The 57,671-nt window shown below is 71.1% G+C and carries 48 protein-coding genes (1 of these 48 cut by a window edge); 33 read left to right on the forward strand and 15 right to left on the reverse strand.

Features of this window, described 5'->3' with window-relative positions; all coding sequences use genetic code 11:
- Positions 1–1,136 carry the 3' portion of an acyl-CoA dehydrogenase family protein gene (locus ACZ4S3_RS21010; RefSeq protein WP_467936292.1) on the forward strand. It extends 133 nt beyond the left edge of the window, so the window shows 1,136 of its 1,269 coding nt (coding positions 134–1,269); its start codon lies off the left edge, out of view; the stop codon is at positions 1,134–1,136.
- A 17-nt stretch (positions 1,137–1,153) separates the two neighbouring features.
- Here the strand turns inward: ACZ4S3_RS21010 and ACZ4S3_RS21015 are convergent, their stop codons facing one another.
- The 3 genes from ACZ4S3_RS21015 to ACZ4S3_RS21025 form a co-directional block, all read right to left on the reverse strand.
- Positions 1,154–2,182: an ABC transporter substrate-binding protein gene (locus tag ACZ4S3_RS21015; protein WP_467936294.1), complete on the reverse strand. Its 1,029-nt coding sequence runs from the start codon at positions 2,180–2,182 to the stop codon at positions 1,154–1,156.
- A gap of 92 nt (positions 2,183–2,274) precedes the next feature.
- The gene (locus tag ACZ4S3_RS21020) at positions 2,275–3,147 is read right to left on the reverse strand and encodes an ABC transporter permease (RefSeq protein ID WP_467936296.1); all 873 of its coding nucleotides are present in this window, start codon (positions 3,145–3,147) and stop codon (positions 2,275–2,277) included.
- Positions 3,137–3,952, reverse strand: a complete 816-nt coding sequence (locus tag ACZ4S3_RS21025) for an ABC transporter ATP-binding protein (RefSeq protein WP_467936298.1) — start codon at positions 3,950–3,952, stop codon at positions 3,137–3,139. The genes ACZ4S3_RS21020 and ACZ4S3_RS21025 overlap by 11 nt, the downstream gene beginning before the upstream one ends.
- Before the next feature lie 412 nt (positions 3,953–4,364).
- Between ACZ4S3_RS21025 and ACZ4S3_RS21030 the strand changes: the two genes are divergently transcribed.
- Positions 4,365–6,059 carry a sensor histidine kinase gene (locus ACZ4S3_RS21030; protein WP_467936300.1) on the forward strand — a complete coding sequence of 565 codons (1,695 nt, stop codon included), beginning with the start codon at positions 4,365–4,367 and terminating at the stop codon, positions 6,057–6,059.
- Positions 6,060–6,075: 16 nt separating this feature from the next.
- Positions 6,076–6,768: a response regulator gene (locus tag ACZ4S3_RS21035; protein ID WP_467936302.1), complete on the forward strand. Its 693-nt coding sequence runs from the start codon at positions 6,076–6,078 to the stop codon at positions 6,766–6,768.
- A gap of 44 nt (positions 6,769–6,812) precedes the next feature.
- On the opposite strand, the gene ACZ4S3_RS21040 is transcribed toward ACZ4S3_RS21035, so the two are convergent.
- A complete protein-coding gene (locus ACZ4S3_RS21040; protein WP_467936304.1) occupies positions 6,813–8,168 on the reverse strand; it encodes an aminotransferase-like domain-containing protein in 1,356 nt (451 codons plus the stop codon).
- A gap of 121 nt (positions 8,169–8,289) precedes the next feature.
- On the opposite strand from ACZ4S3_RS21040, the gene ACZ4S3_RS21045 reads away from it, so the two are divergent.
- From ACZ4S3_RS21045 to grpE, 3 genes are all read left to right on the forward strand, one after another.
- On the forward strand, positions 8,290–9,672 hold the full coding sequence (locus ACZ4S3_RS21045) for a pyridoxal phosphate-dependent decarboxylase family protein (protein WP_467936306.1): 1,383 nt from the start codon (positions 8,290–8,292) through the stop codon (positions 9,670–9,672).
- Between the two features lie 264 nt (positions 9,673–9,936).
- The gene (gene dnaK / locus ACZ4S3_RS21050; protein WP_467936308.1) at positions 9,937–11,820 is read left to right on the forward strand and encodes a molecular chaperone DnaK; all 1,884 of its coding nucleotides are present in this window, start codon (positions 9,937–9,939) and stop codon (positions 11,818–11,820) included.
- Positions 11,817–12,455 (forward strand): nucleotide exchange factor GrpE, encoded by a 639-nt coding sequence (grpE, locus tag ACZ4S3_RS21055; RefSeq protein ID WP_467936310.1) that lies wholly within the window; start codon positions 11,817–11,819, stop codon positions 12,453–12,455. Before dnaK ends, grpE begins: the two co-directional genes overlap by 4 nt.
- Before the next feature lie 88 nt (positions 12,456–12,543).
- Here the strand turns inward: grpE and ACZ4S3_RS21060 are convergent, their stop codons facing one another.
- Entirely contained in the window at positions 12,544–12,972 is a 429-nt protein-coding gene (locus ACZ4S3_RS21060; protein WP_467936312.1) for an SRPBCC family protein, read from the reverse strand.
- A 102-nt stretch (positions 12,973–13,074) separates the two neighbouring features.
- Positions 13,075–14,130 (reverse strand): HEAT repeat domain-containing protein, encoded by a 1,056-nt coding sequence (locus ACZ4S3_RS21065; protein ID WP_467936314.1) that lies wholly within the window; start codon positions 14,128–14,130, stop codon positions 13,075–13,077.
- 112 nt (positions 14,131–14,242) lie between these two features.
- Here ACZ4S3_RS21065 and ACZ4S3_RS21070 point away from each other — a divergent pair, with 112 nt between their 5' ends.
- Positions 14,243–14,476: a hypothetical protein gene (locus tag ACZ4S3_RS21070; RefSeq protein ID WP_467936316.1), complete on the forward strand. Its 234-nt coding sequence runs from the start codon at positions 14,243–14,245 to the stop codon at positions 14,474–14,476.
- 5 nt (positions 14,477–14,481) lie between these two features.
- Here ACZ4S3_RS21070 and ACZ4S3_RS21075 read toward each other — a convergent pair whose 3' ends face one another.
- Positions 14,482–16,452, reverse strand: coding sequence for an APC family permease (locus tag ACZ4S3_RS21075; protein WP_467936318.1), 1,971 nt, complete (start codon positions 16,450–16,452; stop codon positions 14,482–14,484).
- 195 nt (positions 16,453–16,647) lie between these two features.
- On the opposite strand from ACZ4S3_RS21075, the gene ACZ4S3_RS21080 reads away from it, so the two are divergent.
- The 8 genes from ACZ4S3_RS21080 (at position 16,648) to ACZ4S3_RS21115 (ending at position 26,387) form a co-directional block, all read left to right on the forward strand.
- On the forward strand, positions 16,648–17,853 hold the full coding sequence (locus ACZ4S3_RS21080) for a 4-hydroxybenzoate 3-monooxygenase (protein WP_467936320.1): 1,206 nt from the start codon (positions 16,648–16,650) through the stop codon (positions 17,851–17,853).
- Between the two features lie 78 nt (positions 17,854–17,931).
- Positions 17,932–18,978 (forward strand): zinc-dependent alcohol dehydrogenase family protein, encoded by a 1,047-nt coding sequence (locus ACZ4S3_RS21085; RefSeq protein ID WP_467936322.1) that lies wholly within the window; start codon positions 17,932–17,934, stop codon positions 18,976–18,978.
- 337 nt (positions 18,979–19,315) lie between these two features.
- Complete coding sequence (locus tag ACZ4S3_RS21090) at positions 19,316–21,799, forward strand: SpoIIE family protein phosphatase (RefSeq protein WP_467936324.1); 2,484 nt, start codon at positions 19,316–19,318, stop codon at positions 21,797–21,799.
- Between the two features lies 1 nt (position 21,800).
- Positions 21,801–22,901 (forward strand): sugar ABC transporter substrate-binding protein, encoded by a 1,101-nt coding sequence (locus ACZ4S3_RS21095; RefSeq protein WP_467936326.1) that lies wholly within the window; start codon positions 21,801–21,803, stop codon positions 22,899–22,901.
- A 12-nt stretch (positions 22,902–22,913) separates the two neighbouring features.
- Complete coding sequence (locus ACZ4S3_RS21100) at positions 22,914–23,693, forward strand: ATP-binding cassette domain-containing protein (protein ID WP_467936328.1); 780 nt, start codon at positions 22,914–22,916, stop codon at positions 23,691–23,693.
- Positions 23,694–23,785: 92 nt separating this feature from the next.
- Positions 23,786–24,946: a sugar ABC transporter permease gene (locus ACZ4S3_RS21105; protein WP_467936481.1), complete on the forward strand. Its 1,161-nt coding sequence runs from the start codon at positions 23,786–23,788 to the stop codon at positions 24,944–24,946.
- Positions 24,947–25,219: 273 nt separating this feature from the next.
- A complete protein-coding gene (locus tag ACZ4S3_RS21110) occupies positions 25,220–25,921 on the forward strand; it encodes a hypothetical protein (RefSeq protein ID WP_467936330.1) in 702 nt (233 codons plus the stop codon).
- Between the two features lie 25 nt (positions 25,922–25,946).
- A complete protein-coding gene (locus ACZ4S3_RS21115) occupies positions 25,947–26,387 on the forward strand; it encodes an Asp23/Gls24 family envelope stress response protein (RefSeq protein ID WP_467936332.1) in 441 nt (146 codons plus the stop codon).
- 30 nt (positions 26,388–26,417) lie between these two features.
- Here the strand turns inward: ACZ4S3_RS21115 and ACZ4S3_RS21120 are convergent, their stop codons facing one another.
- Positions 26,418–28,448, reverse strand: coding sequence for a M3 family metallopeptidase (locus ACZ4S3_RS21120; protein WP_467936334.1), 2,031 nt, complete (start codon positions 28,446–28,448; stop codon positions 26,418–26,420).
- A 212-nt stretch (positions 28,449–28,660) separates the two neighbouring features.
- On the opposite strand from ACZ4S3_RS21120, the gene ACZ4S3_RS21125 reads away from it, so the two are divergent.
- The 12 genes from ACZ4S3_RS21125 (at position 28,661) to ACZ4S3_RS21180 (ending at position 40,747) form a co-directional block, all read left to right on the forward strand.
- Entirely contained in the window at positions 28,661–28,852 is a 192-nt protein-coding gene (locus ACZ4S3_RS21125) for a DUF6381 family protein (protein WP_467936336.1), read from the forward strand.
- Positions 28,853–29,536: 684 nt separating this feature from the next.
- Positions 29,537–30,571 carry a 2,5-dihydroxypyridine 5,6-dioxygenase NicX family protein gene (locus tag ACZ4S3_RS21130; RefSeq protein ID WP_467936338.1) on the forward strand — a complete coding sequence of 345 codons (1,035 nt, stop codon included), beginning with the start codon at positions 29,537–29,539 and terminating at the stop codon, positions 30,569–30,571.
- Positions 30,572–30,632: 61 nt separating this feature from the next.
- Positions 30,633–31,901 carry an FAD-dependent monooxygenase gene (locus ACZ4S3_RS21135; RefSeq protein WP_467936340.1) on the forward strand — a complete coding sequence of 423 codons (1,269 nt, stop codon included), beginning with the start codon at positions 30,633–30,635 and terminating at the stop codon, positions 31,899–31,901.
- Positions 31,902–31,931: 30 nt separating this feature from the next.
- Entirely contained in the window at positions 31,932–33,353 is a 1,422-nt protein-coding gene (locus ACZ4S3_RS21140; protein WP_467936342.1) for an MFS transporter, read from the forward strand.
- Positions 33,350–34,198, forward strand: coding sequence for an FAD binding domain-containing protein (locus ACZ4S3_RS21145; RefSeq protein WP_467936344.1), 849 nt, complete (start codon positions 33,350–33,352; stop codon positions 34,196–34,198). Before ACZ4S3_RS21140 ends, ACZ4S3_RS21145 begins: the two co-directional genes overlap by 4 nt.
- Complete coding sequence (locus ACZ4S3_RS21150; protein WP_467936346.1) at positions 34,195–36,576, forward strand: xanthine dehydrogenase family protein molybdopterin-binding subunit; 2,382 nt, start codon at positions 34,195–34,197, stop codon at positions 36,574–36,576. Before ACZ4S3_RS21145 ends, ACZ4S3_RS21150 begins: the two co-directional genes overlap by 4 nt.
- Positions 36,573–37,103 (forward strand): (2Fe-2S)-binding protein, encoded by a 531-nt coding sequence (locus ACZ4S3_RS21155; protein WP_467936348.1) that lies wholly within the window; start codon positions 36,573–36,575, stop codon positions 37,101–37,103. Before ACZ4S3_RS21150 ends, ACZ4S3_RS21155 begins: the two co-directional genes overlap by 4 nt.
- A 2-nt stretch (positions 37,104–37,105) precedes the next feature.
- A complete protein-coding gene (locus ACZ4S3_RS21160) occupies positions 37,106–37,771 on the forward strand; it encodes an SRPBCC family protein (protein WP_467936350.1) in 666 nt (221 codons plus the stop codon).
- Complete coding sequence (locus ACZ4S3_RS21165; RefSeq protein WP_467936352.1) at positions 37,768–38,433, forward strand: isochorismatase family protein; 666 nt, start codon at positions 37,768–37,770, stop codon at positions 38,431–38,433. The genes ACZ4S3_RS21160 and ACZ4S3_RS21165 overlap by 4 nt, the downstream gene beginning before the upstream one ends.
- A 31-nt stretch (positions 38,434–38,464) precedes the next feature.
- Positions 38,465–39,313: an alpha/beta fold hydrolase gene (locus ACZ4S3_RS21170; RefSeq protein ID WP_467936354.1), complete on the forward strand. Its 849-nt coding sequence runs from the start codon at positions 38,465–38,467 to the stop codon at positions 39,311–39,313.
- Positions 39,314–39,372: 59 nt separating this feature from the next.
- On the forward strand, positions 39,373–39,852 hold the full coding sequence (locus ACZ4S3_RS21175; protein WP_467936356.1) for a MarR family winged helix-turn-helix transcriptional regulator: 480 nt from the start codon (positions 39,373–39,375) through the stop codon (positions 39,850–39,852).
- 109 nt (positions 39,853–39,961) lie between these two features.
- Positions 39,962–40,747 (forward strand): maleate cis-trans isomerase family protein, encoded by a 786-nt coding sequence (locus ACZ4S3_RS21180; RefSeq protein ID WP_467936483.1) that lies wholly within the window; start codon positions 39,962–39,964, stop codon positions 40,745–40,747.
- Here the strand turns inward: ACZ4S3_RS21180 and ACZ4S3_RS21185 are convergent.
- Positions 40,741–41,688 carry an MBL fold metallo-hydrolase gene (locus ACZ4S3_RS21185; RefSeq protein ID WP_467936359.1) on the reverse strand — a complete coding sequence of 316 codons (948 nt, stop codon included), beginning with the start codon at positions 41,686–41,688 and terminating at the stop codon, positions 40,741–40,743. The genes ACZ4S3_RS21180 and ACZ4S3_RS21185 overlap by 7 nt on opposite strands.
- A gap of 363 nt (positions 41,689–42,051) precedes the next feature.
- On the opposite strand from ACZ4S3_RS21185, the gene ACZ4S3_RS21190 reads away from it, so the two are divergent.
- From ACZ4S3_RS21190 to ACZ4S3_RS21205, 4 genes are all read left to right on the forward strand, one after another.
- Positions 42,052–42,816: an HAD family hydrolase gene (locus ACZ4S3_RS21190; RefSeq protein ID WP_467936361.1), complete on the forward strand. Its 765-nt coding sequence runs from the start codon at positions 42,052–42,054 to the stop codon at positions 42,814–42,816.
- A complete protein-coding gene (locus ACZ4S3_RS21195) occupies positions 42,813–45,314 on the forward strand; it encodes a glycoside hydrolase family 65 protein (RefSeq protein WP_467936363.1) in 2,502 nt (833 codons plus the stop codon). Before ACZ4S3_RS21190 ends, ACZ4S3_RS21195 begins: the two co-directional genes overlap by 4 nt.
- Before the next feature lie 29 nt (positions 45,315–45,343).
- The gene (locus ACZ4S3_RS21200; protein WP_467936365.1) at positions 45,344–45,856 is read left to right on the forward strand and encodes a mycothiol transferase; all 513 of its coding nucleotides are present in this window, start codon (positions 45,344–45,346) and stop codon (positions 45,854–45,856) included.
- Between the two features lie 140 nt (positions 45,857–45,996).
- Positions 45,997–46,638, forward strand: a complete 642-nt coding sequence (locus tag ACZ4S3_RS21205) for a hypothetical protein (protein WP_467936367.1) — start codon at positions 45,997–45,999, stop codon at positions 46,636–46,638.
- On the opposite strand, the gene ACZ4S3_RS21210 is transcribed toward ACZ4S3_RS21205, so the two are convergent.
- The gene (locus ACZ4S3_RS21210) at positions 46,628–47,647 is read right to left on the reverse strand and encodes a LacI family DNA-binding transcriptional regulator (protein WP_467936369.1); all 1,020 of its coding nucleotides are present in this window, start codon (positions 47,645–47,647) and stop codon (positions 46,628–46,630) included. The genes ACZ4S3_RS21205 and ACZ4S3_RS21210 overlap by 11 nt on opposite strands.
- Positions 47,648–47,892: 245 nt before the next feature.
- Here ACZ4S3_RS21210 and uriH point away from each other — a divergent pair, with 245 nt between their 5' ends.
- Positions 47,893–48,840 (forward strand): uridine-preferring nucleoside hydrolase UriH, encoded by a 948-nt coding sequence (uriH, locus tag ACZ4S3_RS21215; RefSeq protein ID WP_467936371.1) that lies wholly within the window; start codon positions 47,893–47,895, stop codon positions 48,838–48,840.
- Entirely contained in the window at positions 48,837–50,300 is a 1,464-nt protein-coding gene (gene uriT, locus ACZ4S3_RS21220) for a uridine transporter UriT (RefSeq protein WP_467936373.1), read from the forward strand. Before uriH ends, uriT begins: the two co-directional genes overlap by 4 nt.
- A gap of 165 nt (positions 50,301–50,465) precedes the next feature.
- Here uriT and ACZ4S3_RS21225 read toward each other — a convergent pair whose 3' ends face one another.
- The 5 genes from ACZ4S3_RS21225 to ACZ4S3_RS21245 form a co-directional block, all read right to left on the reverse strand.
- Positions 50,466–51,617, reverse strand: coding sequence for an aromatic ring-hydroxylating oxygenase subunit alpha (locus ACZ4S3_RS21225; RefSeq protein WP_467936485.1), 1,152 nt, complete (start codon positions 51,615–51,617; stop codon positions 50,466–50,468).
- A gap of 41 nt (positions 51,618–51,658) precedes the next feature.
- Entirely contained in the window at positions 51,659–52,846 is a 1,188-nt protein-coding gene (gene solA / locus ACZ4S3_RS21230; protein ID WP_467936375.1) for an N-methyl-L-tryptophan oxidase, read from the reverse strand.
- Positions 52,847–52,896: 50 nt separating this feature from the next.
- On the reverse strand, positions 52,897–55,338 hold the full coding sequence (locus ACZ4S3_RS21235) for a GcvT family protein (RefSeq protein WP_467936377.1): 2,442 nt from the start codon (positions 55,336–55,338) through the stop codon (positions 52,897–52,899).
- Positions 55,339–55,439: 101 nt separating this feature from the next.
- Positions 55,440–56,525, reverse strand: a complete 1,086-nt coding sequence (locus ACZ4S3_RS21240; protein WP_467936379.1) for an S-(hydroxymethyl)mycothiol dehydrogenase — start codon at positions 56,523–56,525, stop codon at positions 55,440–55,442.
- Positions 56,526–56,727: 202 nt separating this feature from the next.
- On the reverse strand, positions 56,728–57,534 hold the full coding sequence (locus tag ACZ4S3_RS21245) for an IclR family transcriptional regulator (RefSeq protein ID WP_467936381.1): 807 nt from the start codon (positions 57,532–57,534) through the stop codon (positions 56,728–56,730).
- Positions 57,535–57,671 lie beyond the last annotated feature (137 nt).

The following is a 57,671-nucleotide window of genomic DNA, read 5'->3' on the forward strand; positions in this document are numbered from 1 at the left end:
GCAAGCCTCCCTTCGACGAACTCTCGCGGCTGCGCGAAGCCGGCCTGCCCGCCCTGCTGATGCCGCCCGGCCCGCTGCGCAGGGGAAGTGACTGGCGTACCGCTTGTACGGTCGTCCGGGAGATCGCGGCGGCCGACAGCTCCATCGGCGAGCTGCTCGCCCGGCACTACGTCCTGTCGTGGAGCGCACGATTTTTCGGCACCCCGGACAGGGCCGACGCGCTCGAACTCCAAGCGGCCGAGGAGCAGTGGCTCTGGGGCGGCAGCACCGACGTCCCGGGGACGGGGGCGGAGGAGTCCAGCGCCGAACTCACCCTCACCCCCACCCCAGGCGGCTACGCCCTCAACGGGCGCAAGGCCTTTGCCGCGGGGGTGGCCGTCGCCGACCGCCTGGTGCTCGGCGCGCTGTGCACCGAAACGGGCGAGCCGCGGATCGTGCTGGTGGACCCGGCCCACCCCGCCGTAGCGGCCGACCCGGCGCATGACCGCCTCGGGCAGCGCCTCACCGGAGCCGGCAGCATCGGATTCGACAGCGTCCCGGTGGACACCGGCCAGGTGCTCGGCGCCGTCCCACGCGACGAGCACGACCTCTCTCCCTTCGCCGCTCTCGCCCCGTTGGCGCTCCGGCTCGCCCTCGTCCACGTCGGCCTGGGAATCGCCGAAGGCGCGCTGGCCGAGGCGCGGGACTTCAGCCGCGCCACACCGCGCTCCTGGCCGGTGACGGTTCCGGACGACGGCGCGTACGCCGACCGCCCAGGCAGGGATCCCTACCTGCTCCTCGCCTACGGGGAATTGGTGGCCGCGGCCCACACCGCCGCATCGGTCGTCGAACCGGCGACGGAAGCCCTGGCGAAAGGCCTCGACAAGGGACAGGACCTGGACGTCGAGGAGCGCGCCGACATCGCCGTCCTGGTCGCCGCGGCCGAGGCCGTCACCAGTAAATCCGCCATGCAGATCACCACCCGCATCATGGAGCTCACGGACGCCGCCGACCTCCCCGCCGAGGGACCTGGCTTCGACAGGTTCTGGCGCAACGCGCGCGTCCTGACGGCGCAGACCTCCCCCACCCATAGCCTCCGCGACCTCGGCGACCACTATCTGAACGGGACACATCCGTCCTTGACGCTGCGCGCCTGACCGGCTTCCGCGCCCGGTCAGCCCGACTTCTTGACGAATTCCGTGGTGTAGGTCTTCTTCAGGTCCACCGTGGCGTTCTTCAGGTTGGGGTTGAAGGCCTTGAGGACGCGCTCGACGGTGGCGGGCCCGTCGGACGGCATCACGCCGTCCTTGGTGAACATCGGCAGGGTGTCCTTGATCGCCTGGGCGTACAGCTGCTTACCGCCCTGTGCGTAATCGGACGGCATCTTCGCGGCGATCTGCTCCGGGGTGTGGGTGGACATCCACTTGAGAGTCTTCACAAAGGCGTTGGCCAGCTTCTGCACCGTTTCCTTGTGGCTGTTCACCCAGTCGGCGTTCATGTAGAGGCTGGAGGAGGGGTACGGCCCGCCGAGTGCCTGCTTCGAACCTTCGGGGGTGCGCATGTCGACGAGGACCTTGCCGAGTTTCTTGTTCACGACCTGCGCGACCGTCGGGTCGGTCGTCATTCCGCCCTGGATCGAGCCCTGTTGGAGGGCCGAGAGGAAGGTCTGGCCGGCGCCGACCGCCACCGGCGTGAACTCATTCGTCTGTACGCCGTTCTTCACCGCGAGGTATTTGGTCAGGAAGTCGGTGGACGAGCCGAGGCCCGTGACGCCGAGCTTCTTGCCCTTGAAGTCCTTGGGTGAGGTCAGATCGCCCGCCGCCTTGTTCGAGACGACCTCGACCTCACCGGGGGCGTGGGCGAGCTGCACCACCGATTCCACCTGCTTGCCCTTGACCTGGAGATCGAGGGTGTGGTCGTAGAACCCGACGACGCCCTGCACATCGCCGGAGACGAGTGAGGTGGTGGCCTGTACGCCCGCCGGTTCGGTGAGCAACGTGACGTCGAGGCCTTCTGCCTTGAAGTAGCCGAGCTGCTGAGTGAGTCTCGCGGGGAGGTAGATGACCTTGTCGAGGCCGCCGACCATGATCTTGACGTTGCCGTCCTTGGCGTCGGAGCCGGCGGCCGGGGAGCCACCGCCGCCGCAGGCGGTGAGGGTGGCCAGAGCGAGGGCGGCGGCCGACAGCTTGAGTGGAGTGCGCATGATCACGTCCTTGGGAGAAGGTCCTGGGGAAGGGGACTGAGGGGGTTTGGGTGGCTCGAGGGGTTTGGGCTGCTTGAGGAGTTTTGGGTGGCTCAGCGGTCGGCGCCGGCGTCGGCCGGCTTCCAGCGGAAGAGCCGCTTTTCGAGGAAGGCCAGCAGCCCTTCGGCGAGCAGGGCGACGACGGCGAGGATCACCATGGCCGCGTAGACACCGGCCGCGTTGAAGGTGCCCTGCGAGGCGGCGACCAGCAGGCCGAGGCCCTTGGTCGCGCCGATGTACTCGCCGACGATCGCGCCGATCAGGGCGAAGCCGAAGCTGACATGCAGGCTGGTGAAGATCCAGGAGGTGGCGGAGGGGATCACGACCTGCAGGGTGACCTGGCGGGGACTGGCGCCGAGGATCCGGGAGTTGGCGACCAGGTTGCGGTCGACCTCCCGGGCGCCCTGGAAGGCGTTGAAGAAGACCGGGAAGAAGACGAGTACGACGGCGGAGGCGACCTTGGAGGCCGGGCCGAGGCCGAACCAGATGAGGAAGATCGGGGCGAGGACGATCCGCGGCAGCGCGTTGAGCACCTTGATGTACGGGCCGAGCACATCGGCCAGGAAGCGGACCCGGCCGAGCGCGATGCCCAGCACCACACCGCCGATCACACCGATGACCCAGCCGAGGAGCGCCTCGTAGAGCGTGTACCAGATCTGCTCCCACAGTGAGCCCTGCGGGGTGCCGTGCAGCGCCCACTGGCTCATCTGGTCCCAGATCTTCGAGGGCATCGAGAAGTTGAAGGGGTCGATGACGGCGGTCCTGGCCAGCCCTTCCCAGAGCCCGATCAGGCCGATGAGGAGCAGCACCCGGGTGCCGTGGACGAGCAGTTTGTGGTTGCGGGCGGCGCGGGCCCTGGCCTGTGCGCGGTCCGTACGGTCCACCCCCGCGCCGGACTTCGTCAGGGCAACGGTCTCAGGCGACATCTGCGGCGCCCCTCTCGCGGGTGATCCGTACCTCTTCGCCGAGCGAGGACCAGATCTCGCGGTAGATCTCGATGAACCGCGGCTCGAGCCGCACCGACTCGACCTTGCGGGGCCGTGGCAGGTCGATGGCGAACACCTCCTTGACGGTCGCGGGGCCCGCCGTCATCACCACCACCTTGTCGGCGAGGGCGATCGACTCCTCCAGGTCGTGCGTCACGAAGACGACGGAGGCGCCGGTTCCCGACCACAGCTCGAGGAGTTCGTCCGACATCAGGGCGCGGGTCTGTACATCGAGGGCGGAGAACGGCTCGTCCATGAGCAGCAGTTCGGGGTCGTTGACGAAGGTCGCGGCGAGGGCGACGCGTTTGCGCTGGCCACCGGAGAGCTGGTGCGGATAGCGGTCCTCGAAGGCGGCCAGTCCGACCCTGGCGAGCCACTCGCGCGCCCGCTCCTTCGCCTCGGGCTTCGGTACGCCACGGAAGCGGGGGCCGGCCATCACATTGGACAGGACGGTGCGCCAGGGGAAGACCGCGTCCTGCTGGAAGACGAACCCGATCTTGTCGCCGATGCCGCGGACCGGCTCACCGGCGACCAGCACCTCGCCGACCGTGGGCTCCTCCAGCCCGCTGATCAGCGTCAGCGTGGTGGATTTTCCGCACCCGGTGGGCCCGACCACGGCGACGAATTCACCTCGTTCGACGACCAGGTCCAGGTCCCGGACTGCGGTGTGCAGCGCTCCCGACGGGGTCCGGAATGCCTTGCTCGTTCCCCGCAGTTCGATCGCGGGGCTGGGGTGGCTGTTCATGGACCGGGAGGCTAGGAGCGATCCGGGCCGGCGCGGCAGCCTTGTGGGCGCAAGCCGCCTTTCTGCGCGCAATCCCTGTTGTGCTCGTTTTGCTCACGCTAAGGGCTGTCCCGTAATGCCTGGTGGATCAGCGCACGGCGTCAGATGCGGTGCATCGTAAGGCGGAGGGACGTCCGGATACTGGGCGTATCCGGACGTTCCGACAACGCGGCGAGGTGCCGTAGCTGTCGTCGTGCGCCCGCCAGGCATTACGGGACAGCCCTTAGAACGACGGAAGCCTTACCGAGGGGTGGGCATCCGGTCACGCACGGCTTACCGTGCGGGAATCGCCACGTCATACGGATGAGCCGGTTCCGCAAAAGGTGCGGAGGTCCGGGAGCTGCGGGAGCTACGGGAGACAGGGAGGGACCGTATGCGCATCCACTGGCCCGGACGGCCCCGCCAGTCCCGTCGGCCCCGTCGGCCCCGTCGGATCTTCGCGCAGGTTCTGACCGTGCAGGTGAGCATCACCACCGGGGTGATGGTGCTCGCCACCGGCCTGTTCCTCGCCCCGCTCGGCTCCGAGCTCGACGATCAGGCGATGCGGCGGGCACTGTCGATCGCCCAGACCGCCGCGGCCGATCCCGACCTCGCCCGGGAGCTGGTCACCACCGGGCCGGATCCGCGCGGGCCGGTACAGGCGGACGCGGAGCGGATCCGTACGGCGACGGGGGCGCTGTACATCGTGGTGATGGACATGCGCGGGGTGCGCTGGTCGCACACCAACACCGCCGAAATCGGGCGGCATGTCTCCACCGATCCGGCCCGGCCCCTCGCCGGGCAGGAGGTACGGGGGATCGACACGGGCACGCTGGGGCGTTCGGCCCGCGCCAAGGTGCCGCTGCGCGACGACCGCGGCCGGATCGTCGGCGCGGTGTCGGTCGGTATCGCCTACGACAGCGTCCGGGGGCGGCTGCTCGGCACCCTCCCCGGGGTGTTGCGGTACGCGGGCGCGGCACTGGCCGTCGGCGTGCTGGCCGCGGTCGTCGTCTCCCGCCGTCTGCGGCGCCGTACGCACGGTGTCGCCTTCGCCGATATCTCCGCGCTGCTCGATGAGCGGGAGGCGATGCTGCACGGCATCCGTGAGGGCGTGGTGGCCTGCGACCGGCACGGCCGGATCCGGCTGGTCAACGACGAGGCCGGGCGGCTGCTCGGCCTCGATACGGCGGCCGCCGGGCGGGCCCTGGAGGAGGTGCTGCCGCCAGGCCGGACGACGGATGTGCTGACCGGGCGGGTGGCCGGGGCGGACCTGCTGGCCGTCAGCGGTGGGCGGGTACTGGTCGCCAACCGGGTGCCGACGCGGGACGGCGGCGCGGTGGTGACCCTGCGCGACCGCACCGAACTGGAGCTGCTCGGCCGTGAACTGGACAGCACCCAGGGCCTGTTGGATGCCCTGCGCGCGCAGGACCACGAGCACGCCAACCAGCTGCACACGCTGCGCGGGCTGCTCGAACTCGGCCGGCACGAGAAGGCGGTGGAGTTCGTCGCCCAGGTGGCCGGCGCCCACCGGGCGTCCGCGGAGCAGATCGCCGAGCGGGTGCACGACCCGCTGCTCTCCGCGCTGCTCGTCGGCAAGGCGGCCATCGCGGCCGAACGCGGGGTGTCGCTACGGGTGTCGGCCGCGACGCTGCTGCCCGATGCGGTCGTCGACCCGCGCGACCTGGTGACCGTACTCGGCAATCTCCTCGACAACGCGCTGGACGCCATCGCCGAGCACCGCCGCGCCGACGCGTGCGCCGAGCCGTTCGTCGAGGTGGAGCTGCGGGCCGAAGGCGGCACGGCCGTGCTGCGGGTCTCGGACACCGGGCCCGGTGTGCCGCCCGCGATGCGCGACGCGATCTTCACCGAGGGCTGGTCCACCAAGCTCGCCCCTCCCGCGGCCGCCCACCGCGGCCGGGGCATCGGCCTCGCGCTGGTGCGCCGGCTGGCCGAACGGTACGGCGGAATGGCCCGGGTGACCGCTCGCGCGGGCGGCGGCGCGGTGTTCACCGTCGTACTGCCGGAGGCCCTCGCCCTGGAGGACGGCGCCCCCGGTACCCGGCTCACGGCCGCCGCGGAGCCACGATGACCGTTGGAGGGTCTCCATGATCGACGTCCTTGTGGTGGACGACGACTTCCATGTCGCCGAGATCAACGCCGCCTACGTGTCCCAGGTACCGGGCTTCCGCGTCACCGGCCGCGCCCACACCGCCGCACAGGCGCTGGCCACCCTGGAGCGCACGCACGTCGATCTGGTGCTGCTCGACCACTATCTGCCGGACGAGACGGGCCTGGCCCTGATGCGGCGGCTGCGCCAACTCGGCCACCACGCCGACGTGATCATGGTGACGGCGGCCCGCGATGTGGTCACCGTCCAGGACGCGATGCGCTGCGGCGCGCTGCAATACCTCGTCAAGCCGTTCGGCTTCTCCGGGTTGCGCGCCAAGCTCGAGGGCTATGCCGCGCTGCGCCGGACCGTCGCGGGTGTCGGCGGGCGCGGCGAGGCCGGCCAGGAACAGGTGGACCGGATCTTCGGGGCCTTCCGTACCGCCGACTCCCCGCACACGGAACTCCCCAAAGGCCATTCGGCGGCGACCGTCGACCTCATCCGCCATGTCCTCGGCGAGGCCGGCCACCCGCTCTCCGCCCACGAGGTGGCCGAACGCGCGGGCGTGAGCCGTTCCACCGCCCAGCGCTACCTCAAACACCTCGAACGCAGCGGCCACATCACCCTGACCCTCAAATACGGCGACACCGGGCGGCCGGAACACCGCTACCGCTGGGCGAGCGGGCGGTAACCGGCCATAGCGCGGGCCCGCGGCGGGGAACACCCGCGCCGCCCTCACCCCCGGCACACCCGGTCCAGCACCCCCGCGATGTCGTCGAGGACGTCGGGCGGCGGGGTGAACGGCACACGGAGGTGATGGGTGAGGGTGGCGTCCGCGGCGAAGCGGGGGCCGGCGGAGAGGTCGAGGCGATGGGCGCGGGCCCGCTCGATGACCGTGTCGGCGCGGATGTCCGTCAGCCGCAGCCATAGAGCGAGCCCGCCGGGCGGGAGGGTGAACCGCCAGCGGTCGTCACCGGCGAGCAGCTTGCTCAAGTGGTCGCGCTGGAGGCGTAGTTCGGCCCGGCGGCGAGTCAGTACGGGGTGGGGGTCGGTCAGCAGCTCCAAGGCGACCAGCTGCTGCATCGGTGCCGCGGACAGCGGTCCGCACAGCGCGTTGCCGCTCAGTTCGGCGATGAGGCGTGCGGGCCCGCGGATCCAGCCGACACGCAGCCCGCCCCATACCGACTTGGCGGCCGAGCCGATGAGCACGGCACGGCGGATCCGCGGCTGCGGGCGGGGCTCCTCGCGCAGGTCGAGGTCGCGCAGGGTCTCGTCCACGACGACGGTGACGTCGTGCCGGGCGGCCAGTTCGGCGACCGTACGGCGGGTGCGGGCGGACATCAGCGCGCCGGTCGGGTTCTGGAAGTCCGGTACGAGGTAGGCGAGTCCGCCGTGCGCGGCACGCAGCGCCGCCGCGACCTGGTCGAGGTCCCAGCCGTCGGTGGTGACCCGGAGGCCGGCCGTGCGCGCACCGGCGCCGCGCAGCACGTGGAGCGCGTCGAAGTACGTGGGGACCTCCACGGCCGCGACGCGCGGGCGCAGCTGGGCGCAGAGCAGGGCGAGCGCGGCCCGTGCCCCGGAGGTGATCAGGATCTGCTCGGGGCGGGTGGGCAGGCCCTCGTCGGTGTGCCGCTCGGCGATGAGCTGACGGAGGGCGGGCAGGCCGGGGCCCGGCTCGCCGTCCTGGGCCAGCAACGGGACCAGGCGTCCGGCGGCGCGCTGGGTCGCCGCCAGATAGGCCGTCCGCGGGGCGGCCGGTACGGCGCGGCGCAGATCGAGGGAGCTGGTCTCCCCGGTCGCGGAGACGGGGGCGATCCGTTCGGCCGCCTCGGGTGGGAGCCGGACCGTGCTGGCGCTGCCGTGCCGGGTGTGTACCCATCCGCCGTCGCGCAGCCGGTCCAGTGCGGCGGTGACCGTACCGCGACTGACCCCGAGGACGGCGGCCAGCCGGCGCTCGGCGGGCAGTGCGGCACCGGTCCGCAGCCGGCCGTCCAGGACCGCTTCCCGTACGGCACCGGCCAGCGCCCCGGCCAGCGGGACGCCGGGTCTGCGCCACTCCCCCAGGCCCCTGACCAGCTGCTCATCGCTCATCCGCACCGGTCCAGTTTCCCATGATTGGACCAGGAGGAAGGGGCGTCAGCGGACTAGCGTCATGGCGGACCAGCCTCGATGCACACCTGTGTGCCCTGCGCACCCTGTGAACGGAGCCCGTATGCACCCGCGACTCGCCGATGACCTCGCCGATCTGCCGGACCTCTTGGAGGCCACCCAGCGGCATGCCGCGGCCCTTCTCGACGGCCTCTCCAAGGCTCCGGTCGTACCGGATGTGCCGGCTCCGGACACCGTGCCGCTCCCTGGGGAGGCCATTGGACTGCCCGGTGCCCTGCGGGAGTTCGCCGCCCGCTGGCAACCGGGACTGTCGGCGAGCGCCGGGCCGCGCTACCTCGGATTCGTCACCGGTGGTGTGACGCCCGCCGCGCTGGCCGGCGACTGGCTGACCGCGACCGCGGACCAGAACTCGATGTCGTCGCTGGACGCCGCCGGCCAGCATCTCGAACGGGAGACGGTCGGCTGGCTGCGGGAGCTGTTCGGCCTGTCCGAGCACCACGAAGGGGCCATGGTCAGCGGTGCCACCATGTCCAACACGGTCGGTCTGGCGATCGCCCGTGAATGGCTCGGCGAGCGGCGAGGCGTCTCGCCCGCCGAGGCCGGGGTGGCCGCCCTGGGGACCGTGCGCGTCCTGTCGGGCAGCCCGCATTCCAGCGTGGCCAAGGGCCTGTCCCTGCTCGGCCTGGGCCGCGCGGCCCTGCGGACGGTGGCGACCCTCCCCGGACGGGAGGCGGTGGATCCGGCGGCGCTGGAAGCGGCGCTGCGGGAGGCGGACGGACCGTGCGTCGTCGTGGCCAACGCCGGTACGGTCAACACCGTCGACTTCGACGATCTGCGGGCCATCGCCGCGCTGCGCGACCGCTACGGCTTCTGGCTGCACGTCGATGCCGCCTTCGGCGCCTTCGCCGCGCTCTCCCCCGAGCACGCCCCTCTGGTCGCCGGCCTCGACCTGGCCGACTCGCTCTGCGTTGACCTGCACAAATGGCTGAATGTGCCGTATGACAGCGCGGTGCAGTTCACCCGCCGCCAGGATCTGCAGGCCCGGGTGTTCAAGAACGCGGCCGCCTATCTGGGCCCGCTGGGCGCGGATCCCGACCTCGTCCATCTCACCCCGGAGAACTCCCGGCGGCTGCGTGCGCTCGCGACCTGGTTCACGCTGCGCGCGTACGGACGCGACGGCCACCGCGAGATCGTCGAACGCTGCGTGGCCTGCGCCTGCACCCTCGGCGCCGCCGTCGAGAACATCGCGGGACTGCGCCTGCTGGCACCGGTCCGGCTGAACGTCGTCTGCTTCACCCTGGCCGATGACCCCACCTCCGAACGGCTCGCCGCCCTCGCCCACGAGCTGGCGCCCGAGGCCTTCCTGACCCCGACCGTGTACGCCGGACAGCCCGCCCTGCGGGCCGCGTTCAGCAACTGGCGCACCACGGACGAGGACGCCCGGCGGGTTGCCGGGGCGCTGGAGCGTGCCGTCGGGACACTCTGAATCGTCATCGCGCCGCGGCCGGCCACCCGGTATCCCTCCCTCCCGGGCGGCCGGCACGGGCCGACGTTAGCCATACGGCCTATTTGCCACGAATTCGGAGCATCTTGACAGGCGTGTTGGCACGAATTATGCAGATGGTGTAGGTGGCTTGCTCTCCGTACCAGCAGGCGAGAGGGCCTGTGTGGTGGACCGTACGGCGCAGCATCGCTGCCCCGAGTTGGCGACCGCTCCGGGAGCGGGTGGCCGCAAGGTGAGGAGAGGACCATGGCACGTGCAGTGGGTATCGACCTTGGTACGACGAACTCGGTGGTCAGCGTGATGGAGGGCGGTGAGCCCACCGTCATCACCAACGCCGAGGGGGCCCGGACGACGCCGTCGGTCGTCGGGTTCGCCAAGGGCGGCGATGTACTGGTCGGTGAGATCGCCAAGCGGCAGGCCGTGACCAACGTCGATCGCACCGCCCGGTCGGTCAAGCGGCACATGGGCGACGCGCAGTGGCGCTTCCCCGAGAGCGGTGACATCGACGGCAAGCGCTACACCGCGCAGGAGATCTCCGCACGGGTGCTGCAGAAGCTCAAGCGCGACGCCGAGCAGTACCTGGGCGAGGACGTGACGGATGCCGTCGTCACCGTCCCGGCCTACTTCAATGACTCACAGCGCACCGCGACCAAGGAGGCCGGGGAGATCGCGGGCCTGAAGGTGCTGCGGATCGTCAATGAGCCGACCGCCGCGGCGCTGGCCTACGGCCTGGACAAGGAGAACGACCAGACGATCTTGGTCTTCGACCTCGGTGGCGGCACCTTCGACGTCTCGCTGCTGGAGATCGGCGACGGCGTCGTCGAGGTGAAGGCGACCAACGGCGACACCCATCTCGGTGGCGACGACTGGGACCAGCGCGTCGTCGACTACTTGGCCAAGCAGTTCAAGAACGCCTACGGCATCGACCTCTCCCAGGACAAAATGGCCACCCAGCGGCTGCGCGAGGCCGCCGAGAAGGCGAAGATCGAGCTGTCGGCGGCGACCGAGACCACGATCAATCTGCCGTATCTGAGCGCGACGCCCGACGGGCCGCTGCACATGGACGAGAAGCTCACGCGCGCCCAGTTCGAGCAGCTGACCGCCGACCTTCTGGAGCGCTGCAAGGCCCCCTTCCACAACGCGGTCAAGGATGCGGGGATCAAGGTCTCCGACATCAACAACGTCATCCTGGTCGGCGGCTCGACCCGGATGCCGGCGGTAACGGAGCTGGTCAAGGAGCTGACCGGCAAGGATCCGCACAAGGGCGTCAACCCGGATGAGGTCGTCGCCCTCGGTGCCACGCTGCAGGCCGGCGTCCTCAAGGGCGAGGTCAAGGACGTCCTCCTGCTGGACGTCACCCCGCTGTCCCTCGGTATCGAGACCAAGGGCGGCATCATGACCAAGCTCATCGAGCGGAACACCACCATTCCCACGAAGCGGTCGGAGATCTTCACGACGGCCGACGACAACCAGCCCTCGGTGCAGATCCAGGTATTCCAGGGTGAGCGCGAGATCGCGGCGTACAACAAGAAGCTCGGGATGTTCGAGCTGACCGGTCTGCCGCCGGCCCCGCGGGGCCTGCCGCAGATCGAGGTCTCCTTCGACATCGACGCCAACGGCATCATGCACGTCACGGCCAAGGACCTCGGCACGGGCAAGGAGCAGAAGATGACCGTCACCGGCGGCTCCTCGCTGCCGAAGGACGACATCGACCGGATGGTCCGTGAGGCCGAACGGCACGCCGAGGAGGACCGCCGCAGGCGCGAGGCCGCCGAGACCCGCAACCAGGCCGAGCAGCTCGTCTACCAGACCGAGAAGTTCCTCAAGGACAACGAGGACAAGGTCCCCGCCGAGACGAAGACCGAGGTCGAGACCGCCGTCGGCGAGCTGAAGGAGAAGCTCAAGAGCGCGTCCGCCGAAGGCGACGACACCGCCGAGCTCCGCACCGCCACGGAGAAGCTCGCCACCGTCTCCCAGAAGCTGGGCCAGGCCATGTACGGCCAGGCGCAGGCGCAGGACGCGGCCACGGACGCCGGCCAGGGCGGTTCGGGCGCGGCCGGCGGTGACCGGGACGATGTCGTTGACGCGGAGATCGTCGACGACGACAAGCAGGAGGGAAGCTCCCGATGAACCGTCCGACCGACATCCGTGGCCTCCCCCATCCGCCGCTGGCGATCGTCAGGGACCGGCCGCACGACAGCCCCGCCGTGCTCCCGCCCCGCGCCTCTCCCCGCACGGACACCGCCGATACGGACAGCCGCACGGCATCCGGCCCCGGCCCCGGCCCCGCGGCCGCACGGCCGGTGTCCCTGGAGGACGGGCTGCGCGCCGAGCTGCGCGAGCGCACAGCCGATCTGCAGCGGCTGAAGGCGGAGTACGACAACTACCGCAAGCGGGTCCGCCGCGATCGCCTGGCGGTCGGCGAGATCGCCGTGGCGAACGTGCTGGGCCGGCTGCTGCCCGTACTCGATGCCCTCACCGAGGCCGCCGAGCAGGGCGAGTTGACCGGCGGCTTCCGGCACGTCGCCGAGGCGCTGGAAGCCGAACTGGCGGCGCTGGGCCTGGAATCCTTCGGTACGCCGGGGGCTCCCTTCGACCCGACCCGCCACGAGGCGGTCACCTACACACCAGCCGATATTCCCGGCGGCCAGGTCGAACGCGCCATGTGCACCGCCGTCCTGCGCCCTGGCTACCGGGTCGGCGGCCGGCTCCTACGGCCCGCCCAGGTGGCGGTCACGGGTGAGGCGCCCGTCGGTGAACGCTGACGCGGCGCGCACGTCATCCCCCCGTACGCAGCCCCTCGCCCCCTGACCCGCCGTCCGCCGCGGCCTCGCTTGCCGGCCCGCCGTCAGCTCACCGTTCGTGTTCCACCATCTCCTTGAACTGCTGGAGATCCGTCCGCAGTCCCCGCTCGATCGCGGCGGCCTGGGCAAACCCCTTCGGTCCGCCGAAGTCCTCCTTGACGGTGCCCGGGTCGTACTCGAACCGGGCCTGGAGGCGGGTGTGCTCCCGGTCGATCGGCAGCAGCGAGACGGTGCCTGCCAGATCAGGACCGCTCGTGCTCTGCCACGTCATCACCTTTTCCGTGCTGCGGTCGCTGATCTCGAGCTCGAGCTCCCGGGACCGGCCGCCCGCATCGAGTCCGAGATGCGTCCGCTTGCCCTCCAGATGGGCCTCGCGTACGCCGTCCACGAACTTCGGATAGCTCTCCACCTTGTGGAGACAGTCCCAGGCCTTGTCGAGGGGAGCGCCGATGTCGATGTGTTCTTCGAGAGTGCTCATGGGGCACCTCACAGCTTGGTTCACGGCCAACGGGTTACGTCTCCAGGGTGCTCCGGGCGGACAGCGGAGGCGACCCGAGCCGGGCGGTCCCGAGGTGATCGATCACCTGCCGGCCTGCCGGGACAGCTTCCAGGCCGCCATGGAGCTGACCGAGCGATCGGGGTCGGACAGCAGCGGGGCGAGATCCTCCTGCCGCAGCGCGCCGGAATCGTCGAGGACCTGGGCGGCACGCCGACGGACTTCCGGGTCGGCGTCGGACAGCAGGGCGCGGGCCCGGTCGTGCCAGGTGTCGCCCCGGCGGCTCACGGCAGCCAGCGCGGCGAGGCGAACGGCGGCGGAGGCGTCCGTCAGGGCGCGGAGGAGCGTGCTGTCGTCGGCGGGCACCGGGCGGCGGCCCAGCGCGATAACGGCTGCCCGGCGTACGTCGGCGGTGGCATCGCCGAGGGCGGCGGCCCCGAGCAGGGACCGGATGGCCGGGGCGAGCACCGGGCAGCGGCCCAGCGTCCAGGCGGCCGCCTGCCGTTGAAGGGGGTCCGGGGCCTCGCGGAGTACGGACACCAACGTGGGCTCGTCGTATGGCAGAGAGATGTTGAATCCGGACGTGGCCATGCCGTTGGCGCTCTCGTCCAGCCACCTCTCGTACCAGGCCAGGAAGTCGCGGTCCGGGCTGAAGTACGGCGGCTGCAGGTCGAGGTCGACGTTGACGATGCGTCCGCGGGCGGGGCCGGATACCACGAGGAGGGTGGCGAAGCTGCAGCCTTGGCTGGTGAGCGCGAGGGCGCCCGGGTAGGGCTCGGCGTCTTCGTCGCCCAGCGCGTCGTACCAGTCAGGGCCCGGTGCGGGGCCGGTGGGCGCGAGGGGGAAGGGTTCGCTCAGATGGCCGGGCCGGACGGCGTCGAGGACGGCGTGGCTCCAGTCCTCCAGGGGCAGGAGCCCGTAGTGCGGCCCGGCGCCCGCATGGCCGATCGCCGTGAGGAAACTCCGGTAGCACTGCGGTAGCAGGATGCCGTGCCGGGTCTCGAATTCCCTCACCCGGGCTTCCGTCAGCGGCCGGCCGAGCCGGAAGCGGTGCGCTTCTTCCCCGAAGGAGTGGGCTCGGCCCGGCAGCCCGCGCACGAGTGCCAGCTTGGCGGCGATCCTGCCCAGACGTTCATCCACGCCCGGTCAACTCCCCTCGGCCCGCTCGGAGTTCCCACGCCGGGTGCCGGATACTGGGTGGGGGTCGAGCAGGAGTGGTTTCCTCATATCAGGACGGGACAAGGACGGCGGTGTGCAGATGTTTTCCTCGCGCAGGGCATCGGGCCCGGGCCACGACCTCGGGTTCGCCATAGTGCGGCGCGGTTACGCCCGAGGCGAGGTCGACGACTACGTCGAGCGGCTGGCCGGGGCCGAGCCGCCGACGGATCCGCCGACGTTCGGGTTGGAGCGGCGTGGCTATGACCGTGGGCAGGTCGACGCGTACGTCAGGGAGCAACGGGCCCGCAGGGGCCTCGGGGGGCAGTGAGTCGCTCAGCCGACGTGGACGCGGGGCCGGCGGGCGCGGTCGGGTTCGGCTTCGCGGAGGACCTCTCGGGTGACCGGGGCGACCTCGCCCTGGCCGAAGAGGAAGAAGCGGAGGAACTGGGCGAAGGGGTTGCCTTCGGTCCATTCGAAGTAGATGTGCGGCCGCTGTCCGGTCATGTCCCTCACGTGGAGGAGGAAGGCGGCGAGGGCGTTGGAGATGGTGGAGCTCTCCAGGCAGAGCACGCGGTAGCGGCCGTGCAGGACCTCGCCGCGGACCCGCAGCTCGCTCTCGAATTCGGAGGGGTCGGCGACGGTGACCTCGACGTAGATGAGGTCGTCCTCGGCCGGGACGTCGTTGTCCGTATGGATCTGCAGGAGCTTGTCGCGGTATTCCGCGACATCGCGCTGGTCGGGCTCGTTCGCGATGAAGCGGAGTCCGCGGTGGGCCGCTTCGCGGATGAACTGTTCGGCGGTGTCGTCGAGGACCACGCTGGTCACCCGTAGTTCGAAGGCGCGGGCGACGCGGGAGAGGAAGGAGACCAGGATGATGCCGGCGATGAAGCAGGCGCCGATCTTCACGCCGTCGGGGCGCTCGATGACGTTCACGACGGTGGTGTAGAGGAAGACCAGGGAGATCACGGCGAAGCCGATGGTCCAGCCGCGCTGGCGGGCGCGGCGGGCGGCGATCGTCACGGCGATGGCGGCGGAGCTGATCAGGACCAGGACGCCGGTGGCGTAGGCGCCGCCCTGGGCATCCACGTCCGCGTTGAAGATCCAGGTCACCAGGAAGGCGACCAGGGTGAAGACCAGCACCATGGGGCGGACCGCCCGCGCCCAGTGGGGCGCCATGCCGTAGCGCGGCAGATAGCGGGGCATGAGGTTGAGGAGCCCGGCCATGGCGGAGGCGCCGGCGAACCAGAGGATGGCGATGGTGGAGACGTCGTAGACCGTGCCGAAGGCCGAGCCCAGGTACTCGTGAGCCAGATAGGCCAGGGCGCGCCCGTTGGCCGCCCCGCCGGACTTGAACGCGTCCTCCGGGATGAGCAGGGTCGTGATGAAGCTCGTGATGATCAGGAATGCACTCATGATCACGGCCGCGGTCGTCAGCAGCTTCTTCGTGCCGCGGATCCGTCCCGCCGGGCGCTCTTCGGTGTCGCCCGGGTCGCCCTCGACATGCGGCATCACCGCGACGCCGGTCTCGAAGCCGGACAGGCCCAGCGCGAGTTTGGGGAAGACGAGGAGGGCCACGCCGACCATCGCCAGGACGTTGCCGTGCTCGGTGGTCAGCGCGTGGGACCAGTCGGTGACGACGTGCGGCGCGCGGGCCACATGCCACAGTCCGACGACCACAACGACGACATTGAGCGTGAGGTAGAGGCCCACCAGGACGACGGCCACGCCGACGGCTTCGAGGAAGCCCTTGAGGAAGACCGCGCCGAGCAGGGCGACCAGGATCAGGGTGATGACCATCTGCTGGTTGTGCAGGGTGCTGGTCAGATGCGGGTTCTCCACCAGGTGGGTGGAGGCGTCAGCCGCCGACAGGGTGATGGTGATCAGGAAGTCGGTCGCGGCGAAGCCCAGCAGGGTCAGGACGAACAGCTTGCCCTTCCAGAAGGACAGCAGGCGCTCCAGCATCGCGATCGAGCCCTCACCGCGCGGACTCTCCTCCGCCACCCGCCGGTAGACCGGCAGCGCACCGGCGAGGGTGACGATGACGAGGACGATGGTGGCGATCGGCGACAGGAGCCCCGCGGCGAGGGCCGCGATGCCCGGCTGATATCCGAGGGTGGAGAAATAGTCCACACCGGTCAGGCACATCACCCGCCACCACCGCTGCCCCTTGTGGGCAGGCTCCGGCTCGGGCTGCGTCCCCTTCTGATGCTTGGCCATATCGGCCAGGCCTTCCAGCATCCACGCCCGGAGTCGATGGCGCGCTGAGGCCTTGGAATCGGCATCAGTGGGGGCGGGGGTGGCCATCGTGCGCTCCTGTCGTATGGCGGGTAGGCGAAACCTTTCGGCCATCGACGAGACGGCCAGGTCAGGGTACGCAACGGGTTCGCCGGGGTTCGCGTCGGCATACCGCCTTCGTGCCCCGGGGCGCCGAAGAGGCCGTATCCGCCAACCGCCATACTGCGTACGATCTTCGTCCCCGCCCCGAAGGGATCCCCTGAAGTGTCGTCCCCCTCCCCCGCCCTCACCCGCACATCCCTCGTCATCATCGGCGCCGGTCCCGCCGGGCTCACCGTGGCGAATGTGCTGCGCGGCGCCGGGGTCGACTGTGTCGTACTCGAGGCGGAGAGCCGGGAGTTCATCGAGCGGCGCCCGCGTGCCGGGTTCATGGAGGAGTGGGCGGTGCGTGCGCTGGCCCGGCACGGGCTCGCCGACCGGCTGCTCGAACGGGCCGAGACCCAGGCACAGTTCGAGTTCCGGTTCAGCGGCGAGCGGCACGTACTGCGGACCGCGGAGCTGTCGGGGAGCCGTCATTTCGTCTATCCGCAGCCGCTGCTGGTCACCGATCTCCTTGCGGCATACGCGGACACGTCGGGGGGCGATGTCCGTTTCGGTGTACGGGATGTCCGGCTGCACGACGTGACCGGCGACCGGCCTGCGGTGACCTATGCCGATCCGGTCACCGGTGCGCGGCACCTCATCGAGTGCGACTTCATCGCGGGCTGCGACGGCGCGCGCGGGGTGAGCCGGGCGGCGATACCCGACGGCCGGACGGTCATGACGCGGCACGACCACGGCGTCGCCTGGCTCGCGCTGCTCGCCGAGGCGCCGCCGTCCGCGGACGGGGTGGTCTTCGGCATCCACGAGAGCGGGCTCGGCGCCCATATGGCCCGTAGCCCCGAGGTCACCCGCTACTACCTCCAGGTCTCGCCCGGCGAACAGGCGGAAAACTGGTCGCACGCGCGCGTATGGGAGGCCCTGCACACCCGGCTCGCCGCCGCGGGTGCCCCGCCGCTGACCGAAGGGCCGCTGGCCGAGAAGGTCGTACTGGACATGCACAACTACGTTGTGGAGCCCATGACGTACGGCCGCCTCTTCCTGGCGGGTGACTCGGCGCACCTCGTCGCGCCGATCGCCGCGAAGGGTATGAATCTCGCGATCAACGACGCGCTGCTGCTCGCCGACGCGCTGATCGCGCATTACCAGGGTGACGACAGCGGCCTCGCCGGCTATTCGGAGGCCTGCCTGCGGCGTGTCTGGCAGTACCTGGAGTTCTCGCAGTGGCTGTCGGATGTCCTGCACGGCGCCTCGTCCGGCGACCGGTTCCGGGCGGGCACCGCCGCGGCCCGGCTGCGGCGGCTGCTGGGGTCGCCGTCCGCGGCGAAGGCGTTCGCCGGGCTGTACATCGGCGAGGAAGCGGACCTGTGATTCCGCCGCAGGACCGTCCCCTCCCGTGCCGTCGGGGCACCGTTTGCCCGCCGCACCGGTAGGCGACACGCTGGAGGCATGACGTCGCGCTCCGGTCCGGACGCGCTGTCCGGCTGGGCCGTCGAGCGGCCCGGCCCGATGGCGTCCGGGCCGTTGGCGGCGGTGCGGCGCCAGGTGCCCGAGCCGGGGCCCGGTGAGCTGTTGCTGAGGGTGGAGGCGTGCGGTGTGTGCCGTACGGATCTGCATCTGGCCGAAGGCGATCTGCCGCCGCACCGGCCCTCGACCGTACCGGGGCACGAGATCGTCGGGCGGGTGGTCGCCGCGGGTGCGGGGGTGACACGGTTCCGGGACGGGGACCGGGCCGGCGGGGCCTGGCTGCGGGGGACGTGCGGCGTCTGCGCTTACTGCCGGACGGGGCGGGAGAATCTCTGTCCGGCGTCGCGGTACACCGGCTGGGACGCCGACGGCGGGTTCGCCGAAGCGGCCCTCGTGCCCGCGGACTACGCCTACCCGCTCCCGGACGACCGGAGCGCCGCACGGCTGGCGCCGCTGCTGTGCGCCGGGATCATCGGCTACCGCGCGCTGCGCCGCAGTGCGCTGCCGCCCGGCGGCCGGCTCGGGATCTACGGTTTCGGCGCCTCGGCGCATCTGGCCGCGCAGGTCGCGCTGGCCGAGGGGGCCACCGTGCACGTACTGACGCGGTCCGCGCGGGCGCGCGAACTGGCCCTTGCCCTGGGCGCGTCCTCGGCGGGCGATGCCTACGACCGCCCGCCCGAACCGCTGGACTCGGCGATCCTCTTCGCGCCGGCCGGCGAGCTGGTGCCGGTGGCCCTGGAAGCGCTGGACCGGTCGGGCACCCTTGCCATTGCCGGTATCCACCTCAGCGACATCCCCGCGCTCCGGTACCGGAGCCATCTCTTCTACGAGCGGGACCTGCGCAGCGTCACCTCCAATACGCGGCAGGACGGGCGCGAGTTCCTGGAGACGGCGGCACGGATCGGTATCCGGGTCACGGTCAGTCCCTATCCGCTGAGCCGGGCTCCGGAGGCACTCGCGGACCTGGCGGCCGGGCGGGTCCGGGGGGCCGCCGTGCTGATCCCTGACGGCATGACGGACCGTCAATAGCTCGCTCACCGGCCACGGCCCCTCCGTTGCGCACCGGGACCGACCGTCCCGGTGGCCCGTCGGCCGGCAGCTCTGCCAAGGTGCGGCGCGATCGGACCGCCGCCCGCCGCGGCCCTCCCCGAGGGGCGGTCTTCCTCCCGTACGCCTGGCGCCTCGGCGGCCGGCGCGGTGGCGGCGCCCGGCCGGGCTCCCGTACGTATGAGGCGGTACCCGCGGATCCCGACTAGCTCCCCTCTCCCTGGATGCCGCACCATGGAGGAGAGGCGGTAAATCGCGAAATGTCCTATGAGCTGGGGCCGGGGTGGACGCCCCGGCCCCGAGGGCGGATACGGCGACCGTGGCGTACAACGACGGCTTCCCGCGTACGGAGGCGGTGCAAGCAGTGACCGCGCGGGCCCTTGGGTCATCCGGGGCTGAACTGACCGCCGTCTATGTGCCGGCCGAAGGCGACGGCGATCTTCAGCTGGCCGAGATGGTCGGAGACTCCGGCGTCCCCTACGGACTGCCGACGAGCTACGCGCTGTCCGGTGACTCCCCGGTCGCGACGGCCTTCCGTACGGGCCGTGCGCTGTGGCTGGGCCCGGGGGACGGCCCGGCCAATGGCTCGGTGGGTGTGCTGCCGCTGGGCGGCGAGGCCGAGAGGCTGGGGTGTCTGGTGGTCGTGGACAAGGGCGCGGACGCCTTCGATGCCGACCGGCGCGTCCTTCTGGAGCTGCACGCCGACCAGGTGGCGGCGGGTCTGGAGGCCGTCGCGGCCCGCTTCCTCGGGCATCCCGAACTGCCCGCGCCGCCGGTCCGGCGGCCGGAGCGGCGGGCGCCGCTGGGCCCCGGGCTGGAAACCCTCCGCGGCGGCGCGTTCACACTGGAGCTGAGCACCGGGCGGATCGACACGGACCGGCGGGTCCTGGAGCTGTTCGGCATCGCGTCGGAGGAATTCGACGGGCGGGTGGAGACGCTGCTGGCACGCACCGCCCCGGACGACGTTCCCGCGCTGATGGCGATCGTGGAGCCGGGCCGGCTGCCCTCCCCGGGCCAGCAGCTCTCGTTCCGCATCCGCCGGCCCAACGGCGAGCTGCGCTGGCTGAGCCTGCGCTGCCGGGTACGGGTGAGCGCCGACGGCGTGCCGGAGCACGTGCTCGGCGTGGTCGCCGATGCCACGAATCTGCGCCCCAGTGCCGACGAGGTCGCCATTGTGCAGCGGATGTCCACGGCGCTGGCCGGTGCGACGACCATCAAGGACGTCAGCCGGGTGGTGGTCGCGGCGCTGCGGGAGCCGCTGGCCGCGAGCCGGGTGGCGGTTGCCGAGCTGGAGGCCGACCGCTTCGTGGTCACCGTCCTCGATCCCCCGAAACCCGATGCCTGGCCCGCGGCATGGCGGTCCGAGTGGCGGTCCGAATGGCCCGAAGCCTCATGCCACCAGCTGCCCACGCTGGAGGGCGCGCTGCGCGGCGGCCAGGTCGCCCTGTGGCCCCCGGGTTCGGCCTTCGAGCCGGGCCTCGCGGGCGTCGGCCCCGGCGGTCTTGCCGTACTGCCGCTGCCCGCCGACGGCCGGATGGTCGGGGTGTGCCTGATCGGCTGGGACGAGGAGCACCGGTTCGGGCCGGAGGAGCGCTCTCTGCTGACCGCGACCGCCGGTCTGGCGGGCCAGGCCCTCGTTCGCGCCCATGCGCTGGACGCCGGGCACGAGCTGACCACGATGCTCCAGCGCAGCCTGCTGCCCCGCAAGCTGCCCAAGCTGCCCGGAGGGGTGGCCGCCGCCCGCTATCTGCCCGCCACCGTGGGGCTCGAGGTGGGCGGCGACTGGTACGACGTCATCCCACTCTCCGACGGCCATGTGGCCCTCGTCATCGGCGATGTGGAGGGGCACAGCGCCGCAGCCGCGACGATCATGGGCCAGATGCGTACGGCCATCAAGGCCTATGCGGTGGAGGGCCATCCCGCCGACGTGGTGGTCGCCCACACCAACCGCCTGCTCGTCGGCATGGAGACCGACCTGTTCGCCACCTGCTGCTATGTCGACCTGGACATGGAGGAGGGGATCGCCTGGTTCGTACGGGCCGGGCATCTGCCGCCGCTGCTGCGGCTCCCTGACGGCAGCACCGAGGAAATGATGATCGAGGGCGGGCCGCCGCTGGGCGTGACCGAGGACAGCGAGTTCCCGCTGACCGAGGTCGGCCTGTCCCCCGGCACCGTCCTGGCCCTGTTCACGGACGGCCTGGCCGAGTCGGCGAGCCTCCCCCTGGAGGACGGTCTGCGCCGGGTGCGCACGGTGCTCGGCGCGGCCGACCCGGCCGATGCCGGGCGGGTCGCCGAGGAGCTGATCGGCAGCGCGAAGCGGCGCGACGACGATGTGGCGGTGCTGGTCCTGCGCTACGACGGGATGCGCGTCCGCCCGACCCGGGCCCACTGGGCGGTGTGGCGGCTCCCGGACGCCGTGATGCACGCCCGCCGCTTCACCGCGCGCACGCTGCGCTCCTGGAGCGTGACGCAGGAGATGGACGTGGCCCTGCTGGTGGTGTCCGAGCTGGTCACCAACGCCATTGCGCATACGCAAGGGGAGGTGCGGCTGGATCTGACGCTGGCCGCGGACCGGTTGCGGATCGCCGTCAACGATGCGTCGCCGCGGACGCCCGTCAAGCCGGTGAGCGTGAACTGGGAGGCGACCGGCGGCCGCGGGCTGCTGCTCGTCGAGGCGATGTCGGCGTCCTGGGGCTCGGTGCCGCTCAGCGGCGGCAAGCAGGTGTGGAGCGAGATCGCGCTGTCCCCCCGCGAGCGGCTGCCCAGGCAGGACGCCCCGCCGGAAGGCAAGGAGGGCTGGTGACGTGACTGCCCGCCCGCGCCGCGCCGCCCTCGTCCTGGCATCCGTGTGCCTGGCCGTCGGCGCGGCCGCCTGCGGGACTGCCGGTGAGGTGCACGCGCCGGGCAAACCCGCCTCCGGCGGCGCCCCGCGGATCGGTGTGCTGCTCCCGGACGACAACTGGCGCTTCCACCACTACGACAAGCCGCTGATCGAGGCGAAGATCCATCGGCTGTGCCACGAGTGCAAGATGCAGACCGTCAGCGCGCAATATGACGTGGCCACGCAACAGGCGCAGATGGACGCGATGATCACCAAGCGGGTGGACGTCCTGATCCTTGACGCCGTCGACTCCAAATCGCTGCGCACCCCCGTCGAGAACGCGCGCCGCGCGGGTATCCCGATGGTGGCCTATGACCGCCTCGTGGAGGGGCCGATCTCGGCGTATGTCTCCTTCGACGGCGCGAAGGTCGGCCGGCTCCAGGGCGAGGCGCTGCTCAAGGCACTCGGCAGCAAGGCGCACGGCGGCCAGATCGTCATGATGAACGGCGCGGCGCCCGATCCCAACTCCGCCTGGTTCAAGCAGGGCGCACTTTCCGTCCTCCAGGGAAAGGTGAAGATCGGGAAGGCCTATGACACCGCCGGCTGGCGTCCGGAGGCCGCCAACGCCAATATGTCCGCCGCCATCGCGGCCCTCGGCGCCGAGCACATCGACGGCGTCTACTCCGCCAACGACGGCCTCGCCTCCGGCATCATCTCCGCCCTCAAAGCCGCCAAGATCGATCCGCTGCCCCCGATCACCGGCCAGGACGCCGAGCTTCCCGCCATTCAGCACATCGTCGCGGGCGAGCAGTACATGACCGTCCTCAAACCCTTCAAGCCCGAGGCCGACGCCGCCGCCACCATGGCCGTCGCACTGGCACGCGGCAAGAAGCTCGAGGGCATCACCACGCGCCGGGTCAGCAGTCCCACCACGCGGGGCATCCCGGCCGTGCTGCTCACCCCGGTCCCCGTAACGCTGCACACCATCAAGGACACCGTCGTCAAGAACGGGATGTACACGATCGATCAGATCTGCATCCCCAAGTACGCGTCCGCCTGCCGGAAGGCGGGACTCACCAGGTAAGGCAGGTACGCCATGTCAGCACCGCCCCTGCTGGCGCTGCGCGGGATCTTCAAGCGGTTCGGCGCCGTCCAGGCTCTCGCGGATGTCGAGCTGGAGATCCGTGGCGGTCAGGTCGTCGCGCTCGTGGGGGACAACGGTGCGGGCAAGTCCACGCTGGTCAAGGTGATTGCCGGGGTGGATCCCGCCGATGCGGGCGTCATCGAGTGGGAGGGCCGGCCCGTCCACATCGGACGGCCGCACGAGGCCCAGCACCTGGGGATCGCCACCGTCTACCAGGACCTTGCGCTGTGCGACAACCTCGATGTGGTCGGCAATCTCTTCCTCGGCCGCGAGATCCAGCGGGCCGGCCTCCTGGACGAGGTGGAGATGGAGCGCCACACCCTGCATCTGCTGGAGACGCTCGCCATCCGGATGCCCAGCGTGCGCCTGCCGGTTGCCTCGCTGTCCGGCGGCCAGCGGCAGACCGTCGCGATCTCCCGCTCCCTCCTCGGCGAACCCAAGCTCGTCCTGCTCGACGAGCCCACCGCGTCCCTGGGCATCGAGCAGACCGCCCAGGTCCTCGACCTCGTCGAGCAGCTGCGGGAACGCGGCCACGGCGTGCTCCTGATCAGCCACAACATGGGGGACGTCAAGGCCGTCGCGGACTGGATCGCCGTACTGCGGCTCGGCCGTAACAACGGGTTCTTCGATGTGATGACCACGTCCCACGAGCAGATCATCTCCTCCATCACCGGAGCCACCGACAACGCCGTGACGCGCCGCAAGACACCGGGGTGGGAGGTGGAGACGTGAGCAGGCCATGGACGCTGTCGCTGCGCAGGAACCGGCCGGCCGGCACGGATGGCCGGCCCCCGCCCGAGCACGGCGCGCAGAACCCTCTCCAGGTGCTCAAGCGCAGATTCCACAGCGGCGAGCTCGGCTCGGTCCCGGTCGTCCTGGGCCTGGTCGTGGTGTGGATCATTTTCGAGAGCCTCAACAAGAACTTTCTCTCGCCCCGCAATCTCTCCAGTCTGAGCGTGGACATCGTCGGTATCGGCCTGATCTCGACAGGTGTCGTCTTTGTGCTGCTGCTCGGCGAGATCGATCTGTCGGTCGGCTCGGTGAGCGGCCTGGCGGCGGCCGCGTTCGCGGTGCTGAACGTGAACCAGGGCGTGCCGGAAGGTCTCGCGCTGCTGCTCGCGGTGCTCGCCGGCACGCTGATCGGGGCCGTCCAGGGATTCTTCTTCGCCAAGGTCGGGGTGCCCGCGTTCGTGGTCACCCTGGCCGGGCTGCTGGGCTGGTACGGCCTGATGCTCTACATCCTGGGCACCAGCGGCACGATCAACCTCGATGACAAGGGCCTGGTCGCCATGCTGACCGGCTACTACTTCACCCATGTCGCCGCCGCGTACGGGCTGGCTGCGCTGGGCACCGCCGGGTATTTCCTCGCCTCCTACCAGGACGTACGGCGCCGTAGGGCCGCGGGCGTGCCGGCCAGGCCACTGAGCGAGATCACGCTGCGTACCGGCGTGCTGGCGGTGATCTCCCTGGCCTCGGCCTGGGTGCTCAACCAGTTCCAGGGCCTGCCGCTGGCCCTGTTGATCTTCCTCGTCATCCTCGTGGGCCTCGACCAGGTGCTGCGCCGTACCCGTTACGGACGGATGGTCTTCGCACTCGGCGGCAGCGTCGAGGCCGCCCGCCGTACCGGCCTCAATGTCGGCCTGGTGCGGATCTCGGTCTTCATGATCTCCGGAACGATGGCCGCGATCGGCGGCCTGTTCCTCGCCTCGCGGGTCACCTCGGCCACCCAGACCTCGGGCTCGGGAAACCTCCTGATGGACGCCATCGCGGCGGCGGTCATCGGCGGCACCAGCATGTTCGGCGGGCGCGGCCGGACCTGGTCCGCTCTGCTCGGGGTCCTGGTCATCCAGTCGATCGCCTCCGGGGTGGCCCTCATGGGCATTCAGAACGCCGTCCAGTACATGATCACGGGTGGTGTGCTGCTCGTCGCCGTGGTCATCGACTCGCTGTCGCGCCGCGCGCAGCGGGCCCACGGCCGGGTGTGAGGCGCGCGGGCTGCCTGACGGGCGAGGGTGCCCGTCGGCTCGGGCGCGGTCGGATTCGCGTTGCTGCGGTTGCGGATAACGCCCCGGGCGAGAAGCATGGACGAAGGAATGCGATGTCGGGCGGAGTCCGCGAAGTCTGCGGAATCTCGGTAAAAGCACCGTGCACCGTTCATCTCCTACCTGGCCACGCCAGTTCACTTCCCCCCTTTCCGAAACGCCGCCGAGCGAGCCATACGGCTTGAAATAGGGCAACTGCGAAGGGACGGCTACTTCATGGCCATGAAGTACGGACCTGAAAGCCAATCGCCCCGGCCGGGGCAGCCGCCCTTGTGGACTTTCGCCGAAGAATTCGGTGCACTCGGCACGGCAATTCTCGACGCTCTGCGTGCCATGGGCAGCACCGGCGAATACGGCGAGGAGGCTTATCAGCGGGCGCGCGACGCGCTCCGCGGATATCCCGCCGAGGACGTCACCGCATTGCTGCGACGCGGCTGGGAGACGCTTCCCGAGAGCGCCTATCCCGACCGCTGGGGCGTCGTCCAATTGCTCACCGATCTCCGTCTGCCGACCGCTGCGGACGTCTTCGGAACCATCTTGGCCACCCCGATTCCCCCGGAGCGCACTCCTGAGGACGAGCACCGGTATTCCACGGTCGGGGAAGAAATCATCATCAGAACCACCGCCGTCGAAGGGCTGGCACGGCTGGCCGCGCAGAACGATCCCGGAGCGGTCGACCTGCTCATACGGCAGGCGACGGATGCTCCCCGGAGCATTCAGGTGGCATCCGTGATGGCGCTGCGGGATCTCGGCCAGGGCGCCGGTGTCGATGTCTCCAGCCTGGTTCCGGAAAAGGACCAGGAGTTGCTCCGCATGCGCCGGTACGACGTCAGCGAGATTCCAGGAATCGGCGACGTCGATTACCTCCGCAACACGGAGGCCGGGGCGGCAAAAATGCCACCGCCGACGCCCCATTGACACTCTTTTTCCGAGGTGATGCGCCATGACCGAGACCACCGAGCGCCGTCCGCAGGCGACACAGCGGGCCGTTTCCCCCAAGAGCCGCGGGAAGACGACCATCGCGGACGGCGTGGTCGCCAAGATCGCTTACCTTGCCGCCGAGGACGTGCCGGGCGTTCATGCGCTGGGCAGCGGATTCGCCAGATCCGTCGGAGCCCTGCGCAAACGCGTCCCGGGAGGGCCGGCCACCACCATCCACGGCGTCAAGGTCGAGGTCGGCGAGAAGCAGGCGGCGGTCGACCTGGACATTATCGTCGAGTACGGCGAAATCATTCCCGAGGTGGCCGATTCCGTACGGGAAAGCGTGATTGCCGCCGTCGAGCGGATGACCGGTTTCGAGGTCGTGGAAGTAAATACCGCGGTGAGCGATGTGAAACTTCCCGATGAACCGGATGAGGAGGCTCCGCCGGAACGCGTGGTGTAGCACCGCGACGGCAGGGGCCCAGGGGCCGGATCAGTCGGCCGCCAGGCCGTGCCGGGCCAGCAGTGGCCCGATGTCCGGGTCGCGCCCGATCACGGCGCGGAACGCCGCCATGGGATCGACGCTGCCGCCCTTGCTGAGGAGCTCGCGGCGGAAGATCTCCCCGCTCTCGCGCACCGTCTTCCCGTTCTCGCGGAACCATCGCACGGTGTCGGCGTCCAGGACCTCGGCCCATCGGTAGCCGTAATAGCCGGCCGCGTACTCGCCCTCGAAGATGTGGGCGAAATAGCCGGTGCGGTAGCGCGGCGGGATCGCGGGCAGGTCGAGCCCGTAGCGCTCCAGCGCGGACACCTCGAACGCCTCGGCGCCGTCCGCGTCCGGCAGATCGCCGTCGGCGGCCAGGGTGTGCCAGGCCCAGTCCAGCAGCGCGGCTGCCAGGTGCTCCACCATCCGGAAGCCGACGCCGAAGTTCTCCGCCTCGCGCAGCCGGGCGGGCAGCTCGGGCGGCATCGGCTCGCCGGTGAGGTGGTGCCGGGCGTAGTGGGCCAGCACCTCGGGCCGGTCCGCCCACATCTCGTTGACCTGGGAGGGGAACTCGACGAAGTCGCGCGGCACGTGGGCGCCCGACAGCAGCGGGTAGCGCACGTCGGAGAACAGCCCGTGCAGTGCGTGGCCGAACTCGTGGAACAGAGTGGTGACCTCGCTCCAGGTCAGCAGTACCGGCTCGCCCTCCGGGGGCTTGGCGATGTTCAGGTGGTTGGTGACCACCGACTTCTGGCCGAGCAGGTGGGACTGCCCCACAAGCGCGTCCATCCAGGCGCCGCCGCGCTTGGACTCGCGGGCGTGGAAGTCACCGATGTACAGGCCGAGCGGGCCGCCGTCGGCATCGTGCACCTCGAAGACCCGGGCGTCCGGATGGTGCGCCACCAGGTCGGGCCGCTCGGTGAGGGTGATCCCGTAGACCAGCCCGGCGGCGTGGAAGACGCCGTCGCGCAGCACCGTCTCCAGCTCCAGATACGGGCGCAGCGCCGCGGCGTCGACGGCGAACCGCTCCTTGCGGATCCGCTCGGAGTAGTACTGCCAGTCGGCCGCGCGTATCTCCTCCATTCCGGCGGCCTCGGCCAGCGCCGCGCCCTCGCGTGCGGCGTTGGCGAGGGCGGGGGCGATCAGCCGGCCGAGCATGTCCTCGACGGCGCCGGTGGTGCCCGCGGTCCCGTCGGCGACCACCCAGGCAGCGTGGCTGGGGTGGCCCAGCAGCGCGGCACGCTCGGCGCGCAACGTCGCCAGGGTGACGGCGATCGGCCCGTTGCTCTCGATGCCGCGCCCGAGTGAGGCGGCGAGCAGCCGCTCGCGCAGCGCCGGGTCCGCGAGCGCGGCGAGTTCACTCTGGTGGGAGAAGTTCTTCAGGCTGAGCACGAACTTGCCGTCATGGCCACGGGCGTTGGCGTTCTCGGCGGCGGCCGCGATCTCGTCCGCGGGCAGCCCGGCCAGCTCCTCGGCACGCTCCAGTACCAGCGCGGCGTCGGCGGTGGCCGCGCGCAGGTTCTGCCGGAACTGGGTGCAGCGGGATGCGATCTCGCTGTTCAGCTCGCGCAGCCGCTGCTGCTCCTTCGGGGTGAGCCGCGCTCCCGCCCGTACGCGAAGGGTGTGATGGCGCTCCAGCAGCCGCAACTGGTCTTCGTCCAGGCCGAGTTGGCCGCGTCGCTCGAAGAGGTCGTCGAGGCGGGCGAACAGGTCGGCGTCCAGCAGCAGGGCGTCGTCGTGGGCCGCCAGCCGAGGTGCGATCTCGGCCTCGATCTCCTGGAGCGCGGCGTCGGTGTCCGAGGCCGCCTGGTTGCGGAAGACGCCACGGACCCGGCGCAGCACCGCGCCGCTGCGCTCCAGCGCCTCGACGGTGTTCTCGAAGGTCGCGGACTCGGCACCGGCCCCGATCGCGGCCACCTCGGCCAGCTGGTCGGACATACCGCGCTCGAAGGCCGGCCGGAAGTGCTCGTGCCGGATCCGGGCGAACGGCGGCAGCTCGTAGGGCAGTTCACTGGGCTGGAAGAACGGATTCGAGGTCACGGGAGCCGACCCTACGCCCGGGAGCGGCTTCCGGTCCGGCGGTTTGCCCACCGCAGCCGGAGCGGGACCGGCGGAATCCGCTCCGCCGGCCGGGGGTGGCCGGCCGACGGGTGACGGGGCAGACACCAAGGGTCACCCTTCGAAATGCCGGGACTCACGGACCCTGGTTGTCTGGGGTATGGCGACATTCCGCGACCGACCAAGGAGTGATCATGGGCGCTACGGATGAAGCAGGCAAGCGTCTCCAGCAGATGCGGGAGAAGGCCCAGCAGCTGACCGAGGCCGCCAAGCAGGCCACCGACCCCAAGGAGCGGGAGCGCCTGCAGGAGAAGGCACGCAAGCTGCAGAGCCAGACCGAGCAGGAAAGCGGCATGGGCGGCGGAGACATCTTCCCCTCCAAGTAACGAGTACGCGTAACGGATCCACGCGACCCGCCGCGCCGCACCGGCCGGTGCCCCCTGCCCCGGCGGACGTCCCCGCGGACGCCCGTACGGCCCCAGGAGGTCACCGGCCGCTCGCTGCCCCGGTCCGGTCCCGCACCCGACGGCCCCACCTGCGTGCCCTCACCCTTCACGAACAGCCCCGCCGGCCCCCCGCACCACCAGTTTCGGATCCGGTACCGCCTCTCGCGGCTCCGCGCCCGCCCCTCCAGCCGCTCGACGGGGAAGCCGGCCGGGCACTGCTGGGGATTCAGCCGCCGGTGGGTGATGGCCTGCTCATCCACCCGTAGATCAGCCTGGTCGGGACGGACCTCCTCGATCGCTGGAGGCGAGCGTGTGGGCGCACTCGCGCGCTCAGCCGGCCCCGGTTCCCGTAGCCGCCGCAGGGCGCACACGGGGAACGGGGCTCGTCGCTTTTCCGGCGCGCTCTCGGGGAGACGCCGCGCCAACTCGCCGCGCACCCCTTGCCAAGCCGAGATAGTACGTGTTCGGATTATCTCCGTCGGGTGCTCCACCAGCAGGGGCATCACCGCAGATCAGAGCATGTCCGTAGGCCCGTTCCGCGGCAAGTCCCCTCTCCCCCTCCCCCTCTCTCCTCCTCTCCCCCTCTCACTTCACTGAGCCGCCCCAACTCCTTGGAGGTCACCAGTGTTCGATCTCTCCGCCGTCGATCTGCTCGACGCGTTCACCCGTCAGCTCCGGCTGTGCAAGCTGCGCGAGGGTGAGCATGTCGTCGTGCTCGCCGAGCCGGACAGCCGCGGCGACTACGTGGCGGCCGCCTTCGGCGCCGCCAAGGCCTGCGGCGCACATGTCATCGCGGCCACGGTGCCCGGTGGAACCCCGGCGCCGATGCCCAGCACGCACACCGGCGCCGGCCCCGGCCTGACCTCCGTACTGAACGACACCACGGCCCAGGAGCTGCTCAAATCCGCCGATCTGGTGGTCGATCTGACCCGCGAGGGCTTCATCCACGCCCCGGTCCAGCAGGAGATCCTGCGAGCCGGCACCCGCATCATCTTCGTCTGCGACGCACCCGAGGTGCTGATCCGCAATCTCCCGAAGGAATCGGACAAGGAGGAGGTGCTGCGCGGCGTCGAGCTGCTCAAACGGTCGTCGGTGATGCGGGTCAGCTCCGCCGCCGGAACCGATCTGACAGTCCAACTCGCCGGGTCCAAGCCGGAGTTCCAGTGCGGCTTCGCCGACGACCCGGGCCGCTGGGATCACTGGCCGAGCACCATGGTGCTGTGCTGGCCGGAGGTCTCCGACGGGCAGATCGTGCTCGCGCCGGGTGACATCCTGCTGCCGTTCAAGGAGTACGTCCGCGAGCCGGTGACCCTCCAGATCGCGGGCGGGCACATCGAGAAGGTCAGTGGCGGCGCCGACGCCGATCTGCTCACCACCTTCTTCGAGGACGCACAGGACACCTGGGCGCGCAGCCTCTCCCACATGGGCTGGGGCCTGATGCGCAGCGCCGACTGGTTCGCCACCGCCCTGTACGGCAAGGACGAGCTGATGGGCATGGACGCCCGCGCCTTCGCGGGCAACTTCCTGTGGTCCACCGGACCGCACCCGGTGCTGGGCCGCGAGTCGTACGCACACCTCGACATCGCGATGCGCGGCTGTTCGGTGTCGGTCGACGGGACAGATGTCGTCACGGACGGCCGGCCGGCCGACGACCGGTGACCCGCGGCGGCCGGCCGACGGTCACCGAGCACCCCGCTTGTCACAACCTCCTGGAGGAAGAGTGGTGTCCAGCCAGTCGTACGAAGTCACCATCGCCGGCGGTGGCCTGGGCGGTCTGACCGCCGCACTGGCGCTGCGCCGGCGCGGTCTGCGGGTCACGGTGCTGGAGCAGGCGGACCGGCTGGGCGAGGTCGGGGCGGGGATCCAGACCGCGCCGAACGCCAGCCGGGTGCTGCTCGGGCTCGGGCTGCGGCGGCAGCTGGAGGCGATCCATACCGAGCCGCTCGACCAGGTCAGGCGGCGCTGGAAGGACGGCAGCGTCATCGGGCTCACCTCGCTCGGGCAGTTCTGCAAGGACCGGTTCAACGCCCCGTACTGGCACTACCACCGGGCCGATCTGCACCGCGTGATCATGGAGGCCTGTCTGGATCCGGCGGGTCCCGGCCCGGTGGTCGAGATACACACCGCGAGCCGGGTGGTCGCACTGGACCGCTCGCGCCCCGAGCGGCCGGAGGCCCTCACCGAAGACGGACGGCGGTTCGCCTGCGACGTGCTGATCGGGGCGGACGGCGTCCGCTCGCAGGTACGCGAGCTGATGGGCGCGCCCGACACCCTGCTGTTCTCCGGCGAGATGGCGTTCCGGGCGCTGATCCCCGGAGATCTGATCGCCGCCGATCCGGCGACGCGCTGGCTGGTCGACCGCTTCCAGAGCACCATTTGGTACGGGCCCCAGCGGCACCTGGTGCACTACATGATCCGCGGCGGCGAGTACCTGAACGTGGTGGCGTGTGTGCCGTGCACGGCCGAGGTCGCCGAGAAGTGGACCGTACCGGCGACCGCGCAGGACCTGGTGGAGGCGTTCCCCGGCTGGGACGACCGGGTGCCGGCGATGCTGTCGAAGGCCAAGGAGAACGTCAGCTGCTTCGCGCTCTACCACCGGCGGCGGGACCCGGTGTGGATGGACGGGCGGATCGCGCTGCTCGGCGACGCCTGCCACGCCATGCTCCCCTACCAGGCACAGGGCGCCTCACAGGCGATGGAGGACGCGGCGGTGCTGGCCGAGGAGCTGGGCGCGGTCACCGCCTCCGGGGTGGAGGGCGCGCTGCGCCGCTATGTCGACCGGCGCGCCCAGCACGCCGGGATGGTGCAGGACGCGTCCTTGCAGAACAAGGCCTTCTACCACTTCGCCGACGGCCCCGAGCAGCGGGCCCGGGACGAGAAGCTGCGGCGCTTCGACGGCGAGTCGGATCTGTCCTACGACTGGCTGTGGCGCGGCACGCCCCTCAACAACCCCGATCCGGTCGCGTTTTCCTACCAGTTCGCCCGCTGAAACGTTCGCCCGCTGAGCCCTGGAGTTCATGTGAAAACAGGCGATCAGATCGTTCAGGAACTCCCCTGGAAGTGGGGGGTGCAAGGCAAGATCTTCCTCATCGGTGGCCTCGGCTACCTCTTCGACGCATACGACATCGCCCTGAACGGCTTTCTGATGCCGCTCCTGGGCGAGCACTTCCGGCTTTCGCTCGCCGACCGGAGCCTGGTCGCCACCGCGAACCTGGTGGGGATGGCGGTCGGCGCGGTGGCCTGGGGCGCGATCGCGGACCGGATCGGCCGTAAGAAGGCCTTCAGCGTCACGCTGCTGATCTTCGCGCTGTTCTCGGTGCTGGGTGCCTGCGCCCCCACCTATCCAGTCTTCCTCGGGCTGCGGTTCCTGGCCGGGGTGGGGCTGGGCGGGTGTATCCCCGTCGACTACGCCCTGGTGGGCGAGTTCTCGCCGCGGAAGTACCGGGGGCGGGTGCTGACCGCGCTGGATGTGTGGTGGCCGGTCGGGGTGACGCTGTGCGGTCTGGTGTCGACGGCCATGGTGACGCTCGAGGGCGGCTGGCGGTGGATGCTCACGGTGATGAGCGTGCCGGCGCTGCTGTTGTTCTGGGTGCGCCGCGGTATTCCCGAGTCGCCGGTCTATCTCACGAAGCGAGGCCGGGAGGCGGAGGCGCGGGCCGTCATCGATGCTCTGGTGGCCCGTACGGGTGCGGTGCCGGAGCCGTATGTGATTCCGGCGCCGGTGGCCGCCGTGCGGTCCCGCGGCCCGCGCGCGGTCGCCGAACAGCTGGGCCGTATCTGGTCGTTCAGCCCCCGCGTCACCTCGGCCGCCTGGCTGCTGTTCGTCACCATCATGCTCGTCTACTACGCGGCGCTCAGCTGGATGCCGTCCCTCCTCAAGGAGCAGGGTCTGGCCGACACCGCGGCGTTCATGAGCACCACGGTGATGAGCGGCGTCGGCATCGTCGGGGTGCTGGTGTCCACGGCGCTGGTGGATCTGGTCGGGCGCAAATGGCTGATCGGTGTCACGGCGCCGCTCGCCTCCCTCGCGCTGGTGGTCTTCGCCCTGGTGATCAAGATGCCCACCGGGTCCGTCGTCGCCATCGGGGCCTTCGGCTTCCTGATGCAGCTGACCATCCCCGCGCTGTATGCGTACGTGGCCGAGCTGTACCCGACGCGGCTGCGGGCCAGTGGCTTCGGCTGGGCCTCGTCGGTCAGCCGGGCGCTCACCGGATTCGCGCCGCTGCTGTTCGGCACGGTGATGTGGCCAGTGCTCGGGCTGCCGCTCACCTTCGGGGTACTGGGCCTGGCGGTGCTGCTGGCCGTGGGCTGGATGGCGTATGCGGCGCCGGAGACGAAGGGGCGGGCCCTGGACGAGGAGGACGGCACCGCGGAGCCGCCGCCTGTGCCGCACCCCGCCCCGCCGGTACGTCCGACCGCCCGGACAACAGGAGCGCCATGAAACCCGCCGCCTTCCGCTACCACCGGGCCCGCGATGTCGACGGCGCCACCCGGCTGCTCGCCGAGCTCGGCGCCGATGCCAAGGTCATCGCCGGCGGCCAGAGCCTGGTCGCGATGATGAACTTCCGGCTGGCCCGGCCGAGCCATCTGGTCGACATCGGCGGGCTGCGCACACTCGACCACCTGGGCACCGACGCCGACGGCGCCTTGCATATCGGTGCGCTCACCACGCACCACACGGTGGAGACGGCGCCCGACGCGCGGCTGGGCGCGGGCTTCGCCGTCCTGCGTACGGCCATGAGCTGGATCGGGCATCTGCCGATCCGTACCCGGGGCACGGTCGGCGGCAGCATCGCCCATGCCGACGCCACCGCCGAATGGTGTCTGCTGGCGGTCGCGCTGGACGCCGAGTTCGTGGCCCAAGGGCCGCGCGGCGAGCGCCGCATCCGGGCCGCCGACTTCTTCCTGGGGTCGTACATCAGCGCCCTCGACCCGGACGAGATCCTCGTCGAGATCGTCTTCCCGCGGCCCGCGCCGTATGCCGCGCTCACCGAATTCGCCGAACGCCGCGGCGACTTCGCGATCGTGTCGGCCGCGGTCGATCTGGACGTCGAGGGGACGGCGGTGCGCGGCGGCCGGGTGGCGCTCGGCGGGGTGGCGCAGGTCCCGGTCCGCGTCCCCGAGGCGGCGGAGGTACTGGCCGGAGGCGGGTCGTTCGCCGACTGTGCCGAGGCGGCCGCCGCCGCGGCCGATCCGCCGGACGATGCCAACGGCTCCGCGTCGTATCGAAAACACCTGATCAGGACGTTGGTCCGGCGTGCCTGCGAGGAGGCGATGGCCCGATGAAGCCGCTGACGCAGGAGGACGGGCCGCTGATCGGCCGGTCCGTGGCGCGCCGCGAGGATCCCCGGCTGCTGAGCGGGCGCGGCCGGTTCGTCGACGACATCGCGCTGCCCGGCATGCTGCACGCCCAGTTCGTCCGCAGCACCGTCGCCAACGGCACGGTCACCGCCCTCGACCTCACGGCCGTACGGAGCGTGCCGGGCGTGATCGCCGCCTTCACCGCCGACGACCTCGGCCTGGGTGACATCACCGCCCAACTGGGGCGTCCACCGGAGGAGTTCGTGCCCACGGCGATGCCGGTGCTGGCCCGCGACCGGGTCCGCTACGTCGGTGAACCGCTCGCGATCGTCATCGCCCGCGACGCCTACGCCGCCGAGGACGGACTGGAGGCGGCCCGGGTCGGCTATGCCGTACGGGCGCCGGTGACCTGCGAGGAAGCGGCGCTGGCGGCCGACGCACCACTGGTCCACGAAGAAGCGCCGCGCAACACCCTCGTCGACGTCTCCCTGTTCGCCACAGAAGGCATCGACGAGATCTTCGCCGCCGCCGACCGCGTCGTCCAAGTCCGCAGCCGCACCGGCCGGCAGAACGCGCTGCCGCTGGAGACCCGGGGCGCGGTGGCCCACTGGGACGACCGCGAGGAGCAGCTGGTGCTGGAGACCTGCACCCAGGTCCCGCACCAGGTCAGGACGGTGGCGGCGCGCTGTCTGCGGCTGGACGAGCGCGCCGTGCGGGTCCGGGTCCCGGACATGGGCGGCGGTTTCGGCCTGAAGTGCGTGGTGGGCCGGGAGGAGATCGCCACCGCGGCCGCCGCGCTGCGCCTGCGCCGGCCGGTGAAGTGGATCGAGGACCGCAAGGACGCGCTCACCGCCTCCTTTCTGGCCCGGGAGCAGCGCTACGACGTACGTGCGGCGTTCTCCGCCGACGGCCGGATTCTGGGCCTCGATGCGGAGGTGGTGTGCGATATGGGCGCCTACTCCTGCTATCCCTTCACCGCCGGCATCGAGCCGCTGATGGCGTCCGCCGAGATGCCGGGCGTCTACCGGGTCCCCGCCTATCGGGTACGCGGCCGGGCGGTCACCACCAACAAGGCGCCCACCGCGCCGTACCGGGGCGTGAGCCGGCCGCAGTATGTGATGGTCGTGGAGCGGCTCTTCGAGCGCGCGGCCCGGGAGCTCGGCCTGGACCCGGTGGAGATCCGCCGCCGTAACCTGATCACCGAATTCCCGTACACCGGCGTCAACGCCATCACCTACGACCCGGGCTCCTATCTGGAGTCGCTGGACCTGTGCGAGCGCACCCTCCGCGACGAGGGCTGGTACGCACGCCAGGCCTCGGCCGCATCCGAGGGGCGCCATCTCGGCATCGGCTACGCCTGCTTCAGCGAACGCACCGGTTACGGCTCCGCGGCCTTCGCCCAGCGCAAAATGGAGGTGGTGCCCGGCTTCGACATCTCCGAGGTCCGGATGGACACCAGCGGCGCGGTGACCGTGACCACCGGCACGATGAGCCACGGCCAGAGTCACGAAACGACGATGGCGCAGATCGTTGCCGATGAACTCCTCCTGGATATCGGCAAAGTGAAGATCCATCAGGGCGATACGGACCGGATCACCTACGGCTGGGGCACCTTCGCCAGCCGGTCGATCACGGTGGGCGGCAGTGCGGTGCGGCTGGCCGCGGGCAAACTCGGCGACAAGCTGCGGCGCCTGGCCGCGGCCCGCTGGGACATCCCCTGGGAGGAGACCGAGCTCGGGCCGGGTGCGGTACGCCACCGCGACGACCCGGCGCGCACCCTCGGCTACGAAGAACTGGCCGACCTCGCCTACCTCAAGGCACACCTGTTGCCCAAGGACCTGGAACCGGGCCTGACGGCGACGGCCACCTTCGACGTCTTCAACGACGGAACGTTCTCCAACGCCACCCACGGCGTCGTCGTCGAACTCCACGAAGGCACCGGCCAGGTGGAGATTCTGCGCTATGTCTGCGTCGAGGACTGCGGCGTGGCCATCAACCCCCAGGTCGTGGAGGGCCAGTGCCGGGGCGGGATCGCCCAGGGCATCGCGGGCGCGCTCTTCGAGCAGGTGACGTACGACGCCCAGGGCGAGCCGTCGGCCACCAGCTTCATGGACTACAAGGTGCCCACCGCCCAGGAGATCCCGGACGTGGCCGTCCACCATCTCGAAACGCCCTGCGCGTTCACCGAGACCGGCGCGAAGGGCGCCGGCGAGGGCGGCACCATCGGCGCCCCCGCCGCCGTGCTCAACGCCGTCAACGACGCCCTGCGCCCCACCGGCGTCGAGCTCGACAACACCCCGATCACCCCGGAAGCGGTGCACACCGCACTGCTGCGGACCCGGCCCCTGGAGCACACCCCATGACCGACCTGGACACCCACTCCCCCGCGCAGCCGGAGCTGCAGCTGCTGACCCTCGAGGTGAACGGCGAGCAGCACGAGGTGATCACCGAACCGCGCCGCACGCTGGTCGACGTTCTCCGGCACGACCTCCGGCTGACCGGCACCCACGTCGGCTGCGAGCACGGCATCTGCGGCGCCTGCACGGTCCTCGTCGACGACCGGCCGGCACGGGCCTGCCTGATGTTCGCGGCGCAGGCGGAGGGCGCGCGGATCCGCACCGTCGAATCGCTCTCCGAAGGCGGCCCGGAGAGATCCGAACTGAGCGATCTGCAACGGGCGTTCAGCGAGCATCACGGTCTGCAGTGCGGCTTCTGTACGCCCGGTTTCCTGATGCTCGCCGAGGGGTTTCTCGCCGAGCGGCCGCAGGCGACCAAGGAGGAGATCCGTGAGGTGGTGGCGGCCAACCTGTGCCGCTGCACCGGCTACCAGTCCATCGTCGAGGCGATCGACGGCTGCGCCACCGCCCGGCGCGCCGCGAAGGAGCGATGAGCATGCAACTCACCCACAGCGTGCCGGTGACGGCCGCCCCCGACGAGGTGTTCGCCCTGATGAACGACGTACGGCGGGTGGCGTCCTGTATGCCGGGCGCGGCGCTGGAGGGCCAGGACGGCGACTCCTGGCGGGGCCGGGTGACGGTACGGGTCGGTCCGATCACCGCCGCCTATGCCGGCACCGTCCGCTTCCTGGAGGCCGACGCCGGACAACGGCGGCTACGGGTACAGGCCCGGGGCGCCGATACGCACGGCAGTGGCGACGCGGAGGCGGAGGTGACGCTGACCGTGGCCGAGGCGCCGGAGGGTGCGCGGCTGGAGCTGTCGACGGATCTGATCATCCGCGGCAAACTCGCGCAGTTCGGCAAGGGCGCGATCGGTACGGTGTCGCACCGGATTCTGGAGCAGTTCGCCGGGAATCTGGGCGGGCTGCTGGGTGCGGAGGAGCACGCGGGGGCTGCGGCCGGAGCGGCCGCGTCTGCGCCCGCCGGCGCGGCCGCCCCCTCCCCCGCTGCCGAACTCGACGGCCTGGCCCTCCTCACCGGGCCCAAGGTCGCCAAGTACGCCCCCCTCGCGGCCGCTTTCGCGTGCGGCGTGTTCGAGGGGTGGCTGCTGGGCCGGCTGCACTGCCTGAGCCGACAGGTCAAGGAGGCTCGGCGCGCATGAGCACCAGCCACTACGGACCGGACACCGACCGCACCTACGCACGCGCCGGATTCGGCGCCCCGGTACACCGCGGCCGGCGCCCCGCGCTCGTCGTCGTCGACCTCACCCGCGGCTTCACCGAGGCCCGTTTCCCCTCCGGCGCCGACCTGAGCGACGTCGTGGCCGCCACGGCCGAGTTGATCGACGCGGCCAGATCCACCGACGTCCCGGTCATCTTCACCGCCATCGCCTACACCGCCGCCGAGGGATCCGGTGACTCCCTCGCCTGGCTGCGCAAGGCACCGGGCCTGCGCGCCCTGGTCGAAGGCGGCGAAGAGGCCGCCCTGGACCCGCGGCTGCCGTACCGCCCTTCAGCCGACCTGCTGGTGATCAAAAAGGGCGCGTCGGCGTTCTTCGGCACCTCGCTCGCCGCCACCCTGACCGGCCTCGGCTGCGATACGGCGGTGATCTGCGGCGCCACCACCAGCGGCTGCGTACGGGCCACCGCGGTCGACGCCGTACAGTCCGGCTTCCCCGTCCTCGTCCCCCGCGCCGGCGTCGGCGACCGCGCGCAGGGCCCGCACGACGCGGCCCTCTTCGACATCCAGGCGAAGTACGGCGATGTCATCGAACAGACAGAGGCCGTCGACTATCTCGCCGGGCACCCGTCCCACCGCGCCTGAACAGCCCCCTCATATCCTCCAGGAGGTCTCCGTGCCGCACACCCCACGGGCCGTCTTGCAGTCCGCCCTCGCGGATCTCGCCGACATCCCGGCCACCAGCCGATGGGTCCGCTCCGGCGCCGCCCGGCTGCATGTCCTGGACTACGGCGGCACCGGCCCCGCCCTGGTGATCCTCCCGGGCATCACCAGCCCGGCCGTCACCATGGACTTCGTCGCCCGTGAACTCACCGGTCCGGTACGCCCGTTGGTGGTCGACATCCGCGGCCGCGGACTGTCGGACGGGGGCGGCAGCTACGGCCTGGAGGAGTACGCCGAGGACACCGAGGCCCTCGTGACGGGGCTCGGGCTGCACCGCCCGCTCCTCCTCGGGCATTCGATGGGCGCGCGGATCGCCGCCGTGGTCGCGGCGCGCGGCAAGGTGGCCACCGGCGGCAGCGTGCTGGCGGACCCGCCGATGAGCGGCCCCGGACGCGGGCCCTATCCGACCACCCTGGAAGCGTTCCTCGGCCAGCTGGCACAGGCCGAGCGCGGTACCGACGCCGATGAGGTGGCCGCGTCCTGGCCGCGGTGGCCGCGCCGGGAACAGGAGCTGCGGGCCCGCTGGCTGTCCAGCTGCGAGCGGCGGGCGGTCACCGCCACCCACCGCGGCTTCGAGACCGAGGACTTCTTCGACTGGTGGCCCTCGGTCGCCGGCCCCACGGCGCTGCTGTACGGCGCGGACAGCCCCGTGGTGACGGCGGCGGGCGTGGCGCAGGCACGCACGCTGCTGCCCTCGGCCTCCTTCACCGCGATCCCGGACGCCGGCCACATGATTTTCTGGGACAACCCGCCCGCCGCTCTGAGCGCTCTACAAGAAGCGCTGGGCCCGATGCTTGGGTGATCGTCCGACCGTTGCGAAGCCGTCGGCGCGGCGTCGGCGCACCGTGATTGAGTTGCCTCATGGCTGATGAGAGCGCTTCCTTTGACCTCGCGCCCGCGATTCCGCAGGCCCTGACCGCCGCGCCCGGCTACCAGGTGCGCCGTCTCCATCAGGCGTATCTCGCGATATGGGTACGCGCGGTGGACGCGACGCTCACCGGGCCGCAGTTCGCGGTGCTGACGGCCGTTGACGCGGCCCCGGGGCGCGACCAGCGGTCGATGGCTTCGGCGGTGGCCCTGGACACGTCCACGATGGCGGATGTGGCCCGGCGGCTGGAGAACCGCGGTCTGCTGGAACGCCGTACGGACACCGCCGACGGCCGCCGCAAGCTGCTCTATCTGACCGACGAGGGTGAACGGACCCTCCGCGACGCCCACGACCGTGCCCGCCGCCTCGACGAGCGGCTCCTGCAGCCGTACGACGACGCCCAGCGCGCCGACCTCATGCACCTGCTCACATCCCTGGCCGACCACTGGGAGGGCCTGGCCGGGGACTCCTGACCGCACCCGTCGTCCCGCACGGGTGCCGCCCCGCCCTTCCCGAGGAGCACCCGTGACAGACACCCGGCACCACACCCGCCACCGCGCCAACCACCGCCCCCACCAGCCCATCGACCATCACATCGGCCTGATAGTCCCCAGCTCCAACCTCACCATGGAGACCGAGCTGCCCCGGATGCTGCACGAGCGGGAACGCGAGCGCCCCGAGGACCGCTTCCTGTTCCACAGCAGCCGGATGCGGATGCGGCACGTCACGCCCGAGCAGCTGCGCGGCATGAACGCCCAGACCGAGCGGGCCGCGCGGGAACTGGCCGACGCCCGGCCCGATGTCGTCGCCTCCGCCTGCCTGGTGGCCATCATGGCGCAGGGCCCCGGCCATCACTGCACCGCCGAGGCCGAGATCACCGCCGCGCTCCGCGGCGAGGGCGCGCAGGCACCGGTGGTCTCCAGCGCGGGCGCGCTGCTGGACGGTGTCGCCGCGCTCGGCGCACGCCGCATCGCCGTCATCACGCCGTATCTGAAGGACCTCACCAGGCTAGTGGCCGACTACATCGAGGATGCGGGGGTGGAGGTGGTCGACGCGCTCAGCCTGGAGGTCCCGGACAACCTGGCGGTCGCGCGCCTGGATCCCGCCGCCCTCCGCGACCACTGGCAGAAGCTCGATCTGCGCCGGGCCGACGCCCTGGTCCTCTCGGCGTGCGTACAGATGCCCTCGCTCGCCTCGGTCCAGCCGGTCGAGGACGCGGCGGGGCTGCCGGTGCTGTCGGCGGCGACGGCCACGACGTACCGCATCCTGCAGGAACTCGGCCTGGAGCCCCGGGTACCGGGAGCGGGCCATCTGCTGAGCGGCTCGGTCCCGGGGCCGGACGCCGGGCGCTCGGCGCCCCGTCACTGAAGGAATGCCGAAGCGGCATTCCGGTCATGCGTCGGAATCACGGTCACGGTGTCCGGCAGCGCGTGCAGACGGTGGAGGGTGGCGAAGGCGGCATCGCGGTCGGCGTCGACGAGTTGGCCGGGGAGGGGGGCCTTTTCCCGTAGGTGGGTGATCTGCGCGGAGTGCCAGGCGGCATCGCCGGCGAGCAGCACCGAGCGGCCGTCGTCGAGGGCCAGGAGTACGCCGACACTGCCCGGCGTGTGACCGGGGAGTCCCACGAGGAGGACCGATCCGTCACCGAAGAGGTCATGGCTCCGAGGGAATGTCAGGACCGGGCGGTCCTCCAGTTCCACGAAGGCGCATTGCCGGCCGCCGAGGGGTTTCGCGACGATGCCCAGCGGTGTCACGTCGGCGAAGGCGAAATCGTGCTCCGCCCGGTTGGTGGTGACGGGGAGGGAGGGCGGAAGTTCGAGCAGACCCGAGACGTGGTCCCAGTGGAGGTGGGTGGGGAGGGCCAGGTCGATATCGGCCGGTGTCAGGCCGACGGATTCCAGCATGGCGGCCATACCGGAGATCGGGCGGTCGGGGCTGACCAGCAGCCGCAGCGCGGTGGGCATATCGCGCAGGACGCGCTCGTGGACGTTCGCGCACATCGCCGGGTCGATCAGGATTCTGGCCTGGGGGTGCTCGACGAGGAAGCTGGTCATGCCGAGATCGACCGTGAGCGGCCGCCATACCCCTTCGGCCACCACGGCACGCGGGGCCCGCTGGGTGCCGTGGATCAAGGGCTTGAACTTGACGGTCCGGCTCGCCTTGGGCACGCCCGCGTCGGACAGCCGCGACAGCAGCCGGCGGTCGGGCTGCCGGGGCCGCAGCAGACGCGCCGGCATGGCGGCCAAGGCCCGGCAGCACGCCCCGACCGCGGCCAGCTCTCCGACCTGCCTGACACCCACCTGGTTCATTCCGTCGCCTTCCTGACCTGACGCCCCGCCAACTGCCCATCGCTGACCTGAACTTGCATTCTAGTTCGCCGCGATCAGGCGAGAGCCCCCGGCCCGGTACTCGCCGCCTGCGTAGCGGCACCGGTTCTCTTCCCCGTTCCCCCGCTCACCCCGTTCACCCACTCACCCCGTTCGCCCCGTCGGCCGCCGTCGGGGCGAACGGCCGTCGTGGGCAGACAGGCAACGCCGTCTGCCGCCGGGATGACGGCCCGGATGCGGGGCGCGGGCGCGCCACCGGCCGGAAGTCGTGGTGCCATGGAGGGAAGGCCCGGACCGGCGACCCGGCGACCCGGCGAGGAGGCCCTGACGAAGGGATGCGGCATCATGAGCGGCGCGCCGTCCCTGGCCGCGTGCCTGCGCTCGCTGCGGGCCGTGGTCTTCGATACCGACGGGGTGATCACCGACTCCGCCCGGCTGCACGCCGCGGCCTGGAAGGGCGCGTTCGACGCCGCTCTGGCGGCCGCCGCCGGACAGCGCCCGTTCGATGCGGTGGACGAATACCTGCGGTATGTCGACGGGCGTTCCCGGCAGGACGGGGCGGCCACGTTCCTCGCCTCCCGGGGGATACGGCTACCGCGCGGGGAGCCGGACGACGCGCCCGGCACGGACACCGTGGGGGCGGTCGCGGCCCGTAAGGACGAGCTGTTCACGGCCGCTCTGCGGACGGCCGGCGCCGCCCCCTGGCCGGGTACGGTGCGCCTGCTGGAGGTGCTGCGGCGCGAGCGGGTGCCGTGCGCCGCCGTCTCCGCCTCCCGGCATGCGGCGGAGCTGCTGTCGGCGGCGGGCGTGTGCCCGCTCCTGGAGACCGTGGTGGACGGCAACGAGGCGCAGCGGCTGGGGCTGCCGGGCAAGCCGGATCCGGCGCTCTTCGTGGAGGCGGCCCGGCGGTTGGGGATGCCCGTCCAGGACACCGCCGTGGTGGAGGACGCGCCGGCCGGTGTGGAGGCCGGCCGCCGCGGCGGCTTCGGCCTGGTGGTGGGCGTGGACCGTACGGCGGGCCCGACCAGCGCGGCCGACCTGCGCCGCAGCGGCGCGGATCTGGTCGTGGCCGACCCGGGCGAGCTGCTCACCGCCGGGGAGGGCCGATGACCTCGGCCTGGACCTGGTCGTACCACGGCTACGACCCGCAATCGGAGCGGCTGCGCGAAACGCTGTGCGCGCTCGGCAACGGCTACTTCGTCACGCGGGGCGCGGCGTCGGAGACGCTGCCCGGCCCCGCGCACTACCCGGGCACCTATGCGGCGGGCTGCTACAACCGGCTGACCTCCACGGTGGCGGGCCGGCAGGTCGAGAACGAGGACATGGTGAACCTCCCGAACTGGCTGCCGCTGCGCTACCGCATCCGCCCCTCGGACGCGCCCCCGGGCCCCTGGCTCTCCCCGGATCATCCGCAGCTGGCGGAGTACCGCCAGACGCTGGATCTGCGGCACGGCACGCTGACGCGCTGGTCGACGTACGAGGACGAGGACGGCCGGCGGCTACGGGTGAAGCAGACCCGCCTCGTCCACATGGAAGACCCTCATCTGGCCGCGCAGCGCACCCTGTTCACCGCCGGCGGCTGGGCGGGCGAGGTCGAGGTGGAGACGGGGATCGACGGCGATGTGCGCAACGAAGGGGTGGCGCGCTACCGGGACCTGGCCAGCCGGCACCTCGACGGATGGGACAGCGGAACCGAGCACGACAGCGGAGCCGAGCACCACGGCGGAACCGAGCACCACGGCGGAGCCGAGCACCACGGCGGAGCCGACCAGGGCGACACCGTGTGGCTGACGTGCCGCACCCTCGACTCCGACGTTCGGATCGCGCTGGCCGCCCGGATCCAGGTGGGTTCGGGGCAGGCCGTGCCCCCGCGGACGACCGAGCGCACACCGCAGCGGGTCTTCCAGCGGCTGCGCCTCCCCGTCCTCGGGACCGGGTCGACCGGCGTCGTCGACAAGACGGTGGCGCTGCACACCTCGCGCGACCCGGCGATCGGCAGCCCGCTGCACGCGGCCGTCGACGGTGCGCTCGGAGCGCCGGATTTCCCCCGGCTGCTGGCCTCGCACCGCGCCGCCTGGGAGCACCTGTGGCAGCGGGCGGAGCTGGACGTGCCCGGCGAGTCGGGCGCCATCCTGCGGCTGCATCTCTTCCATCTGCTGCAGACGCTCTCGCCGCACACCGCCGAGCTGGACGTCGGGGTACCGGCACGTGGGCTGCACGGTGAGGCCTACCGAGGGCACGTCTTCTGGGACGAGCTGTTTGTGCTGCCGTTCTTGAATCTGCACTTCCCGGAGGTCTCCCGGGCGCTGCTCGACTACCGCCACCGGCGGCTGCCCGCGGCCTGCCGGGCGGCACACGAGGCGGGCCGGGCGGGGGCGATGTACCCGTGGCAGAGCGGCAGCGACGGCCGCGAGGAGACCCAGCAGCTGCACCTCAACCCGCAGTCGGGGCGCTGGCTGCCCGATCACTCACGGCTCCAGCACCATGTCGGCTCGGCGGTCGCGTACAACGTCTGGCAGTACTGCCAGGCCAGCGGCGACACGGAATTCCTGTACGGCCATGGCGCGGAGATGCTGCTGGGGATCGCCCGGTTCTGGGCGGACTGTGCGTACTGGGACCCGGGCATCGGCCGGTATCGCATCCGTGGGGTCGTCGGGCCGGACGAGTATCACGACGCCTATCCGGGAGCGGCGGAACCGGGGCTGGACGACAACGCGTACACCAATGTCACCGCCGCATGGGTGCTGATGCGGGCGCTCGAGCTCGGTCGCGCGCTCCCCGAGGCGTGCCGCCGGGAGTTGTGCGAGGACCATCACCTGGACGAGGAGGAAATGGCGCGCTGGGACGACATCGCGCACCGGCTGTATGTGCCCTACCACCGGGGCGTCATCAGCCAGTTCGCGGGCTATCAGGACCTGGCGGAACTCGACTGGGCGGAGTACCGCAGGCGGTACGGCGACATCCGGCGGCTGGACCGGATCCTGGAGGCCGAGGGCGACACCGTCAACCGCTATCAGGCCTCCAAGCAGGCCGATGTCCTGATGCTCGGGTACCTCTTCTCGCCGGACGAACTCGCCGAGGTCTTCGGGCAGCTCGGCTACCTCCTCGACGACGACATCTGGCGCAACACCGTCGAGTACTACCTGTCCCGTACGAGCCACGGCTCGACGCTGAGCGCCCTGGTCCACGCCTGGGTGCTGGCGCGGGTACGGCATGACGACGCCTGGGCGTACTGCGAGGAGGCGCTGATCGGCGATGTCGCCGATCTCCAGGGCGGCACCACCACGGAGGGCATTCACCTGGGCGCGATGGCGGGCACCCTGGATCTCGTCCAGCGCGGGATGACCGGCCTGGAGACCCGCGACGGTGCGCTTTGGCTGGCGCCGGCGCCGCTGCCCCAGCTCTCGAAGTTCGCGGTACGGATCCGCTATCGGCGGAACTGGGACATCGGCCTGCACCTGCGTGCGGAGCGCATACGGGTCGCCGTGCCGGACGGCGGCAACGGGCCGGTGCACGTGCGGCTCGGCGGACGGATGTTCACGGTCGCGCCCGGGACGACCCGATGGCTCGACCTCCCGACGACCGCCTCCGGTTACCCGGCCCAATGACCCGACCCCATGAGAAAGGGAACCTTGCCATGACCGCGAGCACGGACCTCCTCATCGATGCTTTCGGGCGCATCCAGGAGACGGTCGACGACGTCCTCTCCGGACTCGGCACCGACGAACTCAGCGCCCGCATCGACGACGACGCCAATTCGATCGGCTGGCTCGTGTGGCACCTCACCCGCATCCAGGACGATCACCTCGCCGACGCGGCCGGCACCGAGCAGATCTGGACCGCACAGGGCTGGTACGAACGGTTCGCCCTGCCGTTCGCGGACGCCGACACCGGATTCGGCCACTCCCCCGAGGACGTGGCGGCGGTACGGGATGTGAGCCGGCAACTGCTGAACGGCTATCACGAGGCGGTGCACGACAACACGGTCCGGTACGTCAAGGGGCTCCACGTCAAGGACCTCGAGCGCATCGTCGACGCGGGCTGGGCGCCACCGGTCACGCTGGGGGTCCGGCTCATCAGTGTGATCGCCGATGATCTGCAGCATGCCGGGCAGGCCGCGTTCATCCGTGGCGTGCTGCGGCGCGGGTAGTGCGCCACAGCGGCCTGCCGCTCTCCCCCGCCAATCGGGCGAGACGCCGATAGGCCCGCCGAAAACGCGGAACACCTGGCTTGGTGTGACGTTCCGCCGCGCGCACCGCCAGGCGCCGGCCCGACCAGAGAGGAAGCGCGGTGCACGCTGCCGACCAGGCGTTGCTGCGCCTCGCCGACCCGGTCGCCCGGGTGGCACTGCTCGACGACACGGTGCTCAGCGGCATCGCCGCACTCTGCTACGACCTCGACCCCCTGTCCTTCGCCGCCCCGAGCACCGCCGTCTTCGACCGCGTCGACCTCGTGCCGTCGCTCGCCCGCCGGGCGACGGTCCGCGGGCGGTGGAGCCGTACGGGCGAGCCGATGCCGGTCGACGGCGAGTGGGCACTGGACGGAATCGGTGACCCCGCGCCGTTCGCGGACGGCGTCTGGTCGGGCAGCATCGTGGTCCGCGCATCCCGCACGGACACGCTGCCGGTCCTGGTCGCCTTCCACACCGCCAACGCCGACGCCTTCTCCCTCCGCGCCATGCTCCAGGCCACCGCACGCGGCCGGCGGGCCCTGGAATCCGACGGCTGGTACCCGGTCGCCACGGCGGCCGACAGCGTCCCCCGCCGCATCCGGCGCAGCTGCTCCTGCTGGCTGCTGCCGGGCGAGGTGTTCGACGACCCGGCCTGGCCGGGCGCGGACGACGGCACGTCCGAGGAGCGGCGGACGGCACGGCTGGCCACGGCGCGGAGATGGCTGGGCGCCGAGGGGGTGGCCGTGGTGGTTACGGCCTGAGGCCGGCCGGTCTCCCCGCCGGCGTGCTGGACGCGCGGATCACCAGCTCGGGGGCGAGCCGTACCGTCCGGCGGGATCCGGAGCCGCCGCTGCGGTGGGTGAGCAACCGGGTGGCCTCGGCGGCCAGTTCGCCGACGGGCTGGCGGACGGTGGTCAGGGCCGGGTCGGCCAGGCCCGCCAGGGGAATGTCGTCGAAGCCGGTGACGCCGACCTCCCCGGGGACGTCGGCGCCCAGCTGGCGCAGCCGCTGCAGCGCGCCGACGGCGATCAGGTCGTTGGCGCAGACGAGGGCGTCCGGCCGCGCGGGCCAGATGCGGTCCACGGCGGCGCGGCCCCACTCCACCGAGAAGTCACCGAGCTCGACGCGTCCGGGTGCCTGCGGGTCCAGCGCCCCGGCGCCCGCCTCGTACGCCACCCGCCGCTCGACGGCCGCCGACGCGGTACCGGCCGCGCCCACGAAGCAGGGCCGGCGGCGGCCCGTGGCGGCCAGATGCTCCAGTACGAGGGCCATGCCGGCGGCGTTGTCGACGGCGACCGAGTCGGCGACGCCGGGACCGCAGCCGCGGTCCAGCAGCACCAGCGGCACCCGGCCGGCGGCGTCCGTGACCGCGTCCCGGCTGCGGCGTTCATCGACCGGTATGAGCAGCAGGGCATCGACCTGCCGGTCCAGGAAGGCGCCGATCCGGGCCGCCTCGGTCAGCGGGTCGTCGTCGCAGTCGGCGAGCAGCACGGCCCGGCCCTCGGCGTGCAGGGCGTGCTCCAACTCCCTTACGAGGGAAGGGAAGAAGGGGTTGGTGATCTGCGGCAGGACGAGGCCGACGGTGCCGGTGGAGCGGCTGCGCAGGGCGCGGGCGACCTGGTTGGGGCGGTAGCCGAGGCGCTCGGCGGCCTCTCGTACGGTGCGGGCGGTCTCGGCGCCGACCGGGCGGGTGCCGGCCAGAACCCGGGAGACGGTGGCGATGGAGCAGCCGGACGCGCGTGCGACGTCCTTCAGGGTCACTTCGGCCACGCTGGTGCGCCCCTTTGCGCTCGGGCGCCGGTGCGCTCGGTCACGATGGCGGCAAACGTTATCACCGCCTACTCGCCGTGTCCGTACCGGCTGGTATCCGGTCGTATGGCTCACATTTCGTTGACATCCGGCGGAACGATGAGCGACATTCCCGGAGAACGTTTTCCCGAGGTAGCAGCCTCCTGCGGCGCTCCGAAGAGACTTCACCCCGCACCACCCTTCCGCAGAGCAAAGGGGCTCGTCCGTTGGCCAGAAAGATCATTCTCGACTGCGACCCGGGGCACGACGACGCGGTCGCCATGCTCCTGGCCCATGGCAATCCCGATGTCGAGCTGGTCGCGGTGACGACCGTGGTCGGGAACGCGACGGTCGAAAAGGTGACCCGCAACGCCCTGTCCGTGGCGCGCATCGCCGGGATCACCGGCGTCCCGTTCGCGGCCGGCTGCCCGCGTCCCCTCGTGAGGGACATCGAGACGGCGCCGGAGGTCCACGGCGATTCCGGCCTGGACGGTCCCGAGCTGCCCGAGCCCACCCTCGAGCTGGACCGCCGGCACGCCGTCGACCTGATCATCGACACGGTCATGGCCCATGAGCCGGGCGAGATCACCATCGTCCCGACCGCCGGTCTGACCAACATCGCGATGGCCGTGCGCAAGGAGCCGCGGATCGCGGAGCGGGTGCGTGAGGTCGTCCTGATGGGCGGCGGCTACCACGAGGGCAACTGGAGCGCGGTCGCCGAGTTCAACATCAAGATCGACCCCGAGGCCGCGCACATCGTCTTCAACGAGAAGTGGCCGGTCACCATGGTCGGCCTGGACCTCACCCACCAGGCGCTCGCCACCCCCGAGGTCGAGGCGAAGATCGCCGCCGTCGGCACCAAGCCCGCCACGTTCGTCCTCGAGCTGCTGGACTTCTTCCGGGAGGCCTACCGGGAGAACCAGGGCTTCGAGCACCCGCCGGTGCACGACCCCTGCGCCGTCGCGTACGTCATCGACCCGGACGTGATGACCGTCCGCAAGGCCCCGGTGAACATCGAGCTGCGCGGTGAGCTGACTCTCGGTATGACCGTGACGGACTTCCGTGCGCCCGCCCCGGCCGACTGCACCACGCAGGTGGCGGTCAAGCTCGACCACGAACGGTTCTGGAACCTCGTGGTGGACGCGCTCGAGCGGATCGGCGACGTAGCGGCATGAGCACTTCCACTTCTCCCTCCGTTGCCACCTCCGCGACGGAGACACGCTCCTCCGGGGCGCCGCAAGGATCCGGTGTTCGGATAGGTGTGCTGGTCGCCGCGCTGCTGGTGGCCTGCTTCGCCTTCCAGCTCAATGCGAGCATGCTCAGCCCCGCGCTGAAGAGCATCCAGGACACCCTCGGCGCCAGCTCCGCGGAGATCGGCCTCACCCAGACCGCGTTCTTCACCTCGGCAGCGCTGTTCTCGCTGTTCCTGCCGCGGCTGGGCGATGTCATCGGCCGCCGCAAGGTACTCGCCGGAATGCTCGGCCTGATGGTCGTCGGCTGTGTGGTCGCCGCGCTGGCGACCAGCGTCCCGATGCTCTTCGTCGGCCGCATCATCCAGGGTGCGTCCGGTCCGGTCGTCCCGCTGTGTCTGATCATGCTGCGGGTCGAGGTACAGGAGCCGAAGCGCTACGGCACGCTGCTGGGCGTGATCACCGCCGTCAACGGCGGCATCGCCGGCGTCGACTCCCTCGCGGGCGGCTACCTCGCCGACCACCACGGCTTCCAGTCGGTCTTCTGGGCGATGGCGGTGGTCGCGGCCGTGGCCACGGTCCTCATCGCCACCCTCACGCCCGAGTCGAAGGCGTCCGCCGCCTCCCGTATGGACTGGCCCGGAGTCGCTTTTCTCGTCGTCTCCATCGGCGCACTGCTGACCGCGCTGAACGAGGCCGGCAAGCTCGCCGCGGCCGACTGGAGTCTGATCGCCGTCCTCGTGGCCGTGGCCGTGGCCGCGTTCGCCGCCTTCTGGCGCACCGAGAACGCCAGCAGCCACCCGCTGGTCGCCACCCGGCACCTCAAGCAGCGCGCCACCTGGGCGACGCTGCTGACCACCGTGCTCACCATGACCGGCGTGTTCGCCGTCATGAACGGCCTGATTCCGGCGTTCGCCCAGGATGCCCAGGCCGGACTCGGTATGAGCGCCGAACAGTCCGCCTGGTGGACCCTGACCCCGTACGCCCTCGCCGGACTGGCCATGGGACCGGTCGCCGGCCGCCTCGCCGCCACCTTCGGCTACGGCCGCATCCTGCGCCTGGGGCTCATCGGCGCGGTGGTGACCGTCGTCCTGATGCTCCTCACCCTCGGCAGCCACTCGCACCTCCTGCTGCTGGCGGCTTCCCTTCTGGTGGGCATCACCTACGCGGGCGTCGCCAACATCGTCCTCAACGGGCTCGGCATCGTCCTCTCGCCCAGCGAGAACCCGGGCTTCCTGCCCGGCCTGAACGCCGGCGCCTTCAACCTCGGCGCGGGCCTGAGCTTCGCCCTCCTGTACGCCGTCACGACCGCCTGCGCACCCGCGGACCCCACGTCGCCCGCCGGGTACACGGCCGGCATGATCGCGGGCGTCGTCATCATGGCCCTCGCCATCGCGACGTCGTTCCTGATCCCGAAGCCGGTCGCGGCGGAGGCACAGGGCTGAGCGAACGCGAAGGCGCTGGGCTGAGCGAACAGCACCACGCATCCGGGCGAACCGCCCGCCGACGGATTCACACCCCGTCGGCGGGCGGTTCGCCCGTTTTCATGCCCGGCACTCCTTTTCACTCCCGGCATCCCACTGTCACTTTTCACTCCCGGCATCCCGCTGTCACTCCAGGCACTCCACGACCCACCGGTGGAAGGCCCCGATGTGATGCTCGCTGGGGACGAGCACCCCGCCGTCCCGGTAGGCGCGGGAGTCCATGGCCGGCTGGGTGCGCTCGCAGGCGTCGAAGTCCTGGGCGTTGACCCGGTGGAAGAGTTCGACGGAGCGGGAGACATCGGCGCCGGAGTCAACGATCTCGGGCAGATACAGCCAGTCGCACTCGACGACGGTGCGGTCGGCGGCCATCGGGAACATCCGGTGGACGATGACATGGTCGGGGACGAGGTTGACGAACACCTGCGGCCTGATCGTCATCGCGTAATAGCGGCGGTCCTGGGTGTCCTCGATGCCGGGAAGCCGGCCGAAGCCCGCGCCCCCGTCGACCGTGAAGCCCTGCGCCTGTGCCGCGAACTCCGCACCGTGGCCCACGTAGTACTGCGCCGCGAAACCATCGGCGAACTCCGGTAGGACATCGGTCAGTTCGGGGTGGATGGTCGCGCAGTGATAGCACTCCATGAAGTTCTCGATGATGAGCTTCCAGTTGGCCCGGACGTCGTAGGTGAGGCGTTTGCCCAGCGCCAGGCCCTCGGTGCGGTAGCGGTCTATGGCGGCCGCATCGCCCAGCCGCTCGACCGCCGCGCCGATCACCGACTCCTCGAACGACGGCGGCTCGTCGGCCAGGCACACCCATGCATAGCCGAGCCATTCGCGGAGCGGGACGGTAACCAGACCGCGCTCGGTGCGGTCGATGTCCGGCATCTTCTGGAGATTGGGTGCGGCGATCAGCCGGCCGTCCAGGTCGTAGGTCCAGGCGTGATACGGGCACTGCAGGTTGCGGCGCACCTCACCGGACTCCTCGGTGCACAGCTGTGCCCCACGGTGCCGGCAGACGTTGAGAAAGCCCCGCAGCTCCCCGGCCCGGTTGCGGGTGATCAGCACGCTCTCCCGGCCGACCCGGACCGTACGGAAGGCGCCCGGCTTCGCCAGATCGGCGCCGCGCACCGCGCAGAACCACAGCCGCTCGAAGATCTTCTCCTGTTCCTGCCGGAAGATCTCGGGGTCGGTGTAGTAGCGGCCGGCGAGGGTGGCGATCAGGCTCGGTGCGGCAGGGGGCGCGGGCTCGGCGGGGGCGGCGGTCTCGGGTGTGGTCGTCATGGGTGCGGTCGTCAGGGGTGTGGTTGTCATGGGGGCTCTCCTCAAGCGGACACGGCGGCGGGCCGGCCAGGGGTCTCCCCGGCGAAGCGAGGAGAAGGGTCGAACAGCTCGATGGGGTGCGCGGTGGCGCCGGTCAGCGCCAGATCGGCGACGATCTCGCCGACCACCGGGACGAACTTGAAGCCATGTCCGGAGAAGCCGCAGGCGACGGTGACCGTCTCCGGGTGCGCGGGGTGCCGGGTGATCACGAAGTGTTCGTCGGGGGTGTTGGAGTACATGCAGGTGGCGGCCTTGAGGAAGCGGCCGGGGAGCGCGGGGATACGGGGGCGGACCTGGTCGGCCATGGCCCGTACCTCGTGGTCGTGCACGGTGCGTTCGATGGTCTCCGGCGTGCAGACGGTGCCCTTGCGGAAGAACGCGACCTTGGCGCCGCCGTCAGGGCCGTCGATCGAGGGGAAGCCGTAGATCTGGACGCCCGCCGCGTCCTCCCAGATGTAGATGGGGTGGCGCTCGGGGACGTACGGCGCGGTGCCGCCCTCGGGGGCGAACCAGTACATCACCTGCCGTTCGATGGTGAACGGCACCCCGAGGTCGGTGAGCAGCTGCGGCGCCCAGGCCCCGGGGCAGATCACCAACTGCCCTGCGGTGTAGGTGTTTTCGGGGGTGTGGACGCGGACTCCGGCGCCGCCCGGCAGCTCCTCCCAGCGGGTGACCGGCTCCTCGAAGTGCAGTTCGGCGCCGTCCTGGGTGGCGAGCTGGACATGGGCGGCGACGGTGTTCTCCGGCCGCACCAGTCCGGCCCGCGCCTCGTACAGCGCGACCTCGTCGTCGGCGAGGGTGAGGGTGGGGAAGCGCCGCCGGATCTCCTTGGCGTCGAGCATCTCGTGCGGCAGGTCCCACTGCCGGGCGGAGAGCAGGCTGCCGCGGACCGTGCGGCTGTCGGGGCGGCCGACCATCACCCCGCCGCACAGGGTGGCGACCGCGCGGCCGGTGTCCCGCTCCAGCTTCTCGTAGAGCTCGTACGAGCGCAGCAGCAGCGGTACGTAGGCGGGGTCCTCGAAGTAGGACTGGCGGGTGATGCGCGAACCGCCGTGGCTGGAGCCGCGGTTGTGCACCGGCCCGAACTTCTCCAGCCCCAGGACCCGGGCGCCGCGGGCGGCGAGGTGGTGGGCGGCGGCGCTGCCCATACCGCCGAGGCCGAGGACGATGACGTCGTAGCTTGGGGACACGGGGCCTCCTGGCGTGTGTGACGTGTGTGGCGGGCTATCGACGGCTGGGCTCATTTCAGGATGTGCGTCATCTTCGGGTCGAAGAGCGGCTCGTCGGCGACGGTCGCCGGGACCTTCTCGCCGAAGTACTCGATGTGCACGCCGGTGCCGGTGGCGAGCGGTGGCAGCCAGGCGTAGGCGACGCACCGGCCCAGCGTGTAGCCGTACGAGGCGCTGGTCACGTAACCCGCCGGCGCTCCCTCGACAGAGACCGGCTCCTTGCCGAGGACGTTGGCGGCGGGGTCGTCGAGCAGCAGCGCGGTGAGCTTGCGGGTGGGGGTGTCCTTCCCTTCGAGCGCGGCCCGCCCCACGAACTCCTTGTCCCCGCGGACCGCGAAACCGACCCCCGCCTCGTACGGGTGGTGCTCGGCGGTCATATCGGCTCCCCAGGCGCGATACCCCTTCTCCAGGCGCAGGCTGTTGAAGGCCGAGCGGCCCGCCGCGATCACGCCGTGCTCGCGGCCCGCCTCCCACAGCGTGTCCCACAGCCGCAGCCCCAGATCGGCGGTGGTGTACAGCTCCCAGCCCAGCTCGCCGACGTAACTGAGCCGCATCGCCGTCACCGGTACATGGCCGAGGTACGTCTGCTTCGCGCGGAAGTAGCCGAAGCTCTCGTGCGAGAAGTCGTCGCGGGTCAGCGGCTGGACCAGGTCGCGGGCGAGCGGGCCCCAGACGCCGATGCAGCAGGTGCCCGCGGTGATGTCCCTGATGGCGACTCCGGCAGGCGCGTGCCGCAGCAGCCAGTCGAGATCCGCCGGGGAGTTGGCGCCGACCTGGAAGCGGTCCGGGGCGAGGCGGGCGACGGTGAGGTCGGAGCGGATACCGCCGGTCTCGTCCAGGAGCAGGGTGTACGTCACCGCGCCCGGCTTTTTGCGGATGTTGTTGGTGGTCATGCGGTGCAGGAAGTCCAGCGCGCCCGGACCGGTGACCTCCAGCCGGCGCAGCGGGGTCATGTCGTAGAGCGCGACCTTCTCCCGGGTCGCCCGTGCCTCGGCCGCGGCGATCGGCGACCAGTAGCGGGCGGACCAGGCGTCCCGCTCGGGGAGGGCGAGCCCGGCGGCGAGCGGGGCGTTGGCTTCGTACCAGTGCGGGCGCTCCCAGCCGCCGGCCTCAAGGAAGTACGCGCCGAGTTCCTGCTGGCGGGCGTGGAAGGGGCTGGTCCGCAGCGGCCGGGGCCGGTCCATCGGCTGGAGCGGGTGGAGGACGTCGTACACCTCGATGAAGTTCTGCGCGCCACGGTCCTCGATATACGCGGGTGAGCGCTGCGCGTCCTCGAAGCGGTAGAGGTCGCACTCGTGGATGTCGATGGCGGGGCGGCCGTCCGTCATCCACTCCGCGACGGCCTTGGCGACGCCCGCGGAATGGGTGACCCAGACCGCCTCGGCGAGCCAGAATCCCCGCAGTTCCCGGGACTCGCCCAGCACCGGCATGCCGTCGGGGGTGAAGGAGAAGACCCCGTTGAAGCCTTCCGCGACCCGGGAGGCGGCCAGTGCGGGGAGCAGTCCGATGCTGTCCTGCCAGCTCGGCGCGAAATCCTCCTCGGTGAAGGGCAGCGAGGACGGCATCACGGGTGTGTCGTCGTAGGCGGGGACGGTGAAGGGATCTACGGGCATCGGCCGGTGGGCGTAGGAACCGATCCCGATCCGGTCGGTGTGCTCCCGGAAGTACAGGTCACGGTCCTGGAAGCGCAGGATCGGCTTGCTCGCCTCTGTACTGGGGTCGTTGACGCCGGCCAGCTCGGGGAGCGGCTCGGTGGTGGCGTACTGGTGGGCCAAGGGGAGCAGCGGTACGTCCACTCCGGCCATGGCCCCGATCACCGGGCCCCAGAATCCGGCGGCCGAGACGACGTGGTCGGCGGGGAAGGTGCCGCGGTCGGTGACGACCGCGGTGACCCGGCCGTCCTCCTTCTCGATTCCGGTGACGGTGTGCCGCTCCAGGAAGCGGGCGCCGTGGCTCTTCGCCCGTGCCATCTGGGCGCGGCAGGCGAGCAGGGCGCGGGCCAGGCCGTCGTCGGGGGTGTGGAAGCCGCCGTAGATCCTGCCCTCGTCCAGCATCGGCCAGAGCTGTGTGCACTGCCGCGGGGTGAGCAGCTCCCCGCGGACGCCCCAGGAAGCGGCGAGTCCCGCCTTACGGTGCAGATCGGCCCAGCGGGCCTCGGTGGTGGCGATTTCGAGGCCGCCGACCGGGTTGAAGCAGGGCAGTCCATCGACGTCGAGGGAGCCGAACTTCTGGACGGTGTACGCGGCGAACTCGGTCAGGGTCTTGGACGGGCTGGTCTGGAAGACGAGTCCCGGGGCGTGCGAGGTGGAACCGCCGGGGGCGGGCAGCGGGCCCTGTTCGAGGACGGTGACGTCGGTCCAGCCGCGGGCGGTCAGCTCGTCGGCGAGGGAGCAGCCGACGATGCCGGCACCGATGACCACCACACGGGAACTGTTTGCGGGCATACGGGACATGACCCTCCTCCTGGTTTTCGGGCGGTCGGGCGGTCGGGGGGCTTCTTGCGGGGTGGCAGTCCGGGGCGCGACGGGCGGCGAACGGGGGGCGTGTAACGCCGTTACAGGACGACGACGGAGCGCAGCACCCGGCCGTCGCGCATCTTGTCGAAGGCGGACTCCACCTCGTCCAGGGCGATGGTCTCGGTGATGAACCGGTCCAGGTGGAACTTGCCGCTGAGATAGAGGTCGATGAGGACGGGGAAGTCGCGGCTGGGCAGGCAGTCGCCGTACCAGGAGGACTTCAGGGCACCGCCGCGGGAGAAGAGGTCGATGAGCGGAAGCTCGACCGTCATCTCCGGTTCGGGGACGCCGACCTGGACGAGGGTCCCGGCGAGGTCGCGCATGTGGAAGCCCTGAAGGTAGGTCTCCGGGCGGCCCACCGCGTCGATGACGACATCGGCGCCGTGGCCGCCGGTGAGCCCGCGCACCGCCTCGACGGGGTCCGTACCACGGGAGTTGACGGTATCGGTGGCACCGAACCTGGTCGCACCGTCCAGCTTCTTGTCGTCGAGGTCGATGGCGATGACACGGCGCGCACCGGCTCGCGAGGCGCCGGCGATGGCGGCGTTGCCGACGCCTCCGCAGCCGATGACGGCGACGGTGTCGCCGCTGCCGACGCCGCCGGTGTGCACGGCGGCGCCGTACCCCGCCATCACCCCGCACCCGATGAGCCCCGCCGCTTCCGGCCGCGCGGCGGGATCCACCTTCACCGCCTGCCCGGCCGCCACCAGCGTCTTCTCGGCGAACGCACCGATACCCAGCGCCGCGGTCAGCTCGGTACCGTCCAGGAGGGTCATCCGCTGGGCGGCGTTACGCGAGTCGAAGCAGTACCAGGGACGGCCACGGCGACACGACCGGCACTGCCCGCACGGCGCCCGCCAGGCAAGCACCACATAGTCACCGGGCACCAGCTCCGTCACACCCGGACCGACCGCCTCCACCACACCTGCCGCCTCATGCCCCAGCAGATACGGGAAATCGTCCCCGATCGCACCCTCGCGATAGTGCAGATCCGTATGGCAGACACCGCACGCCTGCACCCCGACCAGCACCTCCCCCGGCCCCGGATCCGGCACCAGGATCGTGCGCACCTCAACGGGCGCACCCTTCTTCACGGCGACAACGGCGCGGACTTCGTACGGCATGCCCCTACCCCTCAGCAATGCGTCGGTGTTGCGCAGAGCACGAATGGTTGCGCGATGAGAGACATCGTGGGAGCGCCGCCTCGGCAGCGTCAAGAGGTCCGGGCTAGCTGTTCGTAAAGGCCTGGTTACGGCTGTGTACGCACGAGCGGGGCCGGCTCACCCGCTCCGGCCCCGCTCGTGCCTACGCACCCTCGTCATCCGCTCAACAGGCGTACCCCATCCGCCGCGAGAGCTCCTCGGCGGCGGCCACGGTGCGCTCGACCACCTCCGTGAGCCGCTCCTCGGCCAGCCGGTACGCGGGCACCGACACACTGATCGCCCCGATGACCGCGCCGTCGTGCGCCCGCACCGGCGCGGCCACCGCCCGCAGACCGAGTTCCAGCTCCTCGATGGCCACCGCGAATCCCCGCTCGGCCACTTCGGCCAGTTCCCGGCGCAACGCGGCCGCCGAGGTGATCGTCCGCTCGGTCAGCCGGGCCAACTTCCGTTCCAGCACGGCCTGTTGGACCGGCTCCGGCTGATACGCGAGCAGCGCCTTGCCGCTGGACGTGGCATGCAGCGGGGTACGCCGGCCGAGCCAGTTCTGCGCGGTGACGGACGCCGGGCCACGTGCCTGCATGATGTTGACCGCGGCGTTGTTGTCGAGCACCGCGATATTGACCGTCTCGCCCAGCTCGTCGGCGAGGTCCCGGCAGACTGCCCCACCCTCCTGCGAGATGTCCAGCCGTACGGCCGCCGCGCCGGCCAGCCGCAACACCCCCGCGCCGAGGTAGTACTTGCCGCGCTCCTGCTCCTGCGCGACCAGCCCCCGGTTCTCCAGCACCCCGAGCAGCCGGAACGCGGTCGACTTGTGCACGCCCAGCTCGTCGGCGACCTCGGTCACCCCGGCTTCGCCGTGCCGGGCGAGGATCTCCAGGACGGTGACCGCCCGGTCCACCGACTGCACCGCGCTGACCGGCCCTTTCGGCGGCTTCTCCGCCGCCCGCCCCTCCGTTGTCGTGTCCGTCATCTGCTCGACCTCACCGCCCGGCGGCCCGATCCGGGCCGAGATTCGCGGGGAGCGCTTGACGCACCCGCTCCCCATCTGGATTCTGTTGCGTATAACGCTCCATCGTGCGCATCGCGAAACCGGAACTGTACCGAACA

The sequence above is a fragment of the Streptomyces sp. NPDC028368 genome (assembly GCF_055565615.1).

Excerpts from the sequence above, each read along its gene's own strand:
- ACZ4S3_RS21030 (WP_467936300.1), top strand. The coding sequence starts at position 4,365 with ATGCGCATCCACTGGCCCGGACGGCCCCGCCAGTCCCGTCGGCCCCGT.
- ACZ4S3_RS21125 (WP_467936336.1), top strand. The coding sequence starts at position 28,661 with ATGGGCGCTACGGATGAAGCAGGCAAGCGTCTCCAGCAGATGCGGGAG.
- ACZ4S3_RS21155 (WP_467936348.1), top strand. The coding sequence starts at position 36,573 with ATGACCGACCTGGACACCCACTCCCCCGCGCAGCCGGAGCTGCAGCTG.
- grpE (WP_467936310.1), top strand. The coding sequence starts at position 11,817 with ATGAACCGTCCGACCGACATCCGTGGCCTCCCCCATCCGCCGCTGGCG.
- ACZ4S3_RS21110 (WP_467936330.1), top strand. The coding sequence starts at position 25,220 with ATGGCCATGAAGTACGGACCTGAAAGCCAATCGCCCCGGCCGGGGCAG.
- ACZ4S3_RS21020 (WP_467936296.1), bottom strand. The coding sequence starts at position 3,147 with ATGTCGCCTGAGACCGTTGCCCTGACGAAGTCCGGCGCGGGGGTGGAC.
- ACZ4S3_RS21185 (WP_467936359.1), bottom strand. The coding sequence starts at position 41,688 with ATGAACCAGGTGGGTGTCAGGCAGGTCGGAGAGCTGGCCGCGGTCGGG.
- ACZ4S3_RS21085 (WP_467936322.1), top strand. The coding sequence starts at position 17,932 with ATGACGTCGCGCTCCGGTCCGGACGCGCTGTCCGGCTGGGCCGTCGAG.
- ACZ4S3_RS21200 (WP_467936365.1), top strand. The coding sequence starts at position 45,344 with ATGACCGCGAGCACGGACCTCCTCATCGATGCTTTCGGGCGCATCCAG.
- ACZ4S3_RS21145 (WP_467936344.1), top strand. The coding sequence starts at position 33,350 with ATGAAACCCGCCGCCTTCCGCTACCACCGGGCCCGCGATGTCGACGGC.
- ACZ4S3_RS21025 (WP_467936298.1), bottom strand. The coding sequence starts at position 3,952 with ATGAACAGCCACCCCAGCCCCGCGATCGAACTGCGGGGAACGAGCAAG.
- ACZ4S3_RS21245 (WP_467936381.1), bottom strand. The coding sequence starts at position 57,534 with ATGACGGACACGACAACGGAGGGGCGGGCGGCGGAGAAGCCGCCGAAA.
- ACZ4S3_RS21040 (WP_467936304.1), bottom strand. The coding sequence starts at position 8,168 with ATGAGCGATGAGCAGCTGGTCAGGGGCCTGGGGGAGTGGCGCAGACCC.
- ACZ4S3_RS21225 (WP_467936485.1), bottom strand. The coding sequence starts at position 51,617 with ATGACGACCACACCCGAGACCGCCGCCCCCGCCGAGCCCGCGCCCCCT.
- ACZ4S3_RS21160 (WP_467936350.1), top strand. The coding sequence starts at position 37,106 with ATGCAACTCACCCACAGCGTGCCGGTGACGGCCGCCCCCGACGAGGTG.
- ACZ4S3_RS21015 (WP_467936294.1), bottom strand. The coding sequence starts at position 2,182 with ATGCGCACTCCACTCAAGCTGTCGGCCGCCGCCCTCGCTCTGGCCACC.
- ACZ4S3_RS21115 (WP_467936332.1), top strand. The coding sequence starts at position 25,947 with ATGACCGAGACCACCGAGCGCCGTCCGCAGGCGACACAGCGGGCCGTT.
- ACZ4S3_RS21190 (WP_467936361.1), top strand. The coding sequence starts at position 42,052 with ATGAGCGGCGCGCCGTCCCTGGCCGCGTGCCTGCGCTCGCTGCGGGCC.
- dnaK (WP_467936308.1), top strand. The coding sequence starts at position 9,937 with ATGGCACGTGCAGTGGGTATCGACCTTGGTACGACGAACTCGGTGGTC.
- ACZ4S3_RS21075 (WP_467936318.1), bottom strand. The coding sequence starts at position 16,452 with ATGGCCACCCCCGCCCCCACTGATGCCGATTCCAAGGCCTCAGCGCGC.
- uriT (WP_467936373.1), top strand. The coding sequence starts at position 48,837 with ATGAGCACTTCCACTTCTCCCTCCGTTGCCACCTCCGCGACGGAGACA.
- ACZ4S3_RS21240 (WP_467936379.1), bottom strand. The coding sequence starts at position 56,525 with ATGCCGTACGAAGTCCGCGCCGTTGTCGCCGTGAAGAAGGGTGCGCCC.
- ACZ4S3_RS21235 (WP_467936377.1), bottom strand. The coding sequence starts at position 55,338 with ATGTCCCGTATGCCCGCAAACAGTTCCCGTGTGGTGGTCATCGGTGCC.
- ACZ4S3_RS21175 (WP_467936356.1), top strand. The coding sequence starts at position 39,373 with ATGGCTGATGAGAGCGCTTCCTTTGACCTCGCGCCCGCGATTCCGCAG.
- ACZ4S3_RS21045 (WP_467936306.1), top strand. The coding sequence starts at position 8,290 with ATGCACCCGCGACTCGCCGATGACCTCGCCGATCTGCCGGACCTCTTG.
- ACZ4S3_RS21150 (WP_467936346.1), top strand. The coding sequence starts at position 34,195 with ATGAAGCCGCTGACGCAGGAGGACGGGCCGCTGATCGGCCGGTCCGTG.
- ACZ4S3_RS21060 (WP_467936312.1), bottom strand. The coding sequence starts at position 12,972 with ATGAGCACTCTCGAAGAACACATCGACATCGGCGCTCCCCTCGACAAG.
- ACZ4S3_RS21195 (WP_467936363.1), top strand. The coding sequence starts at position 42,813 with ATGACCTCGGCCTGGACCTGGTCGTACCACGGCTACGACCCGCAATCG.
- ACZ4S3_RS21035 (WP_467936302.1), top strand. The coding sequence starts at position 6,076 with ATGATCGACGTCCTTGTGGTGGACGACGACTTCCATGTCGCCGAGATC.
- ACZ4S3_RS21100 (WP_467936328.1), top strand. The coding sequence starts at position 22,914 with ATGTCAGCACCGCCCCTGCTGGCGCTGCGCGGGATCTTCAAGCGGTTC.
- ACZ4S3_RS21165 (WP_467936352.1), top strand. The coding sequence starts at position 37,768 with ATGAGCACCAGCCACTACGGACCGGACACCGACCGCACCTACGCACGC.